Annotated in this window: 46 protein-coding genes (1 of these 46 cut by a window edge); 25 read left to right on the forward strand and 21 right to left on the reverse strand. The window is 57.3% G+C overall.

Annotated elements, in window-relative coordinates; translation table 11 throughout:
- Nucleotides 1-351: 351 nt before the first annotated feature.
- The 3 genes from VGR81_06080 to VGR81_06090 all read left to right on the forward strand — a co-directional run bounded on the left by VGR81_06080 (nt 352) and on the right by VGR81_06090 (nt 8,191).
- The gene (locus tag VGR81_06080) at nt 352-2,250 is read left to right on the forward strand and encodes a tetratricopeptide repeat protein (protein ID HEV2288506.1); all 1,899 of its coding nucleotides are present in this window, start codon (nt 352-354) and stop codon (nt 2,248-2,250) included.
- A gap of 185 nt (nt 2,251-2,435) precedes the next feature.
- The gene (locus VGR81_06085; GenBank protein ID HEV2288507.1) at nt 2,436-5,603 is read left to right on the forward strand and encodes a YCF48-related protein; all 3,168 of its coding nucleotides are present in this window, start codon (nt 2,436-2,438) and stop codon (nt 5,601-5,603) included.
- A gap of 407 nt (nt 5,604-6,010) precedes the next feature.
- Nucleotides 6,011-8,191, forward strand: a complete 2,181-nt coding sequence (locus VGR81_06090) for a penicillin acylase family protein (protein ID HEV2288508.1) — start codon at nt 6,011-6,013, stop codon at nt 8,189-8,191.
- Between the two features lie 155 nt (nt 8,192-8,346).
- On the opposite strand, the gene VGR81_06095 is transcribed toward VGR81_06090, so the two are convergent.
- From VGR81_06095 to VGR81_06105, 3 genes are read right to left on the reverse strand one after another with little or no spacing between them, the layout of a single operon-like run.
- Nucleotides 8,347-11,430: a CusA/CzcA family heavy metal efflux RND transporter gene (locus VGR81_06095; GenBank protein ID HEV2288509.1), complete on the reverse strand. Its 3,084-nt coding sequence runs from the start codon at nt 11,428-11,430 to the stop codon at nt 8,347-8,349.
- 6 nt (nt 11,431-11,436) lie between these two features.
- Complete coding sequence (locus VGR81_06100; GenBank protein ID HEV2288510.1) at nt 11,437-12,612, reverse strand: efflux RND transporter periplasmic adaptor subunit; 1,176 nt, start codon at nt 12,610-12,612, stop codon at nt 11,437-11,439.
- Nucleotides 12,609-13,880, reverse strand: coding sequence for a TolC family protein (locus VGR81_06105; GenBank protein HEV2288511.1), 1,272 nt, complete (start codon nt 13,878-13,880; stop codon nt 12,609-12,611). The genes VGR81_06100 and VGR81_06105 overlap by 4 nt, the downstream gene beginning before the upstream one ends.
- A 611-nt stretch (nt 13,881-14,491) precedes the next feature.
- On the opposite strand from VGR81_06105, the gene VGR81_06110 reads away from it, so the two are divergent.
- A complete protein-coding gene (locus VGR81_06110; GenBank protein HEV2288512.1) occupies nt 14,492-15,184 on the forward strand; it encodes a peptidylprolyl isomerase in 693 nt (230 codons plus the stop codon).
- A 27-nt stretch (nt 15,185-15,211) separates the two neighbouring features.
- Here VGR81_06110 and VGR81_06115 read toward each other — a convergent pair whose 3' ends face one another.
- The 4 genes from VGR81_06115 to VGR81_06130 all read right to left on the reverse strand — a co-directional run bounded on the left by VGR81_06115 (nt 15,212) and on the right by VGR81_06130 (nt 20,741).
- The gene (locus VGR81_06115) at nt 15,212-17,287 is read right to left on the reverse strand and encodes a S9 family peptidase (protein HEV2288513.1); all 2,076 of its coding nucleotides are present in this window, start codon (nt 17,285-17,287) and stop codon (nt 15,212-15,214) included.
- A gap of 136 nt (nt 17,288-17,423) precedes the next feature.
- On the reverse strand, nt 17,424-18,590 hold the full coding sequence (locus VGR81_06120; protein ID HEV2288514.1) for a pyridoxal phosphate-dependent aminotransferase: 1,167 nt from the start codon (nt 18,588-18,590) through the stop codon (nt 17,424-17,426).
- 82 nt (nt 18,591-18,672) lie between these two features.
- On the reverse strand, nt 18,673-19,869 hold the full coding sequence (locus tag VGR81_06125; protein ID HEV2288515.1) for a nucleotidyltransferase family protein: 1,197 nt from the start codon (nt 19,867-19,869) through the stop codon (nt 18,673-18,675).
- Between the two features lie 275 nt (nt 19,870-20,144).
- On the reverse strand, nt 20,145-20,741 hold the full coding sequence (locus VGR81_06130) for a ferric reductase-like transmembrane domain-containing protein (protein HEV2288516.1): 597 nt from the start codon (nt 20,739-20,741) through the stop codon (nt 20,145-20,147).
- 166 nt (nt 20,742-20,907) lie between these two features.
- On the opposite strand from VGR81_06130, the gene VGR81_06135 reads away from it, so the two are divergent.
- Complete coding sequence (locus VGR81_06135; GenBank protein ID HEV2288517.1) at nt 20,908-21,777, forward strand: glycoside hydrolase domain-containing protein; 870 nt, start codon at nt 20,908-20,910, stop codon at nt 21,775-21,777.
- A gap of 18 nt (nt 21,778-21,795) precedes the next feature.
- Here the strand turns inward: VGR81_06135 and VGR81_06140 are convergent, their stop codons facing one another.
- Nucleotides 21,796-22,356, reverse strand: coding sequence for a hypothetical protein (locus VGR81_06140; protein ID HEV2288518.1), 561 nt, complete (start codon nt 22,354-22,356; stop codon nt 21,796-21,798).
- 434 nt (nt 22,357-22,790) lie between these two features.
- Here VGR81_06140 and VGR81_06145 point away from each other — a divergent pair, with 434 nt between their 5' ends.
- Both VGR81_06145 and VGR81_06150 read left to right on the forward strand, forming a co-directional pair.
- On the forward strand, nt 22,791-23,069 hold the full coding sequence (locus tag VGR81_06145; GenBank protein HEV2288519.1) for a hypothetical protein: 279 nt from the start codon (nt 22,791-22,793) through the stop codon (nt 23,067-23,069).
- Nucleotides 23,070-23,171: 102 nt separating this feature from the next.
- Nucleotides 23,172-25,928: a protein kinase gene (locus VGR81_06150; GenBank protein HEV2288520.1), complete on the forward strand. Its 2,757-nt coding sequence runs from the start codon at nt 23,172-23,174 to the stop codon at nt 25,926-25,928.
- A 9-nt stretch (nt 25,929-25,937) separates the two neighbouring features.
- Here VGR81_06150 and VGR81_06155 read toward each other — a convergent pair whose 3' ends face one another.
- Nucleotides 25,938-26,684 carry an MBL fold metallo-hydrolase gene (locus VGR81_06155; GenBank protein ID HEV2288521.1) on the reverse strand — a complete coding sequence of 249 codons (747 nt, stop codon included), beginning with the start codon at nt 26,682-26,684 and terminating at the stop codon, nt 25,938-25,940.
- Nucleotides 26,685-26,863: 179 nt separating this feature from the next.
- Here VGR81_06155 and VGR81_06160 point away from each other — a divergent pair, with 179 nt between their 5' ends.
- Entirely contained in the window at nt 26,864-27,196 is a 333-nt protein-coding gene (locus tag VGR81_06160; GenBank protein HEV2288522.1) for a cupin domain-containing protein, read from the forward strand.
- Nucleotides 27,197-27,447: 251 nt separating this feature from the next.
- Nucleotides 27,448-28,593 (forward strand): glycine cleavage T C-terminal barrel domain-containing protein, encoded by a 1,146-nt coding sequence (locus tag VGR81_06165; GenBank protein ID HEV2288523.1) that lies wholly within the window; start codon nt 27,448-27,450, stop codon nt 28,591-28,593.
- Between the two features lie 76 nt (nt 28,594-28,669).
- On the opposite strand, the gene VGR81_06170 is transcribed toward VGR81_06165, so the two are convergent.
- The 4 genes from VGR81_06170 to VGR81_06185 all read right to left on the reverse strand — a co-directional run bounded on the left by VGR81_06170 (nt 28,670) and on the right by VGR81_06185 (nt 32,703).
- Nucleotides 28,670-29,254, reverse strand: a complete 585-nt coding sequence (locus VGR81_06170; protein HEV2288524.1) for an NADH-quinone oxidoreductase subunit B family protein — start codon at nt 29,252-29,254, stop codon at nt 28,670-28,672.
- Nucleotides 29,255-29,438: 184 nt separating this feature from the next.
- Nucleotides 29,439-29,654, reverse strand: coding sequence for a hypothetical protein (locus tag VGR81_06175; protein HEV2288525.1), 216 nt, complete (start codon nt 29,652-29,654; stop codon nt 29,439-29,441).
- A 232-nt stretch (nt 29,655-29,886) separates the two neighbouring features.
- Entirely contained in the window at nt 29,887-31,485 is a 1,599-nt protein-coding gene (locus tag VGR81_06180; protein ID HEV2288526.1) for a hypothetical protein, read from the reverse strand.
- A gap of 189 nt (nt 31,486-31,674) precedes the next feature.
- Nucleotides 31,675-32,703, reverse strand: coding sequence for a zinc-binding dehydrogenase (locus VGR81_06185; GenBank protein HEV2288527.1), 1,029 nt, complete (start codon nt 32,701-32,703; stop codon nt 31,675-31,677).
- Nucleotides 32,704-32,833: 130 nt separating this feature from the next.
- Between VGR81_06185 and VGR81_06190 the strand changes: the two genes are divergently transcribed.
- On the forward strand, nt 32,834-33,649 hold the full coding sequence (locus VGR81_06190; protein ID HEV2288528.1) for a class I SAM-dependent methyltransferase: 816 nt from the start codon (nt 32,834-32,836) through the stop codon (nt 33,647-33,649).
- A gap of 643 nt (nt 33,650-34,292) precedes the next feature.
- Here the strand turns inward: VGR81_06190 and VGR81_06195 are convergent.
- Entirely contained in the window at nt 34,293-34,505 is a 213-nt protein-coding gene (locus VGR81_06195; GenBank protein HEV2288529.1) for a hypothetical protein, read from the reverse strand.
- A 460-nt stretch (nt 34,506-34,965) separates the two neighbouring features.
- Between VGR81_06195 and VGR81_06200 the strand changes: the two genes are divergently transcribed.
- The 7 genes from VGR81_06200 to VGR81_06230 all read left to right on the forward strand — a co-directional run bounded on the left by VGR81_06200 (nt 34,966) and on the right by VGR81_06230 (nt 39,254).
- Complete coding sequence (locus VGR81_06200) at nt 34,966-35,793, forward strand: XdhC/CoxI family protein (protein HEV2288530.1); 828 nt, start codon at nt 34,966-34,968, stop codon at nt 35,791-35,793.
- A 3-nt stretch (nt 35,794-35,796) separates the two neighbouring features.
- Nucleotides 35,797-36,468 carry a nucleotidyltransferase family protein gene (locus VGR81_06205; protein ID HEV2288531.1) on the forward strand — a complete coding sequence of 224 codons (672 nt, stop codon included), beginning with the start codon at nt 35,797-35,799 and terminating at the stop codon, nt 36,466-36,468.
- Between the two features lie 42 nt (nt 36,469-36,510).
- Nucleotides 36,511-36,753, forward strand: coding sequence for a hypothetical protein (locus VGR81_06210; GenBank protein HEV2288532.1), 243 nt, complete (start codon nt 36,511-36,513; stop codon nt 36,751-36,753).
- A 153-nt stretch (nt 36,754-36,906) separates the two neighbouring features.
- Nucleotides 36,907-37,092 carry a hypothetical protein gene (locus VGR81_06215; protein ID HEV2288533.1) on the forward strand — a complete coding sequence of 62 codons (186 nt, stop codon included), beginning with the start codon at nt 36,907-36,909 and terminating at the stop codon, nt 37,090-37,092.
- Nucleotides 37,093-37,136: 44 nt separating this feature from the next.
- The gene (locus VGR81_06220; protein HEV2288534.1) at nt 37,137-37,499 is read left to right on the forward strand and encodes a hypothetical protein; all 363 of its coding nucleotides are present in this window, start codon (nt 37,137-37,139) and stop codon (nt 37,497-37,499) included.
- Nucleotides 37,500-37,797: 298 nt separating this feature from the next.
- Complete coding sequence (locus VGR81_06225) at nt 37,798-38,499, forward strand: cytochrome b/b6 domain-containing protein (protein ID HEV2288535.1); 702 nt, start codon at nt 37,798-37,800, stop codon at nt 38,497-38,499.
- The gene (locus VGR81_06230; protein HEV2288536.1) at nt 38,496-39,254 is read left to right on the forward strand and encodes a molybdopterin-dependent oxidoreductase; all 759 of its coding nucleotides are present in this window, start codon (nt 38,496-38,498) and stop codon (nt 39,252-39,254) included. The genes VGR81_06225 and VGR81_06230 overlap by 4 nt, the downstream gene beginning before the upstream one ends.
- A gap of 62 nt (nt 39,255-39,316) precedes the next feature.
- Here VGR81_06230 and VGR81_06235 read toward each other — a convergent pair whose 3' ends face one another.
- From VGR81_06235 to VGR81_06250, 4 genes are all read right to left on the reverse strand, one after another.
- Complete coding sequence (locus VGR81_06235) at nt 39,317-39,709, reverse strand: iron-sulfur cluster assembly scaffold protein (protein HEV2288537.1); 393 nt, start codon at nt 39,707-39,709, stop codon at nt 39,317-39,319.
- Between the two features lie 192 nt (nt 39,710-39,901).
- The gene (locus tag VGR81_06240) at nt 39,902-42,427 is read right to left on the reverse strand and encodes an ABC transporter permease (GenBank protein ID HEV2288538.1); all 2,526 of its coding nucleotides are present in this window, start codon (nt 42,425-42,427) and stop codon (nt 39,902-39,904) included.
- A gap of 114 nt (nt 42,428-42,541) precedes the next feature.
- Nucleotides 42,542-44,980: an ABC transporter permease gene (locus VGR81_06245; GenBank protein HEV2288539.1), complete on the reverse strand. Its 2,439-nt coding sequence runs from the start codon at nt 44,978-44,980 to the stop codon at nt 42,542-42,544.
- Nucleotides 44,981-45,128: 148 nt separating this feature from the next.
- Nucleotides 45,129-47,576 carry an ABC transporter permease gene (locus tag VGR81_06250; protein HEV2288540.1) on the reverse strand — a complete coding sequence of 816 codons (2,448 nt, stop codon included), beginning with the start codon at nt 47,574-47,576 and terminating at the stop codon, nt 45,129-45,131.
- 502 nt (nt 47,577-48,078) lie between these two features.
- Between VGR81_06250 and VGR81_06255 the strand changes: the two genes are divergently transcribed.
- Nucleotides 48,079-49,869, forward strand: coding sequence for an OmpA family protein (locus VGR81_06255; GenBank protein ID HEV2288541.1), 1,791 nt, complete (start codon nt 48,079-48,081; stop codon nt 49,867-49,869).
- A 110-nt stretch (nt 49,870-49,979) separates the two neighbouring features.
- On the opposite strand, the gene VGR81_06260 is transcribed toward VGR81_06255, so the two are convergent.
- Complete coding sequence (locus tag VGR81_06260) at nt 49,980-50,312, reverse strand: GYD domain-containing protein (GenBank protein ID HEV2288542.1); 333 nt, start codon at nt 50,310-50,312, stop codon at nt 49,980-49,982.
- 129 nt (nt 50,313-50,441) lie between these two features.
- On the opposite strand from VGR81_06260, the gene VGR81_06265 reads away from it, so the two are divergent.
- The 5 genes from VGR81_06265 to VGR81_06285 all read left to right on the forward strand — a co-directional run bounded on the left by VGR81_06265 (nt 50,442) and on the right by VGR81_06285 (nt 54,871).
- Nucleotides 50,442-51,284, forward strand: coding sequence for an ABC transporter substrate-binding protein (locus tag VGR81_06265; protein HEV2288543.1), 843 nt, complete (start codon nt 50,442-50,444; stop codon nt 51,282-51,284).
- A gap of 9 nt (nt 51,285-51,293) precedes the next feature.
- Nucleotides 51,294-52,313 (forward strand): redoxin domain-containing protein, encoded by a 1,020-nt coding sequence (locus tag VGR81_06270; protein ID HEV2288544.1) that lies wholly within the window; start codon nt 51,294-51,296, stop codon nt 52,311-52,313.
- Entirely contained in the window at nt 52,307-52,771 is a 465-nt protein-coding gene (locus VGR81_06275; GenBank protein HEV2288545.1) for a (deoxy)nucleoside triphosphate pyrophosphohydrolase, read from the forward strand. The genes VGR81_06270 and VGR81_06275 overlap by 7 nt, the downstream gene beginning before the upstream one ends.
- 83 nt (nt 52,772-52,854) lie before the next feature.
- Complete coding sequence (locus VGR81_06280) at nt 52,855-53,868, forward strand: thiamine pyrophosphate-dependent dehydrogenase E1 component subunit alpha (GenBank protein HEV2288546.1); 1,014 nt, start codon at nt 52,855-52,857, stop codon at nt 53,866-53,868.
- Nucleotides 53,869-53,884: 16 nt separating this feature from the next.
- A complete protein-coding gene (locus tag VGR81_06285; GenBank protein ID HEV2288547.1) occupies nt 53,885-54,871 on the forward strand; it encodes an alpha-ketoacid dehydrogenase subunit beta in 987 nt (328 codons plus the stop codon).
- Nucleotides 54,872-54,935: 64 nt separating this feature from the next.
- Here the strand turns inward: VGR81_06285 and VGR81_06290 are convergent, their stop codons facing one another.
- Nucleotides 54,936-55,667 (reverse strand): SDR family oxidoreductase, encoded by a 732-nt coding sequence (locus tag VGR81_06290; protein ID HEV2288548.1) that lies wholly within the window; start codon nt 55,665-55,667, stop codon nt 54,936-54,938.
- A 134-nt stretch (nt 55,668-55,801) separates the two neighbouring features.
- On the opposite strand from VGR81_06290, the gene bshB1 reads away from it, so the two are divergent.
- Nucleotides 55,802-56,521: a bacillithiol biosynthesis deacetylase BshB1 gene (gene bshB1, locus VGR81_06295; GenBank protein HEV2288549.1), complete on the forward strand. Its 720-nt coding sequence runs from the start codon at nt 55,802-55,804 to the stop codon at nt 56,519-56,521.
- 19 nt (nt 56,522-56,540) lie between these two features.
- Here the strand turns inward: bshB1 and VGR81_06300 are convergent, their stop codons facing one another.
- Nucleotides 56,541-56,762 carry a hypothetical protein gene (locus VGR81_06300; GenBank protein ID HEV2288550.1) on the reverse strand — a complete coding sequence of 74 codons (222 nt, stop codon included), beginning with the start codon at nt 56,760-56,762 and terminating at the stop codon, nt 56,541-56,543.
- 229 nt (nt 56,763-56,991) lie between these two features.
- Between VGR81_06300 and VGR81_06305 the strand changes: the two genes are divergently transcribed.
- A protein-coding gene (locus tag VGR81_06305; GenBank protein ID HEV2288551.1) for a M48 family metallopeptidase crosses the window boundary here: on the forward strand, nt 56,992-57,671 show its 5' portion. The gene runs 331 nt beyond the window's last position; 680 of the gene's 1,011 nt are visible here — the first part of the coding sequence; its start codon is at nt 56,992-56,994; its stop codon lies off the right edge, out of view.

Consider the following 57,671-nt stretch of genomic DNA (forward strand, 5'->3'; position numbering starts at 1 on the left):
GAGATCCAGATCTCCAAGGAGGCGCACCAGCGTCGCCAGAACCCGGCCCGATTCCGACCGGTAAAGAGTTTCGATGGTCCTGCTGAGTTGTTTGGGCATAGGCGGCGGCATCTACGCCAAACTAACAAACGCTGCGGCTCGACACAACTGTGCTCGGGCTTCCCCTGCCGACAATTCAGTGGCCCGTCACTGTGCAGATCGAAGATATGCGAAGAGACGATGGCGCAGGCCCTCGTAAACGCGAAGGGTTGAATTGAAAAGAAATGTAGAGTAATGTCAACGCATCTGAGGTATTTCGGCCGTCTGCGAGGAAAGATCGCATTTGGTAGACAGCCCTGTGGTGAGAATGCGATGAAGACCAAGCTTTTTACGATTCCAATCGTCGCGAGCATGCTGTTTCTAGGCATCTCCCGGAGCGCAAACGCGCAAAGCGACACGAGCGCCAATCCTCTACCGGACTTTTCAGGCACTACCCTTCCGCTGGACAATAGCCGCAGCGGCACGATTCAGGTCTATGTGCGGAGGGAAGATGGCGAACCGCTTTCTTCCTCCCCCAAAGTAAGCATCATTGCGCCTTCGGAAACCGCCGCCGTGCCGATCATGAAGAAGACCGGGGATGACACGTGGACCTTCATCGGCGTACAGCTCGAAACGATGTACGAAGTTCAGGTGCAGGCTGCGGGATACCATACGGAACTCCGGCCCATCCGCCTGCTGGACACGGCTGACGTTACGGCGAATATGATTATCTTCATGCGCAGCCCCAACGACGAACTGTCGTTTCATCCTCCATCAGGCCAGTTTGTGCTGGCCCCGGATGCGGAAAAGGAAGCGCAAAAGGGTTCGATGGACTTGGATTCGGGCAAGATTGATTCCGCGGAAAAACATTTGCGGAAAGCGCTTGGAATGGCTGCCGATAATCCCTATGTCAACTACTTGATGGGGATGTGCTTTTTTCTCAATGGAGATTTGACGAAGGCCAGACCGTATTTGGAAAAATCCGTTTCGGCCGATGCCAGACAAGTACCGGCGTTGGTGGCGCTAGGCACGCTTAGATTTCAGCAAAATGATTTTGCTGGAGCGATTCAAGTTCTTGCTCCGGCGGCGCAATTGGACGCCTCGAAGTGGAATGTGCATTCCATGCTTGCCGGCTCCTACTTGAAGCAAAAGGATTTCGCCAATGCGCGCGAGCAGGCCGAGATGTCAATCAAGCAAGGAGGAGCCAAAGCGGGCCGCGATCAACTTGTGCTGGGCGAAGCTCTGGCGGGCCTGGGGCAGCGGGAAAAGGCTGTCGAGGAGCTGGAGGCTTTCCTGCAGCAATACCCTAAAGATACGAATGATACAACGATCCGCGCCTGGATTCCGGAATTGAAGAAACCGCTGCCGGCCGATGCTGTTGCCGCCCAGCCGATTGGCTCGTTTGTGGTTTCCACGGAAATTGATTTGCCTCCCAGGGAGAACTGGGCGCCGCCGAACATTGATGCCAAGAAGCCGTTTATCATCTCCGGCGCCTCGTGCCCGCTGACAAAAGTTCTGAAAGACGCAGGCAAAAGCGCCACGCAGATGGTGAATGACCTGCAGGAGTTCTCCGCGAAGGAAGAATACGAATCGGTAGAACTCAAGCGGGATCAAATGCTGGAAAAGCCTCAGAGTCGGACTTTCAATTACCTTGTGTTTATCACCCAACCTCGTCCCGATATATTCAGCGTTCAGGAAATGCGCGACCAAGGTGTGAACGCGGAGGGCATGCCCGGCCAGTTTATCGATTCCGATGCAGCTTTGGCGCTTGTGTTCCATCCTTTCTTGCAGCCCAATTTTACGTGGAGCTGCGAAGGCCTCGGGGAATGGAACGACAAGGCGGCGTGGATTGTCCGGTTTGAACAGCGTAAAGACCGGCCAAACTATCTGGCCGTCTTCGATACGGGAGTCAATACGCATTCGCTGCCACTCAAGGGGCTGGCCTGGGTCTCCGAAGGCGGCGGGCAGGTGATGCACATGGAAACGGACTTGGTCCATCCGATTTCCGAGATTCGGCTCAATACGCATCATTTTGTCATTGACTACAAGCCTGTGACCTTCACGGCTCACAAAGTGACGCTGTGGCTGCCGGAGAGTGTGGATGTGTATCTCGCTTATCGCGGCCACTACTTGCACCATTTCCATCGCTTCAGCGATTTTCATCTTTTCTGGACTGGTGCGACGCAGAAGATTTCCAAACCCAAGGAAGTAACCAAGAAAAATGGCGATTGACCTGCGCTCTGCGTTGCAGGCTATCTGGAGAACTAGAATCCCGCTTTTGCGATTCCCTTTTGAATCCCTCTGAAAAGCTGAATTCGTTTTGATAGAGCGTCGCCCGCTCCGTCCAATCCGCCACAAGGATTTTGACTTGACCCAGCGAGGCGAGGCGAATAAATTTCAGACCCGGAGGGGTTATCATGAAAATTGCCGTCACTTTTTCGCACGAGGATGGGACTAGCAAGAAGTCTTCTTATACGTTTGCCTGCATTGGCGTGATCGCAATTCTGCTGAGTTTGTGCGCAGTCGCAGTTGCGAGTCCTGTTTCCACGGAAAAACTTGCGAGCAAGCTTCACTGGAGAAGCGTTGGGCCGTACATTGGCGGCCGCGTTGTGACTGTGACCGGCGTTCCGGGAAACGCGGACCTTTTCTACATGGGCACCGTGGGCGGCGGAATTTGGAAAAGCACGGATTATGGCCTGACATGGAAAAACATCTCTGACGGCACGCTGCCGAGCTCGAGCCCGAGCGTTGGCGCGATTGCTGTGGCTCCCTCCAACCCCAATGTTCTTTACGCAGGAATGGGGGAAAGCGATATTCGCAACACCATGATTCCCGGCGACGGAATTTTCAAGTCCGCGGATGCCGGCAAAACGTGGAGCTACATGGGACTTCGCGACACGCACACCATCAGCAACATCGTCATAGATCCGAAGAATCCCGATATTGTCTATGCGTCATCGATGGGCCATGTTTTCGTCGCGGATCCAAACCGCGGAGTGTTCAAGTCTACGGATGGCGGGAAGACGTGGAACAAAATTTTGTTCGTGGACGACAAAACGGGCGCGATCAACCTCGTTATGGAACCAAACGATCCGAATGTGCTCTACGCCGCGATGTGGCAGGCGCAGCGTACCCCTTATTCGCTTTCAAGTGGCGGACCAGGAAGCGGTCTCTATAAGACGACGGACGGCGGCGCGCATTGGACAAACATTACCCGCAGCGAAGGTTTACCACAGGGAGTGCTCGGGCGCATTGGAGTAAGCGTGGCGGCCGCGAATCCCAGCGTCGTTTACGCGATTATGCAAGCAAAAGAGGGCGGCGTTTTTCGCTCCGAAGACGGCGGCAAAAGCTGGAAGCGCGTGAATAACGAAATGAAATTGCGCCAGCGGGCGTTCTACTACATGAGCATTTTCTGTGACCCGAAGAACGTCAACACGGTGTACGTGCCGGAGGTAGACGCTCTGTGGGTTTCAAGAGACGGTGGAAAAACATTCCAGAAACTCCGAACCCCACATGGTGATAACCACGTTGTCTGGATCAACCCACAAAACACAAACATTCTTTTGGAAGGAAATGACGGAGGAGCGACCGTTTCGACGGATGGCGGCAAAACATGGAGCACGGAGCACAACCAGCCCACGGGCCAGTTCTATCACGTAAATCTCGATGATCAGTTCCCTTATCACATTTACGGCGCGCAACAGGATGAAGGCTCGTTCGCAGGCCCGAGCGCGGACGCAGACGGTTCGATTCCGCTGGGAACGTGGCAGCGCGTGGCCTACGGCGAAAGCACGTATTCCGTACCGCAGCCCGGCGATCCTAACATTACTTACGGCAGCGGTTACTACAGCATCTTCCTCCGATACAATCTTGAGACTGGCCAGTATCAAAGCGTCAGCCCATGGCCGAATTATCAGGAAGGCGCTGCCTCCAACGAACTGAAATACCGCTTCGGCTGGACGCATCCGATCCTCTTTTCACCTTCGAATCCTAAGGAGCTGTTGATTGGCGCGCAGTGCGTCCTGAAAAGCGATGACCTCGGCCAGACCTGGCACGAAATCAGTCCGGACCTCACGCGCAACGAAGCGATTACCGAGGCGCCCAGCGGCGGCCCCATTGACCTCGACCACTCGAGTGCGGAAGTTTACCCGGGAATTTCGGCGCTGGCCGTTTCGCCGCGCGATGACAACGTAATCTGGGCAGGATCGGATGACGGCCTAGTTCATATCACCACCGACGGCGGGCAAAATTGGCAAGAAGTGAATCCTTCAGACCTGCCCGCGCATTCGTGGATTAATTCGATTCAACCTTCCTATGCAGATGCAGGAACCGCCTATCTGGCAGCGCGGCGCTATATGTGGGATGACTTCAAGCCGTACGTCTTCAAGACGGAGGATTACGGGAAGCACTGGAAGTCCATCACGGACGGACTTGCCGGCGATACTTACGTTTTCGATCTTCGCCAAGACCCCAACGATCCCGACCTCCTGCTGCTCGGCACAAAGAAAACCATCGACGTCAGCTTCGACGCCGGCGCTCACTGGCAGCCGCTTGCCCTCAATTTGCCGATCGTGCAAGTCCGCGACATCGCCTTCAACGCGCAGCAGAACCAGGCGGTGATAGCCACGCATGGCCGCTCGTTCTGGGTGCTCGACAATTTATCGTTTCTCGAACAGTTGACGAAGCACCCATCAGTGGATTCCCATGACGCGCACGTTTTTGCGCCGCAGGAAACCTGGCTGACTCACGCCTATGGCGGCGGAAACCCTGATTTCACACCGAATGATGCTGGCCAAAACCCTCCGTTCGGCGCCACGATTTTTTTCAATATTCCGGCGGACTACGACGGCAAAACGCCTGTGAAGATCGAATTTAGCGATGCACAGGGACAACTGGTTCGCAGCTTCGATCTCCATCTGAAGCGAGGAAAGCAGCCAACTGCGGAAGAAATGAGAGCAATGACCCCAGTCCAGCAGAAGCACGAAGAGGAAGTACGACTCACATCAATCGAGCCGGGAATGAATCGTTTCCAGTGGGATTTGCGCTATGCCGAGGCGACGGAGGTAAAGGGTTTCGAGCCACCCGTCGCAGCGGGCGGCTTGGACGATACAGTCAATGGCCCGCTCGTCGTTCCGGGAACGTATACGGTCGCCGTGGATTATGGTGGGAAGCAAAGCAAAGCGAATCTTACCGTGGCTCTCGATCCACGGCTCAAGGCCAGCCCGGATGACCTGGCCGCTCGCCTGGCGCTCCAAATGAAAATTCATGTGGCGCTTGACACCCTCAATCAGAAGATCAATAAAGCCATCGCCGTGCGCGATAAACTTGTCGCCAGCGGCCGCGCCAGTGCAGCGGCGGATCTCGATCGTGAGATAGGCGATCTGGTGCAATTGCAGATCAAGTCCAGCGAAGGCAGCCTGCTTCATGAAACGATGCTTCGCAGCCATCTAGCCTATCTCGCCGCGGATATTGACCTCAGCTACACGCGGCCGACTGCCGCGCAGTATGCGGTCTTCGACCAACTCGATCAGGAAGCGAAGGCTGGCGAGCAAAAACTCGACGCGGCCATCGCCGCGGCCAAATAATAGCATCGAAGCGCGGACGTCATTGTAACCGCGATGCTTTGATCCATCGCGGCCTGCGATTTCTGCACTGATTCGCTTGCAGATTTCATCGGATGCGGGAATTCTCGCACGCATATATGGAGAAGCCCGTCCGGCACCCTGGCGATTTTCCATTGGCAACGCGGCGGACTTCCGCGAGGGAAGCCCTTCTCGTGTGCCCCTTTGCCAAAAGAAAAACATTGTCAGTCCGTTGAAATTGGTTTTTGCCGAAAGTCTTTACGAGAGAAGGATTTGCGAAATAAACCTCTCCTTGAAAATTCATCTCTCACGGGGTAACGTTTCGCTTCGCAGTTGGAATTCGCAATCCTATTTCCGCAGGCGATTGCCGTTTGCGAGGACGGCGGCAGCCTCGAACCAAGGTGACTCACATGAAGAAGTTCGTTCTGATTCTGGCAATAGCGTGCATCTCCTCCGTGGCTCAAGGAGCCACCAAGACAGAGATTGCGCGGTGGAAACGGGAGGCTAGGAACGTCACGATCATCCGCGACAACTGGGGCATCGCGCACGTCTACGGAAAAACCGATGCGGATGCCGTTTTCGGTATGGAGTACGCGCAAGCCGAAGATGATTTCAATCGCGTGGAAACCAATTACATCAACGCGATGGGCCGCATGGCGGAAACCGAAGGTGAGTCACAGATTTACTTCGACCTGCGGATGAAACTCTTCATCGATCCCACTGCACTGAAAAAAGAGTACGCCGAAAGCCCCGCGTGGCTGAAAACACTGATGAATGCGTTTGCAGATGGGCTGAATTATTATCTGTACAAACATCCCGAAGTGAAGCCGCGCGTCATCAAGCATTTCGAACCGTGGATGGCGCTGAGTTTTACCGAAGGCAGCATCGGCGGCGACATCGAGCGCGTGAACCTCAGTCAGCTCGCAGCTTTTTACGGGCATCGGCCCATGCCGCAGACGTCGGTCACAGGCGAAGATAACGGCGAAACGGCCGAGCCTTCGGGCTCAAACGGTGTCGCCATCGCCCCGGCGAACACCATCGATCATCACGCCCTGCTGCTCATCAATCCGCATACGACATTTTATTTTCGTTCCGAGCTGCAGATGGTGAGCGATCAGGGCCTGGACGCATATGGCGCCGTCACCTGGGGCCAGTTTTTTATCTACCAAGGATTCAATCCGCACTGCGGCTGGATGCACACGTCGAGCGGCGTGGATGCCGTGGATGAATTTCTCGAGACGACAGAGAAAAAAGGCGATCGTTACTATTACAAATATGGCAAAGAAGAGCGGCCGGTGATAACCAAGGAAATCAGCGTCCCCTATATGACAGACCACGGGATGGCAGAGAAAAAATTCACGGTGTATTACACATTACATGGGCCGGTGATTGGCGAGCAGGACGGAAAATGGGTCGCCATCAGCCTGATGCAAGAGCCGATCACGGCGCTGATTCAGTCATACACTCGCACGAAAGCCACAAATTTCCAATCTTTCCTGCAGACCATGGAATTGCGCGCGGATTCTTCAAACAACACGATCTTTGCCGACGCCGATGGAGACATCGCTTATTACCAGGCCAACTTCATCCCACGCCGCGATAACCGCTTCGACTATACGAAACCCGTTGACGGCAGCAATCCAGCGACCGCCTGGCACGCCCTTCTGACGCTCGATGAGACGCCGCACTTACTGAATCCGAAAAGCGGCTACGTCTACAACTCGAACGACGCGCCATGGAATGCTGCCGGGCCGGGCACGCTGAAAAAATCGGACTTCCCTGCCTACGTGGAAAAAGGCGGCGAATCCGCGCGCGGACTGCACGCCATTCGAGTTCTCAATGACAAGCATGACTTTACCCTCGACACTTTGCTTTCTTCCGTGGCATTCGATAGCTATCTGCCGTGGTTCGGAAGGACGGTGCCCGGACTGCTCAATGCGTGGGATCAGGATTCGAGTTCCGATCCGTTGAAAGCGAAGCTGGCGGATCAGATCGCGATGTTGCGTACGTGGGATTTTCGCTGGGGTGTGGATTCGATCCCCACTTCGCTCGCCGTTTTTTGGGGCACGGACCTCATGCGCCACTTCGGCCGCGACGCGCGGGAGGCGGGGATGACTCCGTATGACTATGTCGCGAGCAAAGCGACGCCCGGGCAGTTACTGCAATCCCTCGCCGCAGCATCAGACCGGCTGACCTCCGACTTTGGGACGTGGAAGACTCCGTGGGGAAATATCAACCGCTTTCAGCGCCTCGATGATGATATCAAGTCGCACTTCAGCGACTCGAAGCCGAGCATTCCGGTCATGTTTACCTCATCGCTGTGGGGTTCGCTCGCCTCATTTGGCGCGCGCCCATATTCGAATACGAAGAAATGGTATGGCACGAGCGGAAACAGCTTCGTTGCCGCGGTCGAATTTGGCAAGACTGTGCGCGCCAGAGCCGTCACGGCGGGCGGCGAGAGCGGCAATCCCGCGTCGCCGCACTTTGACGACGAAGCCGAACGCTATGCAACGGGCAATCTGAGGGAAGTTTATTTCTATCGCTCGCAACTCAAGGGGCATACAGAACGCACATACCACCCGGGGGAATAGCGCGAAAGTTCCCGCCGAGCTTCTTGGCGCTGCTTGAACTTGAGTGCGGGGCCGTCAACCGCCGCGCATAGCAAAGCGGCTGGCAAGAGGTCCTGCCGGCTGTTCAAGTCGCTCTGCTTGACTCTTCGATCTTATCTGCGTCCGTCGCTACACAATCAGACTTGCAGCACGTCGCCGTCACGCGCAACGGCACGGTAGATCACAGGATCGATAAAGACTGCAAGGCACAAACGAGAAAGAAGTCCCGCAACGATCACAATCGCAAACGGACGCTGGGTGTCAGATCCAATGCCGTGCGAAAGCGCAGCGGGCAGCAATCCCAGGCACGCCACGAGCGCCGTCATCATAATGGGCCGCAAACGCAAAAGGGCGGCCTCGCGCGTCGCCGTACGAATATCGTGACCGGCCAAGCGCAGCTTGTTGATGAATGAATACAGAATAACCGCGGTCTCAACCGAGACGCCCATCAGCGCCAGCAAACCGAGAACGGAGGAAACGCTGAATGGCGTACCGGTAAGTTTGAGGGCGATGAGCGCGCCGACCGGCTCCGTAATCAATACACCTGCAGCGATGCCGATGGGGAATCGAAAATTGCCATAAAGCGCGAAGAGGATAAAGAAAATCAGCAGAATCGCAAGCGGGCCGATGATATCCATCTGCTTTTTTGCTGCCACAAATTCACTGTATTCGCCGCCCCAGGCCAGCCGATAACCCGGGGGGAGCGAAACAGCCTTGTTCACCGCAGCTTGCCCGTCGTGGACCGCGCTCTCCAAATCGCGGCCTTCGATGCTGTACTGCACGCCGATATACCGTGAATTATTCTCGCGATAAATAAATGAAGCGCCGCTGCCCACTGTGATATCTGCCAGCTGGCTCAAGGGAATGAGTTGCCCCGAGGGAGTTCCGACGAGCAAGTTGCCGATTTCGCTCGGGCTCGAACGGAACTGCGGCTCCATGCGTACGACGAGGTCGAACAATTTTTCACCCTGAATCACTTGCGTAGCGGCCTGCCCGCCAATCGCCGCTTGAATCACCGTCTCCACATCCGCGACGTTGATTCCATATCGCGCGATGCGGTTGCGGTCCACGTCGATCAGAAGGCTCGGCTGTCCCAATTCGCGCACAACGGTGAGTTCCGTGAAACCAGTAACGTGTTCGAGAGTGCGTTTGATCTGAATGGCTTTGTCTTGGAGAACATCGAGGTCCGGCCCGTAAACTTTCACGGCCAGAGAGCTCTTCAGTCCGGTCAAGGCTTCATCGACAGCGTCTTCCGCCGGCTGAGTGAAATTGAAAATCACACCGGGAAAAGCATGGAGCTTGTTCAGCAAGTCCTCGGTGAGCTCTTCTTTGTTCCGAATGGATGTCTGCTTCCACGCCTTGTCGCCATACGGCTTCAGCCCGACATAAAACTCATCGTTGAAAAAACCGGTCGGGTCCGTTCCGTCATCTGGACGCGCCAGCTCCGAACCGACCTGCGTGACCATCGGGTATTGCATGAGAATATGCCGGACTTGCGGCGAGAACTTGCTGGCCTCCTCGAACGAAATCGTGTACGGCATTGTTGCGCGAATCCACAGTGCACCTTCGTCCAGGTGCGGCATGAATTCGCCGCCGATATAGGGCGCCAGAAACAGCGTGGCGCCAAAAATCAGAATAGCGGTGATTAATGTTGGAGCAGGATGATCCAAACACCAGTCCAACCGGCTCGCGTAAAATGTCTTCATCGCCTCAAATGGGCGATTCACGTGTTCGCGTACATTTTTGAGCCAGTAAGAGCAAAGAACGGGAACAAGCGTCAGCGTCAGAAGCAAAGCGCCGAGGAGGGCGAAGGACATCGTATCTGCCATAGGATGGAACAATTTTCCGGAAGCTCCGCTCAGAGCGTAAATCGGAATGTAACCGGCGATAATGACAGCAATCGAATAGAACACCGGCCGGTCGACATCCGCGGAGGCTGCCAGGATCACATCATTCAGTTTGTAGCTCTGTCCGGTGCGCAGGCCCAGCTCGCGATAGATGTTCTCCACCATCACGAGCGTGCCGTCGATGATGATCCCAAAGTCGATAGCGCCGATGGAAAGCAGGTTCGCGTCGACGCCTTTGGCATGCAAGCAGATGAAGGAAAAAAGCAGGGCTAAAGGAATCGTCAGCGCCACAATGACGGCCGCGCGAACGCTTACCAGAAAGAAAAGCAGCACGACAAAAACGAGCAGCATGCCGCGCAACAAATTGTTTTCAACCGTATCGATCGTCAATTTCACCAAATCGCTGCGATCGTAGAACGGATGAATCTTGACGTCCGGCGGCAGGACGTGCTGATTGAGATCGTTCGTTTCCGCCTCGACCCCTTTGAGCACGTTCTGCGTCTGCTCGTGCGTGCGCATCAAAATCACGCCTTCGACGGCGTCGTCATTGTTCATGAACCCAAATTCGCCGAGCCGGGGCGCGTGGCCGATGACCACCTGGCCGATGTCTGCGATGCGCACCGGCACACCGTTCTGGCTGCCCACGATTGTGTCGGCGATGTCCTTCGTGTCACGCATCAAGCCGAGTCCGCGAACGTAGTAAAACTGCCCGCCTTGAGAATAAAATCCGCCGCCGGCGTTGCCGTTGTTGTTGGCGAGTTGCTGGAGCACCTGCGGAACGCTGAGGTGATAGCCGTAAAGCTTCACGGGATCGAGCAGCACCTGGTATTGCATGACCGTGCCGCCGAATCCGGAATCGTCGGCTACACCGGGCACGGATTTATAAGCGCGCTCAATCACCCAGTCTTCATAGGTTTTCAGCTCTTGCGGCGTTCGATCGGGGCTTTCGATGACATACCGATACACAAGATCGCTCGGGCTGGAAAGCGGTGCCATGGAAGGGCTGACGCCTGCTGGCAAGCTGACGTCGGAGATTCTTTCAAACACAACTTCGCGTGCAAAATAATCGTCTGTGCCTTCATCAAACGTCATGATGACGTCGGAAAGACCATACAGCGAGATCGAGCGCATCACGCGCATGCGCGGCACACCATTCATCTCCACTTCGATGGGAATCGTGATCAGGCGTTCGACTTCTTCCGCCGCGTGGCCCGGCCATTGCGTGATCAGCTCGACCATGGGCGGAGAAAGGTCGGGATAAGCATCGACAGGCATGCGCTGGAAAGAAATCGAGCCGGCAATGGCCAGCGCGACAACGAGCAGAAGAACCAGGAACCGCTGGCGAAGGGCGAATTGGACTATGCGATGGATCATCGGGCGTCACCCTTGCAACGAATTCTGGAATTGCAGGAAGAGGCTGCCATCCGCCACCACCTTTTCGCCTGCCGACAATCCGCTCAGAATTTCTACTTTGCCATCCTGTGTTTCACCGATCGTGACGTTGCGGCGGCCGAATTGCGTTGCGCCTACCTGCACGTAGACGAACGGCTGATTTTCGGAATTGCGCAGAACTGCGGCGACGGGCACGGTGATCGCCTTCGGCACGAACCCGGCCGTCACTGCCGCGGTCACATACATTTGGTTCTTCAGCTTTTCGCCCGGATTTTCGGTGACGATGCGCGCTTGTGACGTCCGCGTATTGGGATCGAGACCAGGTGAGATGTAGGAAATTCTGCCATGGAAGACATCGGGATATGCGTCTGTCTGAACCGCGACTTCGTCTCCCTGCCGGACAAACGCCAGCTGATTTTGATACACATTCACGAGCACCCACACATTGTTCATATCCGAGAGGACGAAACACTGCGTAGTTCCCGCCTGGAGCAATTGCCCCACAGAACAGTCGCGCTCGACAACTTCTCCGGAAACCGGCGCACGCAAAGGAATTTCGGCCGTGGCTGTGGCTGTGGCAAGAGAATCGAGGTTCGTGATGCCGAGAATCCTCAGCGCTTGTGCCGACGCGTTCATGTCGGCTTGCGCTTGCGTGCGGTTCGATTCCGCCTGGAGCAGATCTTGTTCGGCAATGGCTTGGTGCGCGTAAAGATCCTGGGCACGCTTGTAGTTCTTGTCGGCGACATTGAACGTATCGCTGGCTTTCAGGAATGCGGCACGCAATTGCGAATAATCTGGACTGGCAATTTCCAGCAACGGCTCTCCCGCGCTCACGTGCTGGCCCGGAAATACGAGCACGCGGCTGACCGGCCCGCCGACAGCGGTGATCACTGGAGTCGTGAGGAAGCCGTTATACGAAACCTGCCCGGGGAGGCGCAGTGTGCGCGTGAGCGGCGCAGCCGTCACGGTGACGATCTCCACATGGGACATCTGGTCCTGCGGGACGGAAAACAGCGCCGCTTCCGCGCCAGCATTTGCACCAGTAAACGACGTCATTTTCTCCGCCGACTCGTGGCTGCCCGAGCTGCATCCGCCGAAGGCCAGCGCCACCAAACTAACGACAAGGATCAAAGGATTGAGTAAACGCATCTTTTTCGTCCTCATGGGAGGTTCCTCGTGCCGATTGCCTCCCGTAATTGCTCGAGGGCAAGCATGTAGGAGGCGAGTTGCTGGCGATAGGCCAGCTCCGTGTCGCGATAGCTGCGCTCTGCGTCGAGAAAATCAAGCAGGCTCGCCGCGCCGCGCTGGTACGCATACTGACTGATGGTCACCGACTGCTTGGCCTGGTCCAGGTATCCCGATTGATAAATCTGAAGCGTTTCTTCGTTCGTCTTCACCGTTTCGTAAGCGGTTCGCACATCGGTCATCACCTGTTCGGAAGCCTCCGCTGCGGTTTCTTGTGCCTGTAGGATGGCCGCATTGGTTCGCGCGATTTCGCCCTGATTGCGGTCGAAAATAGGCAAAGGCATGCTGAAAATGGCGGAGACCGAATCGTAGCCCGTGATGTGCGTGTAGTTGAGCGTTCCGGTGATGTCCTGTTTGCCGTTGGCCTTTGCAAGCAGGTATTGGCTCTTTGCGGCTGTAATTCCCTGCTCGGCGGCGCGCAGGTCCGGCCGATCTTTGACCGCCAGCGCCTGAAGGCCTTCGAGATTTTCCGACACCTTTTGATAGTTCAGCTGGCCCGCCACGTCGTAGTCCATGGGAACGGATTCGAAGCCGACAAGCTGGCGCAGCGCCGCGAGCGCCTGTTGCTTGCCGAGTTCCGCGGTCGTCACATCCGTTTGAAACTGCAAAAGTTGGAGCTTGATTTTGAGCAAGTCTCCTTCGCTCATCGCTCCGGCCTTAAACTGCGCTTCACTGATGGTCACGGTCTTTTGGAAACTGTCCAGATCCTGCTGGGCAAAGCTCAGCGCTGACTCCGCGAGCAAGGCATCGGTAAATTGCGAGGCGACGTTGAAAGTCAAATTTCTTTCGTTATCGGAAACCATGGATTTGGTTTGCGCGGTGATATCCTGTGCCGCCTTCAGACGATTCTGGCGCTTCTTCCCTCGTTCGAAAAGGTAGCTAACACCGGCGTCAAATTCCGTCTGGTCGATGTTATTGGCCGTGAATTCACTGGGTCTGATGGGAAGGCCGACAACGTCCGCGCCCAGCACAGGATTGGGCCGAAGATTCGCCGTGATTTCCTCATCCTGGCTTTGGACGATCGTCGACCGAGCCGCCTGCAGCGCATGGTTGTGCGCCAGAGCGAATTGAATTGCCTGATCGAGAGAAATCTTCACCGGCGATTCCGTCGATTGCCCCAGCGCCAGTGCCGACGCCCCCAGGAAAGCAAATAGCAGTGCCAACAAACGAGATACGTGATATTGCATCGCAATTCCTCCGCAGAAATGTGCGGGTAGCCGAGCGCAATGCGCTCAGTCACATTAGAGAAACGGAGACTAGAGACAGGAAGGTGGAGCGCGGGTCGAAATGTGGCGAGAAAAAAGGCCCGAAATTAAGCTTGGTTCATCCGAGACTGGCTTTGATCCAGAAACCAAAAGCACCGGCGCGGATTGCGAAGTTGTTGACCGCTGGTAAGGCTGATGTCCAAGATGGCAAATCGGGCAGCTAGTCTCGGCGCTGGAAGACGCGTGATGATGCCAGACGGCGCCGGCTGTCGCGCAGAACACCAATAGCACCGCCATGAGTACCGTGAAAACAGCAACCCGAATTCGGCTCTTATTCTTCAATTTCTCTCAATTTTGCAATTCGTTCGAGTCTAAATCAAGCCTTACGTTGCTATGTGACGCCTGAAAATCACATTCGGTTGCAATCCGATACGAAGTTTACTCTCGTTTGCCCGAGGTGGCAAACTTCCGATCGCAGATGCGTCCAGACTATAAACCGACACGGGATGGCCGTGTTGTGGCCAGATCACAGTTTTGAGATTTGTCCGTGGTGTTCGATTCCGGCCATCTGATATAACCTCCGTACCATTTCCATGATCCGCACTCAAATCCGGCGAGCGCTCACTCATGCGGTCGTTGTAACGTTCGCGAGCGCCGCATTTCCCTTTGTCGCCGCGGGGCAAGCTTTGCCGATTGCCAATCGTGAAATGCTCCTGAACCCCAGGGCGCGAGCGTGGAACCAGCGCGCTCCAGAGCTGTTTCGTGTCCGCCTGGATACGAGCAGGGGCCCCGTTGTCATCGAAGTTCATCGCGATTGGGCGCCGCACGGCGCCGACCGGTTCTACAATCTCGTTCGCTTCGGCTATTATGACGACTCGCGATTCTTTCGTGTCGTCAAGGGAAAGTGGGCGCAATTCGGTATCAATGGCGATCCGGCAATCTCGGCCGTCTGGCGCGCGCAGACGATTCATGACGATCCTTGGCGCATCCCCAACGCCATCGGCACGGTCGCTTTTGCCTTTGCGGTGCCGAACGGCCGCTCGACCGAGGTATTCATCAATCTTCGCAACAATTCGAAAACAAATGACGCAGAAGGTTTCGAGCCGTTTGGCCGCGTAGTTTCCGGCCTGAACGTAGCACTCGCGCTGAATTCGGAGTATGGGGAGACATCCGGCGGCGGAATTCGCGCCGGCCATCAGGATCAGTTGTTCGCTGAAGGGAACCGCTACCTGGATCGAGAGTTTCCGCGCCTAGACCGCATTCGCCGGGCCGTCATCGTCCAATAATCTTCTGCACGCGCGATAAGGCTTGCGTTAGGGCAAATCCTTGCTCATGCGATCGACCACATCTTTTGGCTCCGTCGTTGGCGGATTGTTCAGATATTTACCGAAGAAAACCAGATATCGCTGCCAGCGGTCCTGGATGTGCCGCGCTTCCACAAAGCCGTGGTTCTCGCGCGGATAGGTGACAAACTCCACTGGCACGTGCCGCTCGTAGAGCGCCCGGTAAAATTCCTCCGCCTGCGGAATCGGCACGCGCGTGTCCGCCTGCCCGTGAAGAATCATCGTCGGCGTCTTCACGTCTTCGACATACTTCATCGGCGAATGATCCCAATATTCCTGAAAATTGTCCCACGGCGATTTCATGTTAAAAAACATTGTGAGATACCGGTGGATATCGGTCTGCGAATACATCGAATAAAGGTCCGGCAGTCCCGCGCCCGGCGAAATAGCCTTGAAGCGATCCGTTTGCGTATCGATCCAGTAGGTCATGAATCCGCCGTAGGACCATCCGAACGCGCCCATGCGATTCGGATCTGCCCAGCCGCGGCTGATCACAGCGTCGACGCCGCTCATGTCATCTTTGTAATCTCCGCCGCCCCAGTCGTTTTGATTCGCCATGGCGAATTTTTCGCCGCGTCCGGAAGATCCGCGGAAATTCGGCTCAAGAACCAGATAGCCATTTGCCGCCATAATCTGTTCGGACGGATTAAACGCTAGCACAGACGCGCCCGTCGGTCCGCCGTGCGGATTCAGCAACAACGGCCACTTTCGCGAGGCATCGAAATCCACCGGCTTGGTGACGATCCCGTCGATCATCATCCCGTCTTTGCTGCTCTTCCACTGAATGACTTCCATGCTGCCCAGCGCATAGTCCGCGAGCCAAGCATTCTGATTTGTGACCGGATCGATGGAAGAAAAATTCAAATCCGAACGGAACACTTCGGCAGGATGGCTCGGATCCGTCCACGTCCCAACGGCCGTTTGTCCGTTCGCACTAATTTCATCGATACTAATCACCGCCGGCTTGTCAGTAACCTGTCGAACGGTTCCCCCAGCGACATCAGCCGCAAAAATTTCCACCGACTCGCGCGTTTCCGTGCTGAAGTAAATCGTCTTTCCATCCGGCGCCCAAACGGGTGTGCCGGCATTCAACTCGAATGATCCGGTCAGCTTCGTCGGCTGCCCGCCATCCGCACTCACAACAAAAAGGTTCATCTGATAGAGGTCCAGCCCCTGGCTGCTCAGGTACGCGATCCATTTCCCGTCCAGCGACCATCGCGCCGTATGCGTATAGTCCGCGCTGTCCACTAGCTTTCGCTTCTGTCCGCTCGCCACATCAAGCACCCACGCCGTTTGCAGACTGATATCATCCAGCCGTGGCGTCGGATTCGTCGTGAACGTAACGCGCGTGCCATCGGGAGACCATCGCGGATTGCTGACGGTAAAATCTCCCTCGGTCAATTCCTTCTCATCGCCTGATGCGATATTCCAGGTCCAGAGCTGCGCCATCTCGAAATCATGGTCCACAACCACTGCATCGTCTTTGGCCTTCTCGCGCTTTTCCTCATCAGCAGCCTTCGGTTTCGTGGCCACAAGAAGCAGCGTCTTGCCATCCGGCGAGAATTCGAATCCGTGAACGCCGGACTTGTGCTTCGTCACCTGCCACGGCTCGCCTCCGTCGGCGTACATGAACCACACCTGCGGCTCCGCTTCTTTTTCCTTCCCCGCCGCCATCGTGAACGCCAGTATCTTCCCATCGGGCGACCATACGACGTTCGAGACGCTCTTATCGCCTCGCGTATACTGCCGCGCTGCGCTGGTCGGCCCCACGGCAGGCACAACCCACAGTTGCGTCGTCGTTTTTCCCGGTTCGCTCTTCTCCAGCTTCGTTTCCGAAACGAGATACGCCACGCGAGTCCCGTCCGGTGAAATCCGCGGCGAAAAAACGCGTGCCACTCGCAATGCCGCGTCCGTTCCGAACAACTTCTTCCCGTCTTTGGTCCGTGCCGCCGATTCCTGCCCGCGCGTCGCCAGAGACGTCAGCGCAAACGCCAGCAACAAAACCATCATCGCAACGGACCATTTCTTGGCTTTCGAGAAAATCATGGCAAATCCTCCATGCATCATTCGAAAACAAGGCTAAGCAAATGTTTCATTTCCACCACGCCGGCAAGGCGCGCAGTATATTCGCTCTGCCACACGCCTTCAACTGAATCGTTTCCTGAATTTGAAGTTCGCGAAATCAAAAAGTGCCAAGCAGCAATTTCATCCCTCGGGCGAATTCCTGCGCAGGCGCAATCAAACTCACAACCAGATAGCCGTCGCTCGAAAAATCGTAGAAGTGCCCCGGATGAACGAAGACTTCCTTCGCATTTAGCAGCTCAATTGCCAAATCCTCATCCGAACGCATCGCCGGCACGCGTAGCACGGCGTACCATCCGCCCTCCACTTCGAGCCTCGCGCAAGCCTTCTGCGCCGCCAGCTGCCGGTCGAGTTCCGCGAGATTTTCCTTCACGCGAGCCATCAATTGTTTTTGAAAGTTACTGCACTGAGCGAGAAAAACGGGAGCAGCGAGCTGAATCGGCGCATTCATCGAGAGATATGCGTCCGCAATCACTTCCAGCCGCGCGACGGCCTGCGTTTTCAAATGGGCCGGTCCATTCACGATCAGCCAAGCCAGTTTCATCTGCGGCAGCCCGGAAATTTTGGAAAGCCCGCTCATCGTAAACGTCAGCGCCGCCGCGTTCGCTGCGAAGCTCACGTGGCGTCTTTCCCTTAGGGCAAAATCTAGAAACACTTCGTCGGCGATAAGCGCAATCTCACGTCGCGCGCACATTTCATTCAGCCGCGACATTTCTTCCTGTTTTGTAAAATGCCCTGTCGGATTATTGGGGTGAACAACAACGAGGGCCCGCGTGCGCGAAGTGATGGCTCGCTCCAGCGCGTGAAAATCAATTTGCCAGCCGTGATCGTAGACAAGGGGATACCGCATCAGCTTGACGTCCTGAATGTCCGCAAGAAAATCGAGCAGCGGATAACTCGGAGTCGGGACAAGCGCCTCGTCGCCGGGATTGCACAGCAGTCGAAAAACGAATGAGTAGCCTTCGCTCGTGCCCGTGGTCAAAAACATATCCTTCGGCGTGACCTCGTCGCCACGTTCGGCGTAGTAGCCCGCCACAGCGCGCCGCGCGATCTCCAATCCTTGCGCGTTCGGCTCATAGCGCATTGCTGAATTGTTTCCAAACGCATCCAAGATCGCCGCGCAGTCGTATTCGAAGCCGCATTCCGTCGGATTCGAAATCGTCAAGTCGATGATCCGTCTCCCCTCGGCGCGGTGTTTCGCCAACGCTGCGCTCAGCCGGTTGCTTTCAAGATTCCACTTTGTGCGGTCGGCAAACATGGAGGACATCGGGAGGTTATCACGAACGGCGCAATGTGTTTTGGCCTGAACCTTGGCTTGTAGCGCATCAAACGCGAAGCGCCAATGGCCGCTAACTTCGCGCCGCGCTCGATCTGTATTTTCTCCACAGGCGCAGCGGACGCAATAATGAATACGACCGTTCGAGCGGCTTCGGAACGTCGACCATATTCCAATCCTCTTCTGCCGGAGCCGTCGAGAGGCGCATCCAGTAGCGCAATCCATCATTGAGAGATTCTGTCATCCGAATACGATAACGCGATCTCTGCAAGACGCCTTCCGGCAATTCCCTGCCCTCCAAAAAACATGCGCGAATCCCCTCTCCGATTCGCGCCACGCCTCGGCCTGTTTTCGCCAAGGCAGCGATCTCTTTCGGCAGCTCCGCCTCAAGAATTTCCTGCGCCAGCCACACCGCGAGCATCAGCATGCGTGTCAGCTTCAGCCTGCGCGCCTCTGCGAGCGCTTTTCCCCACGAAATACATGTCGAACCGCTGGCGACCTCCGCGAAATCCGCCACCCAAATCAGCCGCGTCCAGAAATCCTTCGCCCCGTGAACCGCAAGCATCAACAACTCGTCTTCGCTCGTAAACGCAGGTATTTCTCTCCCGTTCATCACAATTCTGCAGCCCCGTTGGATCATCGCTTCCACGTCTGGACGGGCAGGAAAGTGCCGCAGCGTCATCTCCGTGTGCAGTTCGGCGATGGATCGGGTCCCCCTGTGAACGAAAACATATTCCCCGGGGATCTCCCGCGCGGTCTCTGTCGCGCACCGCTCACGCACCACCTTCGATGCATAGCCCAGCGCAATCATTTCATCATGCGCCGCGGCCATGCAGCGCTGCGGCACAACGATATCCAAGTCGTCAAACTCCCGCAGCGCAGCATTCCCATAGGCACGAACACCGAGCATTGGCCCTTTGTAAGGAGCGAACGGAATTTCTTTCTGCGCGAAGTTGTCGGCAATTCTCGCGAGCTCCGCGCTCAGGAGCAGCACGTGTAGCGCGTTTTGCTGGTTTTCTTCGCGTAATTGTGAAAAGACTTCCGCCGATACGCAATCTGCGTCAACTTCCTGAAGGTGTTCACAGAGCAAAGGAAGCAGGCCGTTTTCGTGCGCGAGGGAAATCAGCGCCGGCCAGTCAATCGCGCCTTGGAGGAGAGACCTGAGCCGTTCACTCCAGGCTGTGTCGAGATTCCTTCGCGCGCAGCAAATCAGCAGATCCATTTCTACGCTGAGCTTTCTTCCGGAATCGCGCACGCTTCGCCGCTCCATCCTTCAGACTCCAGGAGAATCAGCGGCAAGTGTATCCTGAAAGGGCTCGCACCGCCTCAACTTGTGGACTTCGACAAATCCCGCGGTAAAAAATGAAAAATGGCAGCTACACAGCCAGCAGCGCCGTTTGCTTCCTGACGTATGAGTAAGTCAGCCGCGCACGGAACGGACTCGCGTCGATTCCTGCCGCGCCGCAAACGATTGGACTGCAAATCTTCAATCGGATGCAGCAAGATAGTCATGGCAGAACATTTTCAGTCGAATCTGAACTTTTCTTAATCTCCCACTACCTCTTGTCCCAACGCGGGCACGCGCTTCGCCAGCCGCTTCTTTCTTCCGTAGTGGACCCTCCACGCGCTCGCGCACGCGATGATGACCATGCAAATCTCTACGAAAATCTTTCCCCCGTCCAGATAGTCCACCGGTTGCTCGTTAAGATTCGGATTCGTCAGCAGTCCATGAAGAAACAGCGCCGCCGCGGCCGGATACGTCAAATAGTGAAGCAACTTCCACAGATGCCGTCCCAGCTCGATTCGATAAAGCGACGTCACCACAATCACGACGAGAAGATACAGCGCCACGGCGCCAATCGTGTTTTCCAGCGGCTGCTCCGGCGACCATACCGGAAAGGCAATGTCCAGCAAGCGAAAATGCGGATTCGCGTTCAGCAGCAGCGGCAGAGGATGAAGCAGTGTAAATCCCAGCGTCCCATACCCGGTCCAGCGATGAATCAAAAAAACATCGAAGCGCCGGTACGGCCAATATCGCACAGGGCTGTATCTCCCAAAAATCATCAGCCCAATCAGAATGTTCGCCGTTGCGAAACCAACGGCAATTTGTCCCAGATACGCCGATAGATCCAGCACCGTCACGCGGCAATCAGCTCCGTGTAGCCAACCCCCGCGTCCGTGCCGGAGGCATGATAATCTTCCGACGCGGCTTCATCTCCAAAGGTTTCAACTCTTAGAGGCAGGCGCGGCGCAACTACAAAGCTGTTTCTCGGTCCAGGGTTGAAACGCAAGAGGAAATAAAGAAGAGATGGCTCCTGTGCTCAACCTTGTTTTAACTCTTTGTAGCCTGCTCCTGCTCGTACCCACCGAGTCCGGTCCACTCGAAGTCCTGCCGGTGCCTTCACAGGTTCAAGATGTCTCCGTCAATACTTACCTCGGTTTCGACCGCAACGATTACCCCGGCGACGCCTCGCTCGACGCTCTGCGCCGCACATTCTTCTTTTCCGGCTACTGGCTCGACGCCCCGCCGGGTGAAGCTTCCGACTCATGGCTCGGCAAGCGCGAAATTTTGCGCTCTCACGGCTTCGGGTTTCTTCTGCTCTTCAATGGCCGCTCGGACAGGCAAATAAAATCTTCCGGCAGCCCCGAATCTCTCGGCGCACGTGACGCGCGAGCCGCTGTCGCCGCTGCTGAAAAGGAAGGCTTCCCCGCGGGCGCAATTATTTTTCTCGATCAGGAAGAAGGCGGCCGCATGCTTCCTGAGCAGCGCGTTTATCTTCATGCGTGGGCTGACGCCGTCAACGCTTCACTTTATCGCGCCGGCGTCTATTGTTCGGGAATTCCCGTAAAGGAAAGCCAAACGCAAATCATCGCCGCCAACGATATTCGCGAACATGCCGGCAGTCGCAAGATCGTCTTTTTTGTTTACAACGACGCCTGCCCGCCTTCGCCCGGCTGCGCGTTCTACCCAAAAAATCTCTCGCCGCACGGCAGCGGCATATCCTTCGCCGCAGTCTGGCAATTCGCGCAGTCGCCGCGAAGAAAAAATCTGACGCGTACGTGCGTGTCGCAATACGCGGCTGACGGCAATTGCTACCCGCCATTACCCGCAGGAATGCAGAATATTTTCGTGGATTTGGATATCGCGACGTCGCCCGACCCATCCTCAGGCCGCTGAGCGAGCCAATGATTACGTTTATTGTGTCGCTGTCTTCTCGCCGAGCTTGCGCATCCGCTCGCGCAGTTTCTGCCGCAAACCCGACGGCGCATTCGGATTGAACGCCACCAGATACCACAGCGGCTGCGTGCGGTCTTTGCTCAAAGAAGTGAGCGTCGCCGCGTCGGCGCTGGGGTGCCGTGCGATGTTTTCGCGGATCGCCGCGTAAGGGTGCTTTGCGAGTCTCCGCAGCGTTTTCGCCGAAGCCTTGGGATGCTCGCTGATCAGTCGCAGCAGATAATAATCTTCGCCGGGCGTATCCCGGTAGAGTTTGTCGAGCATTTCCGGTTTTACTTCTGCGCTCAGCACAAACCCGACTTTCTCGTCCCACGAAGAATTGATGCGATTCAATTCCTGCGTGCGCGCGTGAATCAGTTGCTCGATCATTCGCCGCTCTTGTTCCAGCCGCCCGTGCGGCAGCGCGCTGTGCTCCACGGAATCGAGCACGCGCAGCAAGTGCTGTCGTTCCCCAAACACAACTTGCGACGTCCGTGGCGTTTTTCCCTTCGCTGCGTTGTTCACCAGATCTGAACGTCTCATGATCCCCTCAAGACTTTCTGCATGCGACTTCTGCCGTCCGTGGCCATTCGCTGGCCAATCCGGCTTTTCGCCTTGCCACGGGATGTGTTCCCTGGCGATGCCCCGCATGAAGAAATCTCTCTCGGGATGCTTGCTCGGCGAGTTGCCCCCAAGAACCCTGCCCGTGCGGCGCCGCCTGTTCGCCCTCAATTATCTGGCCCGCTCCGAAACCTGTAAAGCAAGCGCCTCTGCAAAGTTCCTCGTTTGCAATACCGCTTTGGCACTACATCCTGCACTACAATCGCTCGCGTGTCGCAACCTCCATGGCCCGCATTGACCTATGGTGGGTCAGTCCAAATTTCCTGGATTGCGTTGCTGCACCTCCGCAAAACGGTTACCGTAGTCCTTCGCATTTCGTTGCGCGAACCCCAGCGCACAACCAAGGAGCGCCACGCATGACCGCTTTTGACGACCACCGCGAAGAACTCGAGCATTACGAAACCATGATGGGCCCGCAGCGTGGCCGCCTTGCCGTCACTCTCGATCGCATCACCAACGCCATGGTGCTCGTCGGCCAGCACGGCGTTTACTGCCACAGCTCTGGCAATCCCAATATGCCCGCGATGGACATTCGCCTCATCACCACCGAATTGCAAAACGCCAAGCAGTTGATCCAAAGCGTCATGGAATTGCTCCGCGCTCAGCGCAACTCTCGTGAAGCCGGCTGCGCCTGAACTCTTTGCCCATGCCACTGCGCCTCCCCGCGTTGACTTGAACCTCCAACGTCAATACAATGCCGCGCGCACGCAAAAACTGGTGCGAGCCACAAGCCCAGCATGCCCGAAAAAGACTCACTCATCGGACAAACAATCTCGCACTACCGCATCATCGAGAAGCTCGGCGGTGGCGGCATGGGCGTGGTTTATAAAGCCGAGGACATCAACCTCGGCCGCATGGTCGCTCTGAAATTCCTTCCCGCTGAAGCGGGCCGTGACTCTTCCGCGCTCGAGCGCCTCCGTCGCGAAGCTCGCGCCGCGTCCGCGCTCGATGATCCCAACATCTGCACGATTTACGAAATCGGCGAAAGCAACGGCCAGCCATTCCTGGCCATGCAATTCCTCGAAGGCAGCACGCTGAAGCACCGCATCGAAGGAAAGCCTCTGCCCCTCGACTTGGTCCTCGAGTGGGGCATCGAAATCGCCAGCGCGCTCGATGCAGCGCATTCGCACAACATCATTCATCGCGACATCAAGCCCGCGAATATTTTCATCACTGTGCGTGGCCACGCCAAAGTCCTCGATTTCGGTCTGGCGAAGGTCATGGAAGGTGCACGCGCCGGTCACGGCATGACGCAAGCGACCAGAGACAATCTCGATGAGCATCTGACCAGTCCCGGTGCAACGGTCGGTACCGTCGCCTACATGTCGCCCGAACAGGCGCGCGGTGAAGAGCTCGATGCCCGTACCGATCTATTTTCCTTCGGCGCTGTGCTCTATGAAATGGCCACCGGCCACATGCCCTTCAACGGAAACACAACGGCGATTCTTCACGATGCAATCTTGAATCGCGCTCCCGCGCCGCTCCTGCGCCTGAATCCAAATATTCCGCCCGACCTCGAACGCATCATCAACAAGGCGCTCGAAAAAGATCGCAACGTTCGTTGCCAATCCGCCGCCGAACTCCGCGCCGACCTCAAACGCCTGAAGCGCGACACCGATTCCGGCCGCTCTTCCGCCTCGCAATCCACCATCCAAACGGGCACGTCAACTCCCACTATTGCGAGTGTCGCTTCGGCAAGCTCAGCGCACGCTGCCGGCTCTTCCGCCGTCGCCGTCGTCGCGCGCGAACATAAATTCGGCCTCGCCGCCACGGTCATTGTCATTCTGATTCTCGCCGGAGGGACGGCGTACGGTATTTACGCCTTCCTGAACCGCGCCCCCGCCGTTCCCTTCCAGAATTTCACCGTGACGCAAGTCACTAGCACCGGCGAAGCGCAACTCGCCGCGATTTCTCCTGACGGCAAATACATCCTCAGCGTGCAGGACGAAAACGGCAAAGCCAGCCTTTGGCTGCGCAACGTGCCCACAAACAGCGACACGCAGATCATTCCCCCGTCTTTTGCCGCATATCGAAGTCTTGCCTTCTCGCCCGACGGCAATTACATCTATTTTCGCGAGGGAATTGATCAAACCGGCACAGCCTTCAATCTTTTTCGCGCACCAGTTCTCGGCGGGACGCCCCAGCAAATCGCTACCGATGTGGATACCGACATCACCTTTTCACCTGACGGAAAGCGCATTGCTTATCTTCGCGCGAATGATCCCGTCGTCGGCCAATATCGCATGCTCAGCGCCAATCCCGACGGCAGCGATGAGAAAGTCCTGGTCATCGAGACTGGCCTCTCGCCTGTCTCGACGCCTACCTGGTCGCCCGATGGAACGAAAATCGCTTATGTGACGCCGCAAAATACCACGATTGGATTGTTCGACGTGGCCAGCGGAAAGAACAGCACGCTGCCTCCGTTCGCGGACAAAGTGATATTCGATATCCATTGGCTGCCCGATGGGCGTGGTTTCGCTGTGCTGTACGGAGCCCGTCCAGACTACGCGCATAAGCAAATTGGATATGTTGTATATCCCGGCGAAGCGTTCCACGCCATCACGCGCGACACCAACAACTACACCACTCTGACGCTTTCCTCCGACGGCAAAATGATCGCCACTGTTCAAGTGAAGACCACGCTCGCACTGAATCTGCTTCCTGCGAGCGGAACAAAGGATGCATCTCCCGCTGAAGCGCCGGTGCAAGTACCCAATATCGTGACCGCTGCGTGGGCCGCCGATGGCGAGCTCCTCATCGGGAATGGTACAAATCTCTTCCGCATGAGCGTAGATGGCAGCAACCGCACCACTCTGCTGAGCGACTCCGCAGCCAAAATACTTGCGGTCAGCCGTTGCGGAAGCAAGCATCTCGTCGTCAGTTGGGATTTCCACAATGGTACAAATCGAAACAACATTTGGCGCGTCGACCCCGATGGTTCCAACCCCTTGTTGCTCTCGAGCGTCGGCCTCACCGGGAATCTCGCGTGTTCGCTCGATGGGAAGGTTGTGTACTACTTCGATAAAATCATCGACCGCATCATGCAGCTCTCTGCGGATGGCGGAAAACCGGAACCGGTACCGGGAACAGTCATTCCCAAGGAGTTCATCGCCGCGCCAATAGCCGGGCTCTCGCCGGACGGAAAGGAACTACCCTTTTTCTCCGAACGGCCGCCCGGCCAAATGAACCTCGATATTGTGGATCTCAATGCAGGACCGAATCCGCCGCATCGTACTCTTAAACCCGACCCGCGGGTTTCCGGTGTCGTCGTATTTACGCCGGACGGTAAGGCGCTCGCGTATCCCATCACGGAAAATGGAGTGTCGAACTTGTGGGTTCAACCGCTTGACGGTTCTCCCGGTCGCCAGATTACCCATTTCACTTCCGGCACTATCGCTGGGGGTGGTTGGTCGCCGGACGGCAAAACGCTCGCCATCCTTCGCGTCAACACGCAATCCGACATCGTCCTCCTCCGCGATTCCGCAGCGCAGTAGAAAGCAACGTCAGCGTGAATTCAGGAAAGGATTCGTCTCGCGCTCTTCTGCCAGTATCGTCGCCGGCCCGTGCCCGGGAAATACAATCGTCTCTTCCGGCAGCGCCAGCAGCTTCGTATGAATCGAGCGCATAATTTCCGGATACGAGCCGCCCCACAAATCCGTGCGCCCAATCGACCCGGCAAAAAGCGTGTCGCCGGCAAACAACCAGGGCGCGTCGCCGCCGCGATATGCCAGCGGTGTCCCTCCTCGTATTGCTTCACCCGGACGGATAATTCGCCCGCTCTCTTCATCCAAAGAAACCGGCAAATACAAGCTAATGCTCCCCGGCGAATGCCCCGGCGTGTGCAGCACTTGCGCCTTGTAATTTCCCCAGCGAACCGTATCCCCTTCCGCAAGCAAATGATCAATTTTCACCAGCGGTGGAGGGGCCACGCCCAAAAATTGCGCCTGCAAATCCATGGCGCGGTACATTTCCAGGTCGCCTTCGTTCATGAACACAGGCGTGCCAGTCGCGTCATGTAATCTCTTCAGCCCGCCGACGTGATCGATATGCGCGTGCGTGCTCACAATCGCCTGCACTTTCAAATGATGCTTCGCCAGCGCCGCCAGAATGCGCTCCACTTCGTCGCCGGGATCGATCACGATCGCTTCGCGCGTCCGCGGATCCCCCACAATTTGACAGTTGCATTCCAGCATCCCCACCGGAATGATTTCGTGAATCAGTGCATCTGTTTGTGCGTTCGCGTGTGCCATTTTCTTTGAGTATAGCAGGCCCGCGCAGCCGCGCGATGAAAGCCGATCCCATGATCGCTCTTCGCTATGAATAGGCGCCTGGAGCGCCATTCCAGCTGATTTGAATGAACTCTCCGTCCGCCGCTCCCGGAACCTGACCGCATCAACTCTCATCCAATCTGTCAGGAGGACTGACGACGATGCATCACGTGCGGCAAGAGAACCTGCCTTTTGTTGGGAGTTCGTATGAGTTTGTCGGCGCTGAGCAGGGCGAAACGGGTGTTTCGGTGTTCCTGTTCCATGGAAAGCCCGGTTTGGGGCCAGGCCCGCACAGGCATCCCTATGATGAGATTCAATTCATCCGCGAAGGCCGCGGAGTCTGGACGGTCAACGGCAAAACCTTTGAGGGCGCCGCTGGAGACATTTTTGTCATTAAAGCAGGCGAGGTCCACAGCTTCAAGGCCGTGGGTGATTCGCCGCTCGTACAAGTCGACGTGCACCTGAGTCCGCGTTTCATCCAGGAGAATTTATAGTTTTCCGGCGCTTCCACGGCCATGACCAAAATGGACGCGGCAAGCAACGTTGCGCGCTCCTTCGGAATAGCGCGTTCCCCGCGCTTAGCCCCGCAGCGATTGGCATCCTCGGTCACGGTACGGCAGCCCATTTTGCCGCTCGAGAACAGAACACTGTGTCCTTCCTTTTCGGCGCTTCACCCGCCGAAGATAGCGGTTTTCTCTGCGCTCAATGGCGCACCGCATCGCCCTCCATCTGCTAGAATTGCCTTGTGACCTCGATCCACATCGCCATCGAAACTCTCCTCCGGGCCGAACACGAAAAGCTCGGCGCCCATTTCGCTGAATACTTCGGCTGCGTGCTGCCTGCAAATTACGGTGATGCGCAGCGCGAGTACAAATTCGCGCGCGAATCCGTCGGCTTGATCGACACAAATTTCCACGCCGTGCTTTCCTTCGCCGGAAATGATCGCGTGCGCTATTTGAACGCCATGCTTACCGGCAACATTCGCGATCTTTTACCCGGCCGCGGCGATATTTCGCTTCTGCTCAGTCCGCAGGGCCGCATTCTCGCTGAAGTCGAAACGCTCGCGCTCGAGGATCGCTTTCTCGTGATCTCTCACGCCATGATTCGCGCACGTCTCATCGAAACGTTCGACAAATTCATTATCATGGACGACGTCACGCTTGAAGATTGCACCGACAAATTCGGCACGCTCGCGCTGGAAGGCCCACAGGTTCCCGTTGCGCTGCGTGAACTCTGCGGCCTCGATTTCGATTCCCTTCCCGAATTCGCGCACACCGAAAAATCCGTCGCCGGAATTCCCTGCCGCATCATTCGCCACTCCTGCGGAGAAATTCCCGCCGCGGATTTGCTCGCGCTGCGCGAAAATCTCCCCGCACTCTGGAACGCACTGCTCGAAGCGGCGCGCGCACAAAAAGGCGGGCCAGTCGGCTACGAAGCGTTGAATATTTTGCGATTGGAAGAAGGCGTCGCGTGGTACGGCGCGGACTTCGACGAAAATCAAATCCCGCATCAAGCCGCGCTCGAATCGACGCACATCAGTTACACGAAGGGCTGCTACACCGGTCAGGAAATTGTCGAGCGCGTGCGCTCGCGCGGGCAAATTCAGCGCCGCCGCGTGATGCTGCGTTTCGTCGGCGACGCAATTCCGCACGCGGGCGAACCGCTCTTCGCGCCGCTGCCGGAAGACCCCAACGAACGTGACGCGGAACATAAATCAGAAATCGGGTTAGTGACGCGCGCGGCGCGTTCGCCGAAATTCGGCGCCGTGATCGGTATGGGCTACGTTCGCCGCGAGCAGATGAATCCGGGAAGCAAAGTGAAATGGTCCGGCGGCGACGCCGAAGTTTTCGAATCGCCCGTTGCGCACAAGAAAAACGAATCCTGCGCTTAATTCGCAGCGCCCGAAAAAATCAAATCATGCTCTGCGTTGTTCTGTGCGAGGAAAAATTGCGTCGCGTGGCGCGAAATCAATTGTTGATGGTGATGCCTAGCGCGTTGCCGGGATTGCGATTCTTGCCGGTGTTGATCGCTTCGAGGAAGCTGCCGCGCTCGCCGTCGATTTTCTTCTGCAATTGCAGTAGCGCGTAAAGCAGCATTTCCGGCCGCGGCGGGCAGCCGGGAACGTACACATCCACGGGAATCGCCTGATTCACTCCCTGCACGATGGCGTAATTATTGAAGACGCCGCCGGAGGTCGCGCACACGCCCATTGAAATCACCCATTTCGGCTCGGGCATTTGATCGTAGAGCTGCCGAATCACCGGCGCCATTTTCTGCGAGACGCGCCCGGCGATAATCATCAGGTCCGATTGCCGCGGCGAGCCGCGAAACACTTCCGCGCCGAATCGCGCCACGTCGAAGCGCGACGCCGCGAAGCACATCATCTCAATCGCACAGCACGCCAGCCCGAACGACATCGGCCAAATCGAGCTGCGCCGCGCCCAGTTCACCAGCCGGTCGAGCTGCGCGAAAAGGATTCCTTCTTTCTTCAGGAAGTTGGTGGCTTCTTCCGGCGTTTCCAGCGTCACGCCCTTCGCAAGCTCCACGGCCATCGGCGAGTCTCCTCCGTAGTCAGCCTATTTTCGCACGGCGCACGCGCTAATGTAAATGGGCGGCAAAGCGCAGCAATGAATTGCCGCTCGGGCAGAACGCACAACCTGCGCGCCCGTTACCGAATGCAGAGAAAACTGTCCCCCGTAAAAATCCCCGACGTCAGGATTTTGGCGAGAGCGGCGGCTACATTGCCAGCACGCGCTGGGCCAGTTCGTGCCATTGCGCGGCTGTGATCGGAGGCATGGGCAAGCAATCGGTTTCGTAACGCAGTCGTTCCAGCTCGTATTGCTGGATCATGGCCTCCATGTGCTGGCGGCGTGGTGAGAAATGCGGACAGCGGTCGCAGCGCGGGCAATCTTCAATGCAGTAAGCAGGATCAAAAGGAAGGTTAGCTGGCATCGCCATAACTCCTTTCCGGCTCTGCCGTCTACGGCATGCACTTCAATTGCAATGCTGGCAGCGTTCTCCAACGAACGCAACGACGGGAGTCACGCCTCCGCGTGACCAGAGTCACGTCGTACCGCCTCAAATGCTGCCTGCGAACAAGAGGTGAGCTCTCAAACGCGCAAGATAACCCTGCCGAACGCCTCGCGCGCGGCGAGCGCGCATGACCGCGCCGCTACGGCGGCGCTCACTCTGGCAGCGAGGCCGTCACGCGAACGATGCGGGAAGAGTCTTTGGCGACGAAAGCAACGCTCTTTTCGTCGGAAGAAAACCGGCCCAGCGTCTGGAAGTCATATAGCTTGCTTTCCTTACCATCGATAACCATCAGCGTCCGGCTGCCGTCGGCGCCAATGACGCGATAGAAATAGTGTTTCCCGTTCTTGGTGAACCGCACGAGCGAAATATCGAAGGCGTTGTATTCCGTGCCTGGCTGACCATCAATGATGACCGTGCGCCGAGCGCGCGCCGTGCCGCCGGAGTTGTATGTATTTCCGCCGCGAATGATTTCGTAAGCCAGATGACTCGCGTCGGTGGATAACCACATCCAACCAATGCCTCCGAACTTGGCGTCAATGGGGAACGTCTTGCCGGGCTGATTGTCGCGGACTTCGACGAAATCAGTCCCGCGGCGCGCGACGTATGCAATATGCTGTTCGTCTTCTGTCAAGACCAGATCGCTTACAACGTCATCGAAGGAAGGCCCAGTCTGCTCTCCGTTCATGACCACAATGTCGCCTTTTCCGTTGCGCAGCGCGTAAACGAGCTTTCCGCTGGAATTGAATTTGGGATTCGAAATGCCCTGGAAACCAGCGTCCAGATCACGCGTTCCAGAGACCATGACTTGTGAATAATTCAAGAGGAGTGTCCAGGCACCCTGCATCCCGCTTCCCTCATAGCTGGATCCCGGTTTCCCATCCAGAACGACTGTTCCCGTGACCCCTTGCTTCTTCAATCCACCGCGGCTGGTTGCGCCGCCATAGACAAAGTGTTCATCGCCGGCGCTGAAGGCAATGGGGCTGAGGGTCACGAAGCTGGGGCCCGTGGCATCATCCACCAAATAGGTCCAGTTGGCCCCGACAGGCAAGACAGCAGCGTAGAAGCGGTTTGTGTGCGCACTGAAACCCCATTCCCGGAAGTCTACGCCGCTGAGATCGGGGCCTGTCTCTTTGCCGTCAACAACGGCGACCCATTTCCATTTCTTGCCGTGTTTTTTGCCAAAGTACGCGAGCCGCTTGCCGTCATCGCTGTATTGCGGATAACTGATGTCTTCGTATTCCGCGCCGGTTTGTTTTCCATCAACCACAAGCTGGCACTTCTTTTTTTCCGTACAAGCCGAATAAGCGAAGGAATTCCCCTTCGGCTGGAAAGCAACATCTGTGTGATACGTATAGCTCGGAGAACGCTCCTGGCTCTCCATGATGAGAATCCACTTGCCATCGCGTTTGCCGAAAAAAGCGAGATGTGCACCATCGGAGCTGAAACGCAAGAAGTCGATGCGCTCGAAGGCCGGCCCTTGCGTCTGGCCGTCGAGTACAACGGTCCAAAGATTGCCCTTTTTCTGTATCCAGGCGACATGGTCGCCTGCCTCTATAATTTCCTTAACTTCTGTCCCCTCAGGGATTTGAGCGATCACTTCCTCGTGGAAATCGACAGATTGCGCCGCCGTAGCACTCGCTGCTCGCGTTCCTTGAGCGGCAAGCGGAGGTCGCGAGGAAAACAACGTTGCCAGGACAAGCGCGAGACAAAATACTCCCAGAATCGGAAGAATCGAATGCTTCGCCCGCATAGATGCACCTCCCCGCGGCTCTCATTATGGATGATTGTGCTGGGGCCTTGGGCGACCTGCCCGATTGCGATGGATTGTGCCGGAATGCCTGGCGAATTGCAATAAGCCGCGCGCGGCGGCTTCAATCCGCTAGGGACGCGATCAAACAAGACGCCGCCGACTTCGCCGCCCCGCAAAGGCTGCTCGTACCTAGGTCTTGAGAACGATTTTGCCGAATTGCTCCCGCGATTCGAGCCGTTCGTGCGCCGCGCGCGCTTCCGCCAGCGGAAAAATTTTGTCGACGACCGGATGAACGAGCTTGCGCGCCACAAGCTCGAGCACAGGAAAAAGTTCCGCTTTGCTGCCCATGTAAGAACCGAGAATCGAGAGATGGCGGCTGAAGAGAAAACGCAGATCGATTTTCGCGTCGAACCCGGTCGTCGCGCCGCACGTGACGAGCCGCCCATTCACAGCGAGCGACGCGATGCTTTGCGGCCACGTCGCTGTGCCGACGTGCTCGAACACGACATCAACGCCGCGCTTCGCCGTAAGCTCTTTCACTTTCGCCTGAAAATTTTCCTTCGTGTGAATGATGACGTCATCCGCGCCTAGCGCGCGCGCCTTCTCGGCCTTTTCTTCGCTGCCGACCGTCGCGATCACTCGCGCGCCGAGAACCTTCGCGATTTGAATTCCTGCGCTCCCGACTCCGCTTCCGCCGCCAAGGATGAGCACGTCTTCGCCGGCCTGCAGCTTCGCGCGCGTGACGAGCATGTGCCACGCCGTGAGAAAAACCAGCGGAATCGCCGCAGCTTCTTCGAACGAAAGTCCCGCAGGCATCGCCATCACATTGCGCGCCGGCGCCACAACATATTCCGCGTAGCCGCCATTGACCAGATAGCCGAGCAGCGTGTATTTGCGGCAGAGGTTGTCGTTGCCCGCAAGGCACGCGGCGCAGCGTCCGCAGGAGACGCCCGGCTGCAGCAGAATTTTTTCGCCCGCGCGAATGTCGCTGACGAGTTCGCCCGCCGCGGCGATTTCGCCTGCGATATCGCTCCCGTTAATGTGCGGCATCGGAATTGCAATGCCGGGGATGCCGCGGCGAATCCACAGGTCCAGATGATTGAGTGCGCAGGCGCGGACGCGCACCAGAACTTCATCGGCGCGCGGCTTTGGCTCGACGACGTCCGTGTACGTTAGAACTTCCGGCCCGCCGTGCTGCGTGAAAATGACTGCTTTCATTCGGCTTTCTCCGTGGAAAATCGAATCAGAAGTTTACCGCAAATCCGCGCTTTTTTCGGAGCGCGGAGGCAAAAGGTGCTACTGTATGCGCAGGATCGCACGTCCCGACAATTCTCCCCGGAGGCATTTGATGAGCGCAGCGCATAGCGAATACGCCCTTGGCCGCACGCAGCAGGAATACGCCCGCCTCGCGCACCAATCTGCGCTCATGGAGCCGATGACACGCCGCACGTTCACCGACGCGGGCATCGTTCCCGGCATGCGCGTTCTCGATCTCGGCTCCGGCGCCGGAGACGTCTGCATACTGCTCGCCGGCATGGTCGGCCAGTCCGGCAGCGTCATCGGCCTCGATGTCGACGCCAGCGCCATCGCGCACGCCAGCGAACGCGCCGCTGCCGCCGGCTTGCGCAACATCTCTTTCATCAATTCCGACGTCTCTCACTTCGCGCCGGAAGAACCCATCGACGCCATCGTCGGCCGCTTCATCCTCATGTACCAACCCGATCCCAGCGCCACGCTCGCCGCTCTCGCCAAACATCTTCGCCCGGGCGGCGTCGTCGCTTTTCTCGAACCCTCCTTCGCAGCCATGCCGCCCAATGAAACTGTCCTCAGCCGCGTCGGCTCCTGCGTCATCGAAACGCTCCGCCGGACTGGCGCTCATCTCGATCTCGGCTTGCGTCTTCACACTGTCTTCACCAAAGCCGGTCTGCCGTTGCCGCACATGCGTTTCGAAGCCGTCATGGACGGCGCTCCGGACTCGCACATCCATCAATACATCACCGACACGTACGCCAGCCTTTTGCCCAAGGCCATCCAGCTCGGCGTCCCCACCGCTGAGGGTCTCGTGCCGCTCGACGAAATCCCTCATCGCATCTCTGTTGAACTCGAAGCTCTGGGCTATGCCGCCTTCGTCTGCCCCATGGTCTGCGCCTGGTGTAAGACCTAGCCTTGTCATTCCGCCTGCCCTGATGCGATGGACGCGACTGTCCGAAATCGCAAAATTTTTCAAAAAATCGAAAGAATCAGCGATTAGAACGGCCTCCTTCCTTTTGTTTTGTGTAAGTTAGGTCAACTTCTAATTCTTCATAGAATAAGCGATTAGAATTGGATTTTCGGGGCGGAAACGGGGCTTTCAGGGTTTTTCGAATGAATTGCAGCGCCATTCTTGACATATCCCCCTAAACGAAAAAAGCCACCCGAAGGTGGCCATGCACTTCTCCCGCGCGCATTGTCTGGCTGATCTCCAGCCGCACTACCTGTATATCAGAGAGTTAACAGAAAGTCAAGAAGAAAATCGCAGCGCGGGAAGAGCGCAGAGCTTCGGGATAAAGCGAATTTTACCGGATATCGGTGGCAAGTAGAGGCAATCCGCGGCCAGTAGCCGTTGACCGCGCCACGTCCGAGGTGTAGGATGAAATCAATACGCATTCTCGCAACAGGAGATTTCATGGCGCGAGTGGCAGAAATGCCAAAAACCGAAAAGCAGTCGAGGACACCGGCCGAGAAGCTGCTCGCAGTCATCGAGGGGCACTTGTCTCAGTTCTCTCCTGAGGAACAGAAGGCCAAGTGGGACGGCCTTGAGCGCCATCTCAAAAATCTCTCGCGTGGAACTCACGCCAAGCGGCGAGCGCTGCGTTCCAGGCGGGCGAATTCTCTGTAATTTCCAACCACTGCAATTCGGCCATCACTAACTCTACTGTCTCCAAGTGCAAAATTTCCTGGATGATCTTCCGTTTTCGTCGCAGTTCTTCGCGAGCAGCTTGTTTGGCTGGAGGATCAACCCCTTCGGCGTCGGTCGTCATAGAGCGCCGCAGAGGGTAACACACAAGATAGATTTATGGTTGATTAATGATGGATGGCCGCGAGCCCTACCCAAATGTAAAAAGCCATGTGAGGCGGCTTTGTGGTCCTAGGGCGCGCATCTCAGGAGACGAATCGCGGAAGGGGCTGGCTTGCGGTCAAAAAAATATGCGGAGACGGCTTCCTTCACATTTTTCCTGAGAGCGTCCCAGTCGTCTGCCTGAGTAAAGATGGGGTCGCTTAAACACTCAGCGACAAATCCGCCGTCGGCCTCTTGCATCACCTCAAACGCGATTTCGTTCATGCCGCTAGGTTAAGCCACTGGCGGTCAATGGACAAACGGGTAGGTCGCGCGCGCGTCTGCATCGGTATGCAACGACAGGCGGGGCTGAAGCGTCGCGCCGGCCCGCGGGGCGATTGACACAGGCTGCGGCGCGCCGTAACCTGAATCAGGCGACGACGATGGATCTGTTCGAAGAAATTGTGCGGATGAGGCGCGCGGGGCAGCGCGGCGCGCTGGCGACGATCGTACACACAAACGGCTCGATCCCAAGCTATGAGAGTTCGCGGATGTTGGTGCGCGAAGACGGCTCGATTGCTGGCACCGTCGGCGGCGGATGCGTCGAGGCGGAAGTGTGGGCCGCGGCGAAAGAAGCGATTCACGAAGAGACGCCGCGGAAGATGACGTTCAATTTGAACAATGAGGCGGCATACGACGCGGGATTGATTTGCGGCGGGACGCTGGAGATTTTCGTCGAACCGATTTTGCCGCAGCCGAAGCTATATTTGTTCGGCGGCGGGCACGTCTCGACGGCGCTGGCGCGCGTGGCGCATCTGGCAGGATTTTCGATCACGGTGATCGACGACCGGGCGAGCTTCGCGAATGCGGAACGCTTTCCGATGGCCGAAGAAGCGATCACGACGTACGAAGAGGCGTTTGGAAAAGTTAAGCCGAACGCGTCGTCGTACCTCGTGATTGTGACGCGCGGGCACAAGGACGATATGCGCGTGCTCGAATGGGCCGTCGGCACAGACGCGCGCTACATCGGAATGATCGGCAGCAAACGCAAAGTGATCTCCGTTTACAAGGCACTGGAGAAACAAGGCATCGCCGCGAAACAGTTCGCGCGCGTGCATGCGCCGGTGGGATTGGAAATCGGCGCGCTGACGCCGGAAGAAATCGCCGTGAGCGTGACGGCGGAGCTGATTGCGATTCGCAGAAATGCGCCGTCCGGCGTGACGCACAAAGCGGTGCGTTTGGACAAAGTGCCCGCGCTGAAGCACGAGTGAAGCATGCTGGCCGTTGTGATTTTGGGGGCGGGCGAATCGCGGCGCATGGGCCAGCCGAAAGCGCTGCTTCCCTTCCCTGAAAATTTTGCGCCTCGTGCAGCGCGAGAGCCATCGGATGCCGGGCCGAAGCCCGCCGCCGCGAAATCTTCGCAGCAGCATTCAACGAAAACATTCTTGTGCCATTTAATCGATGTGACGCGGCATCCGCGTGCGGGACTTCTGCGCGTCGTTGTGGGTGCGCACGCGGAAGAAATTCGCGCGCGTGCGAAATTGGACGCGGAAGAACTCGTGGTGAATGAGGAGTGGCAGCGCGGGCAGCTTTCGTCGCTGCGTGCAGCGATACGCAGCTTGCCGGCAGGCGCGACGGAGGGAATGCTCGTTTGCCTGGTGGATCATCCGCTGATTTCGGAGCGCGTGATCGCGCAGCTGATGGATGCATTCGATGGAGCGAAAAATCGCGTCGTGATTCCGACATTTCGCGGACGGCGCGGGCATCCAGTGATTTTTTCGAGCGCGCTTTACAGCGAATTGCTGAATGCACCGGAAGAAATTGGCGCGCGAGCCGTGGTACGTGCACACGATGGAGATGTGATTGAAGTTGCGGTGGAAGAAGAAGGTGTGTTGCTGAATTTGAACGAGCCTGAATCTCTGCGGCGAATTGCGAATCCAACGTAACGTGCCGCATTTGGCGCGACATTAAGAAAGAGGAGTGCTCGCATGCCTCGCATGAATGGAGTGGAAGCAAAAGACGCGCCGTGGCACGTTCGGCTGATTTACTGGGCCATGAAACGGCGGCTGGGACAGGTTTCGGAAACGACGAAGATTCTGGCGCATGATCCGCGGTTGCTGCGGCAGTGGACGCGCATGACGAAATATTCAGAAGCCAAAGGTGAGCTATTGCCGCGGCTGCGGCGGCTGGCGATGCTGAAAACGGCGATGATGGTGGGGTGCCCGTTTTGAATTGACATCCATTCTGCCGTCGGCAGAAAAAGAAATGGAATTACGGAAGAACAGCTTCTGGATCTGGCGCAATTCGAACCAAGCGCGCATTTCACGGAGACAGAGAAAAACGTTCTGCGGCTGACTGCGGCGCTGACGCGGACGCCGGCGAACGTGAGCGATGAACTCTTCGCGGCGCTGAGGCGGGATTTTTCGGAGCGGCAGATCGTGGAACTGACGGCGGCGATTGGGTGGGAGAATTATCGCGCGCGGTTCAACCGAGCGTTTGGCGTCGAGGCGGCAGGATTTTCGCACGGGAAGTTCTGTCCGCTGCCGGAGCGGCCGAGTTCCTCAGGCTAGAGTGCGTGACATCGCAAAGGTTTGCGTATTAGCATGGCGCAACCATGACCCAACGGAGCGCAATCGCCTCGAAACAATTTTGCTGCTCGTCGTGGCGCGCGATGTGCTTTTGGGGTTGCGCGTTCGCGGTTTTTTATGCGGCAGGATTGGCAGCGATTTACTGGCTGCACTTGCCAAAATACGGCCTCGCAACGCTCTTTGCGGCGCTGGGGCTCGCGTGCGTGGCGAATTTTGCGCGGAACCGAACTTTTCATTGCGTGATCACGGCGCCGTTCTTTCTTTTGGTGGCACTCGTTTTTGCGCTGAACGCCAGCGGGATTTGGAGAATCTCAGCGTCCATCATGTGGATTATTGTCGCGATCGTGACTTGTGCTGCGTTCATGCTCGAGCGCCGCTTCGCATCCTAGACCTCGGCCTAGCCAGAGTCGCTCCGGCCACTATGTCGCGAGAGTCAATCCACTTGTAATTCCCAATTCGACGACCTGGAATGCCACAACCGCACTGCTCAGAAGGACAATCCTCTGCCGCGAGGCGAATGTTACATTTGGGCCCTTGATTGCTGGACCAGATTTCGCTCAGCTGCGGTAGAATCACAAAGCCGTTGAGGAGCGAAGTGAATTGGGCTTCCCGTGCGGTCGCGCAGTGGATTGATCCGCAAAGACGAGACTGATAAGCCCCGTCTCGGCCTCGGAGGTTCCTGCTCGTATGCGCCATTCTGCAGTTGTGCGGATCACTCACTGGATTATCACGCTAGGCTTCTTTGCCCTGCTCCTCACCGGCATTGAAATTCTGATTTCTCATCCGCGCTTCTACTGGGGCGAGACGGGAAACGATTTGACCAAGCCGTTATTTCAAATCCCCATCCCCTCCTCGAGAGATATGGTCCCGACGGGTTACAACTACGTCCTGCCGGACCAGAATGGCTGGAGCCGCGCGCTGCACTTCGAAGCTGCGTGGCTCGTGTTCTTCACTGGCTTGCTGTACGTGCTGTTTGGTATTTTCTCCGGGCATCTCCGGAAAAACTTGCTGCCGGCCAAGTCTGATCTTTCCTGGCGAAGTCTATGGGCAACAATCCTCAACCATCTGCGGTTCCGGCGGCCGCTTGAACACGAAGCGTGGTCCTACAACATACTCCAGAGGCTTTCGTATCTTTTTGTGATCTTTGTTTTGTTCCCTCTGGTGATCTGGACTGGCCTGGCAATGTCTCCAACATTTACTGCAGCGTTTCCGTCGTCGGTCATTCTCCTGGGCGGCCGGCAATCCGCTCGCACGATTCACTTCTTTGTTTCCATTGTTCTCGCCCTGTTTTTGGTGGTGCACATTGCGATGATTTCTCTGGCTGGATTCCGGAGCCGCACGCGAGCGATGGTCACCGGACGAGCAGACGCAGGTGAGGAGCACACATGACAAAGGTCTCACGGCGTAAGTTGATTCTGGGTGGACTCGCATTGGCAGCAGGAGCAAGCGGTCTGGACGCAGCCGCCAAGCTGGCGGAAAAGTACGGCTTGATTCCGCCGGACCACAGGGGAATCTATGGCCCAGGTGAAACGCTGAACTATGCTTTCCAACGCCTGCTGGGGCGCCACTCTCTGGCGCGCGAGTTCCCCGCGAGCATGATTTCGAAGCGCCCCTTCGCGAACGAAATTGCTCCGCCGAGTGACGCTTTCAAGCGCCTGCAGGCTGGCGGATTCGCAGACTGGCGGCTGACCGTGGACGGCCTGGTGGAGCGGCCCGCCTCGTTTTCGCTTGACCAAATCCGGAGCTTTCCACGCCGCAGCCAGATTACCGAAGTCGCCTGCGAAGAAGGCTGGTCCTACGTAGCCGAGTGGATTGGCGCGCGGCTCTCTGACATCCTGAATACGACAATAGTTCGCCCGCAGGCCAAATACGTGGTCTATTTTTCGATGGATCCGCAATGGTGGGACAGCCTCGATATGGACGAAGCGACGCATCCTCAGACTTTTCTCACCTATGGGATGAATGGGAAGGATCTCCCAGTGGGCAGTGGCGGCCCGCTGCGCATGCGTGTCCCACGACAGCTTGGCTACAAGAGCGTCAAGTTCATTACGCATTTAACCGTCATCGACGACATCAAGAAGTTCAGGAACGGACTGGGTTCGTTCGAGCCAGAAGGTGGCTACGCCTGGTACGCAGGCATCTGAAGAGTCTGCGCAACACCTACAGCACGAAAATGAGAGGTACGAACGTGCGAACGCGGCCGACTCTACTTCAATTTGGCGAAGAGGGCGACGAGAGCGTCGGAGGCAAGCTGCGCTCCGTGAAATGTGGCCGGGGGCAGGCCGCCGAGCGAGTCGGAGATTTTTGCGGCGGTGACGGCCCAAGCTTCATTGAGAGATTTTCCGATGAGGAGCTCGGTGAGCGCGGAAGCGGAAGCGACGGTCGCGACACAGCCCTGAGCTTTGAAACGCACGGCAGAGATTTTGCCGGCGTCGACGCGAACAGAGAGGCGAAGAACGTCGCCGCAAACGGGATTCGAGACGTCCACTGCAGCGGTGGCATCAGGGAGATCGCCGGCGTTGCGAGGATTCTTGAAATGATCGACGACAGCAGCAGAGTGCATCACAAGAAGTATGGCAAAGCGAGCGCGGAGATTCAACGCGGCATCGGCGGCAAGATGCTTCCGTGATGCGTGGCTTCAAAGACGAGTTTCATACGTTACAAGGCGTCACTCGTAGCGCGAGGCGACCCTGCCTGCGGCAGGCAGGCATAGGATCGGCCCGCCTTCGCTAAACACAGGCTTCGGCGGGCAAGCGCGCCTGGCGCGAATTCGTAATCGCCCAACGGCGTTCTACTCATACCTCAGCGCGACGATGGGGTCGACTTTCATGGCGCGGCGCGCGGGAATATAACAGGCAAAGAGCGCGACAGCGACGAGAACCGCGGCGACGGCGACAAAGGTCAAAGGATCGTAGGATTTCACGCCGAAAGTCAGGCTCGCGACCAAACGCGTGACCCCAAGCGCGGCGACGACACCAATTGCAAGGCCAATCAAAGTCAGCGTGATGCCCTGGCGGATGACTATGCGGAGAACGTCGGCGGGTTTGGCGCCCAGGGCCATGCGAATACCAATTTCGTGCGTCTTGCGCGTGACGGAATATGCCATGGTGCCGTAAAGGCCGATCATGGCGAGCGTGAGAGCCAGCAAGCCAAAAACGGAGGTGAGCTGGGCAAAGAGGCGCTCCTGAGAGAGAGCCTCGCTGGTTTCCTCGGTTTGCGTTTTCAGATCCATAAGAGGCAGGGCGGGATCGGCCTGGCGCACGGCGTCTCGAAGCTCGGAGATCACTGTTGACGGCGGGCCCTGGGTGCGAACTTCGAAGAACATCATGTCGAGAGTCTTAGGACTCTGTGCGTAAGCATAATAGGCCTTGGGGAGGGGCTCGGAGCGCGGGTCGGTCAACTCCGCGGGCCTGGCCACGCCGACGATTTCAATCGTGTGCTGAGGATCGAACTTCAAACCTCTGCTGAAGCGGTGACCGACGGGATTTTCCCCAGGGAAAAATTTCTTGGCGAAGGTTTCGTCGACAACCGCGATGATGGGCGAGGCCGCTGTATCGCTCGGCAGGATGCCCCGGCCCAGAATGATGGGAATGCCCATGGTGCGAAAGAAGTCCGGGCCGATGTGTTGCGAGCGAATGATAGGGTTATCGGATTTTGGCGCGGTGCCTTCGGCGTACACGGAATTATTATTGGACCAGCCGTTGAAGGGAGCATATTCCATCAAAGTGGCGGCTTTGACGCCAGGGATGGACTGGATGCGATCCAGCAACTGCGAATAGAAATTGACCAAGCGAGCATCGTGATAGCCCGCGCGAGTCGGATCCAGGGCAAAGCTCAACAAATTCCGCTGGTTGAAACCGAAATTGTTGTTTTCAAAGTTGATGAGGGTACGAACGAAAAGACCCGCGCCGACCATGAGGACGAGAGAGGCGGCAACCTGCGCGACAATCAGCGATTTGCCGAGGCGATGCTTATCGCGCACATCGGTGATGTTTGCGGCGCTGTCTTTCATGGCGGATGCCAGCTCGACGCGCGTGATACGAAACGCGGGGGCGAGACCGAAGATGACTCCGGTGAGGATTGCTGCGACCAGCGTGAAGAGGAGTACTTTCAGATCCGTGCCGGTATCCAAGACCATCGGAGTGCCACCGCCGGACATAAGCGCAACCAAAGCGCGTGTTCCGGAGGAAGCGAAAAGCAATCCCAACGCGCCGCCGAGAACGGACATCAAGACGCTTTCGGTGATCAACTGGCGAATCAGACGAGCGCGCGAAGCGCCTACAGCCAGACGCACGCTGATTTCTTTCTTCCGGCCCGTGGCGCGCGCGAGGAGCAAAGTTGCGACGTTCGCGCAGGCGATCAAAAGGACGAGTCCGACGGCGAACATGAGAACGTAGAGCGGCTGTCCGGTGCTTTGTTGCAACTGGGGCAGGCCCTGCGTGGCGGAAGCCAGGGACATGTGCGGGACCTGGTCGGGTTTGTCCGGGTGCCAATTCGCGGTGACGATTTGATGGAATAACGCGTCGAGGCCGCTCTGCGCCTGAGCGCGCGTCACGCCATTTTGCAGACGACCCATGACGTTTACACAAAGCCAATTAGGCGCAGCGAAGACGGAAGTGGCGCCACCGCCGGGCGGGCTGCTCCAAGGACGCATTTCGGGCTTATCGTCAAAGGGCACCCAAAGATCAGGCTCGATTCCGATTTGAACGCCGTAAAACGTTGGCGGCGTGACACCGACAATGGAAAAAGGGATGCCATTCAAAGTAACGTCCTGGCCAAGAATCGAGGCGCTCTGGGCGAACTGGCGCGTCCAATAGGCGTAACTGACGACGGCGACGTGCGGCGCGCCGGGGTTTTCGTCGGATTCGTTGATGCCGCGACCGAGAAGAGGAGCGACGCCGAGCGTGGAGAAGAATTCTCCCGAGACCATCATGCCATTGGCGAGAGTGGGCTGGCCATTGATGCCGACCGTGGTGTTCTGGGCGTTGAAGCCGAGCGGTGCCCACGCGAAAATGCCGGAAAACAATTTGTTCTGCTGGCGGAATTCTTCAAACGTGGGATAGGAAAATGAGTACTTGGAATCCCAGCCTGTCTGGCCGAACTGCGGCGGCCATTTGTTGTCGTCCCATTGGAAGAGGGCGAGCTGCTGAGGATTTTTCACGGGCAAGGATTTGAGCATGACGGCATCGATGAGACTGAAGATCGCGGTATTGGCGCCGATGCCGAGAGCGAGAGTGAGAACGGCAACGATGGTGAAGCCGGGAGACTTGATGAGAATGCGAAATGCGTAGCGCAAATCCTGCCAGAGTGTGTTCATTGGATGTTTTGTGTACCTCGCCAAGTTAGACGAACAAAGAGTTCAAATGTAATCACGACGCCAAAAGCAACGCGCGAAAAATCTGTCTCCTTTACATTCCAAAATGAGCGCCGACTATTCATAGCGAAGCGCGACCATAGGATCCGTGCGCATGGCGCGGCGCGCGGGAATGTAACAAGCGAAAAGCGCGACGGCGGCGAGCACGACAGCCACGAGAATAAATGTGGCCGGGTCCGCAGCTGAGACGCCGAACAGCAAGCTGGACATCAGGCGCGTCAGACCGAGCGCGGCAACGATTCCTGCCGCGACGCCGACGCCAACGAGTTTTGCCCCCTGCCCCAAGACGAGATGCAGAACATCTTTTTGTTGCGCGCCGAGCGCAACGCGAATGCCGATCTCGCGCGTGCGCTGGGTGACAACGTAGGCCATCACTCCGTACAGCCCGACGGCGGCGAGGATAAGCGCGAGGGCGGCGAAAACACCAAGGAGAGTCGCGGCCAAACGCGGCTGGGAAAGGGATTGGGAGATCAGATCTTCGAACGGAATGGTCCTCGAGACCGGAATCTGGGAATCCACCGTATGAATCGCGGAAACGACGGGCTTCGCGGAGTTCGCCGGAGCTGCTTCGGTGCGCACGACCAAGCTGATCGGCAAGCCGGGAAGAAACTGAGCGGCGTCCGATGGATTCATTGCGCTCATGCAGACGTAGACGGATGGGCGCGGAGGTTCTGTAGGACCGAACTGACGCTCGTCGCCAGCGACACCGACGATGCGGAGCCAGGGGTGAACTCCATCCCAAAGATTGACGCTTTGGCCGATGGGGTCCTGATTGGGAAAGTACTCTTCTGCGAACGCGCGATTGACAACAGCAACGAGAACGCCGCTTGCGTCGTCGCTATCGGAGAGATCACGGCCGCGAAGAATGGGAACGTGCATGGTGGTGAGATAGCCGGCGCTGACGAGGCGCCATTCCGCTACCTGATTGTCTCCGGGCTTGGGCATGGGCCGACCCTGAATCTTAAAGTCACCATTAATGTTCAGACCAGAAAACGGGAGGTACACAATGCTGCTGGCAGAGACGACGCCTGGAAGCGCCTTGATGTGGCCGAGCATTTCGTGAATCGAAGCGAGGCGCGTGGGAACCTGAGCCACGGTGGTGCTTGGAAGATACAGCTCCATGGTGAGGACGTTGTGAGGATCGAATCCGGGCGCAACATGGAGAAGCGAGGAGAAGGAACGGAGCATCAGGCCTCCTCCGATAAGGAGCAACATAGCAGTGGCGATTTCAAAAGCGACGAGGAAGCTCTTGAAGCGCGACATGCCGCCTGCGGAGCCGGAGCGTTCTCCGGCCTCCTTCAAAGTGGCGCCCAAATCGACGCGACCAGAGTGGAGAGCGGGCACGAGGCCGAAGAGCAGGCCGGTGAGCAACGAGAGCGCCGCGGTAAAGAGCAGGATGCGCGAGCCAATGTGAATCGAGCCGGCGGTTTGGAGCATGTTTGCGGGCGCGATGGAAAGGAGCGCAGGAGTGGCGCTATACGCGAAGGCAAGTCCCAAAGCGGCACCGACGATGGCCAGCACGACACTTTCTGTGAGCAATTGACGCATGATGCGGCCACGGCCCGCACCCAGGGCGGCGCGAAGAGCCATCTCCTTGCGCCGCGTGGTCCCGCGCGCGAGCAAGAGATTGGCAACGTTCACGCAAGCGATAAGGAGTACGAAGCCGACGGCAGCAAGAAGGGTTAGGAGTGCCGGACGAATATTGCGAACGCGAAGGTCTTGAAGCGAATCCGTGCGAATGCCGCGCTTGGCATTTGTGTCGGGATATTGCTTCCGGAGACGCGCGCCGATGGTGTCCATGTCCGCAGAGGCCGCGGCAAGCGAGACGCCCAGTTTAAGCCTGCCAATCACTTCCAAGGCATGGCTGCCACGATCCTGGACAAGCGGATTATCCGGAGTGAGCGACGTCCAGAGTTCTTCGTCCTGAACGGGAGCAAAGCTGGGGGAAGTGACGCCTGCGACGGTATAAACCTCGCCACTGAGTTCCAAAGTTTTCCCCACAATGTTCGGGTCTGCACCGAAGACGCGATGCCAGAGGCCGTTGCTTAGTACCGCAACGCGCGCACCGGCATTGAAGTCACTGCTGTTAAACAATCGTCCGAGGGCCGGTTGAGCGTCGAGCAGGCCGAAGAAGTCAGCAGAAACTTCCATGTTGCGAAGGCGCTGCGGCTCGCCGGAGCCAGTGAGATTCAGGCCATCCTCGAAATAGGCGGCGAGGCCGGAGAAAGAGCGACTCTGTGCGCGCCAATCATCGAAATCGGGGCCGGAGGCCGTGCCAAGGCCCTTTCCCGAAAGGGTCAAGGTTTCGTGAAGTTGGACGAGTTGCTGCGGCTGGGGATAAGGGAGGGGTTGGAGCAAAACGCCGTTGACGACGGTGAAGATGGCGGTGTTGGCACCGATGCCGAGAGCGAGAGTGAGGACGGCAATCAACGTGAAACCGGGAGACTTGATAAGAACTCGAAAGGCATAGCGCAAATCCTGCCAGAGTGTTGTCATAACATTCTCCGAAAGAGATTATAGAAGCCGACCGCCGACGACCGGTTACAACAGCAAATACAAAATCGGAAAATCGAGCGCTTATTCATAGCGCAACCCGACCCTGCCTGCGGCAGGCAGGCATGGGATCGACTTGACTTGAGCAAACTTACTCATACCGTAAGGCAACCATCGGATCGACTTTCATGGCGCGGCGCGCGGGAATGTAACAAGCGAAAAGCGCGACGCCGAGCAGGAGAATCGCAACGGCTGCGAATGTGAGCGGATCGGTGGCGCTGATGCCGAAAAGCTCGTTCGAAAGCGCGCGCGTGAGGGCAAAGGACGCGGCCAGTCCGACAGCGAGGCCGATCAGAGCAAGCTCCAATCCCTGGCGCAGGACAAGACGCAAGACGTCGCGCGGTTCGGCGCCGAGCGCCATGCGGATGCCGATCTCGTGGGTGCGCTGGCGCGTAGTGTACGCAAGAACGCCGTAGATCCCTATCCCGGCAAGCACAAGAGCGAGAGCTCCGAACCCGCCAACGAAAACACCGGCAAGGCGCTGCGTGGTGGTGTTGAGCTGAATGCGGGAATCGAGAGTGGTCAGATCAAATAGCGGCAAGTCGGCATCCAGCGAACGCACAGCATTTTGAACAGGCGTGACGAAGGCGAGAGGGTCACCGGCAACGCGCACGTAAATGGCGACGTGGCGGTCGTAGTCCTGAAAGATCGGGAGATACATGAAGGGCTGCGGTTTCTGGCCAATGCTGATGTAGTCGCTGTCCTGAGCGACACCAACGACGGCATACCACGTTCCGCCAGCCTGAAGCTTTTCGCCGATAGGTTCGCTGTGCGGCCAATAACGATGCGCGAATGTTTCGTTGACGATTGCGACGGACTGCGAACTGCTGATATCGGCAGGAGTGAATTCGCGGCCAGCGAGCAGAGGGGTTTGCATGGTTCGCAGATAGTTTGGCCCCACATCCGCGTACTGAACGTTCATGGATTCGTGAGGCTGCGGAACGTAGCCTTCGACCTGAATGGCGTAGGAGGATTGAGCGAAACCGAGGGGAATCCAGCCGGCGATGGTGGCGGATACGGCGCCGGGAATGGCCTGGAGCTTGCCGTAGAGCTGGCGATGAAATTGAGTGCCGGAAGTTTTGTCGTAGCCGAGGCCGGAGAGATCGTAGTCGTAGAGCAAGACATTGTGGGGGTTGAAGCCGGGATTGAATTGCTGCGCCTGACGGACGCTGCGAATGAAAAGTCCAGCGCAGACGAGGAGCAAGAGCGACATGGCGATTTGCGTAACAACGAGGAAGCTCGAGAGGCGCGCTCTATGCATTCCGCCGGAAGCGCTGCTCGCTTCTTCCTTCAGAACGCTCGCAGGCTGAAGGCTTGAGGAGCGAAATGCGGGCAGAATGCCGAAAATGATGCCGGTGAAAATCGAAATGACCAGCGTGGCAAGGAGGACGGTGCGGTCCGCATTCACGGTCATGCTGAGCGGAATCTCCGCGACGGGCGGCAGAAAATCGCCGAGCGTGCCGGCGGTCCACAGCGTGAACAACATGGCGACGCAGCCGCCGCAGAAGGCGAGAATGAAGCTTTCGGCGAGCAACTGGCGAACAAGCCGCCAGCGCGTGGCGCCGATGGAGAGACGAATAGCCATTTCGCGGCGTCGCGCGACGGAGCGCACGAGCAAGAGATTTGCGACATTGGCGCAGGCGAGAAGAAGCACCACTCCGGAGATGGCCAGCAGAAGGAACAAAATCGTGTGGAGATAATAATTCGCGCCAAAGGGCGCGCGCCACAACGGACTGGCAAGAATGTCGATGTTGCCCTGATGCTGCTTGGGATACTGCGCCGCAATTCCGTGCATGAGGACGTTGAGATCGGCCTGGGCGCGGTCCGCAGTAACGCCGCGCTTCAGATGAGCGACGCAAATAAGCCAGTTGGTGCCGCGATCATGGAGAAGAAAATCGGCGGTAGTGCTGCTGTAGAAATCGGCGACCTGCATGAGCGGCACCCACAAGTCATAACTGAGGCCAGTTTGCGTGCCGACAAAGCCGCGCGGCGCGACGCCGACAATTTGCAGAGGATGACGATCGAGCTCAATGGTGCGGCCGATGACGGAAGGATCGCCACCGAAGTGCGTTTGCCAGAGACGATAGCTGATGACAACGACGGGGGCGCCGCCGGGCTTGGTGTCTTCGGAGGGCAGAAAGCCGCGCCCGAGGATGGGACGAACTCCCAAGGCGTCGAAATAATTCGCTGATGCCAAAATGCCCCAACGGCGTTCGGGTTTGCCGTTGGCGGTGAGGCTCATCGTTGTGTTGGTGAACGCGACAAGACCAGAGAGAGTGCCATTGCGGTCGCGAAGGTCTGCGTAATCGGGATAAGAGAGAGGATTGGGGTTGCGCCCGGCGTCGATGGTGACGGCGATCCACTGGCTGGCATGCTTCACACCGGGAATTGGATTGAGGATTGTGGAATTGATCCAACTGAAAATCGTGGAATTTGCGCCAATGCCGAGCGCCAGCGTGAGAATGGCGATGATGGAAAAGCCTGGAGATTTTCGCAGGACGCGAAAGCCGTAACGCAGATCCTGAATGAACGTTCTCACTGGACTCACCTCCGCGACTTACAGATTCTAGTGGCAAACAAACGTCCAAATCCAAGCGGCCGAAGATGAATGCCTGTAATGATTTAGGCAGAGAGCCGCGCCGTGGGATATGTGTAAGTGTCCGATATTGGGACAAGACGTCGCCAGAGCGGACAATGTTCAGTTTCGGCAAAACTGCATCCAAGGCATTATGCAAAAGCTTCTCCCCTCTAGGGAAGCCTGGCGCAACGCGGGAGATTCAGGACGCAATGAAGAAACGGGCGACAGTGGTCGAATTCTTGGGGGACTGAGGCGAGTTGCCGGCTTGGTAATACGCGAGCTTGATTTTGGATTCTTTAGGTCAAGAACAAGAGAATTCTGAGTGGTCCGATGCGGCCAAGTTAAATTACTTGACTGCTAATCCCCCGAAAGAGTCTAATTAGCTTTCGCCCACCCTCGGCCCCGGACGCATCCTATAAATTGGGGCAAATCTGAACGGATCCCCAGAAGGAGTCTATTCAAGATGACGAAGTCAAAAGCTCTCGCTCTCGTTCCTGCTTTGGTGATGTTGTTGGCGCTCATCTCCGCAGTACCGGCATTTGCTCAGGACGGGAAGCTGAAAATCAAGGTAAGTCCGAATCAGGCTTATATCTTTGTGGATGGGAATGCAATACGTCAGGGCAGCCGAACGATCAACCTGACAGCAGGAAAACATACGATCGGGGTCTACAACTACGGCTATACGTCGCAGACTCAGGAAGTGGATGTTGTGCAAGGAAAAACCACGAACCTGAGCGTTACGCTGCAAAAGGCGGGCGGCGATGTGTCCGGGCCGTTCGGGGATATCGAATTGCAAGGCGACCGGGCAGCTGCGGTTTTGCTGAATGGGAAAACACCAGAATACTTTGTCGGACACGTCGATGAGTTCGACTGGAATTGGTTGTGGCACCAGAGGCTGCTCGTTCACCCGGGAACGTATCAGATCGACGTGACGCGCAATGGGCAGACGGTGTGGTCCGGCCAGGTCAACGTCGCGGCCGGGAAACAAGTGACCATAAATTTGCATAACGGCACGAGCAAGACCAAGAATTGGAAACAAGGCAACACGCTCGGAGCGCAGCCGCGGTTCAAGGCGGGAATGGCCAGTTCGACTGTGGCCGTCGCGCCGGTGAGCGGTTCATTCTCGGCAGACAAGACGCAAATCAATTGCGGCGACTCCGCGCAATTGACGTGGAACTCGACGGATGCCGTGGACGTGAATATCAGCGAAATCGGCAAAGTGGATGCGAGCGGAAGCAAGACCGTCAGCCCGACGAAGACGACGACCTATAACTTCTCGGCGTCCGGGCCCGGCGGCATTGTGACAAATAGCCAGACGATCAATGTAAACATCCAGCCGACAGCAACGCTCACCCTGAATCCAACGGAAGTGAAATATCACAAGATCGGAGACAAGGTGAAAGAGGATGGAACGGCGACGCTGAGCTGGACGTCCTCGAACGCCAGCCAGGTGAGCATCGATCCGATTGGGAGCGTGCAAACCAGCGGCAGCCAGACGATTACGGCGCTACCGAAACAGCAGAGCATCGGGCCGATTGATGAGAACCAAACCTACACGATGACGGCGACGAACGTTTGCGGCGGCAGCGCGACGCAAACGGCCACGCTGCACATTACGGGATCGATCGAGCCGATGCCGGTGGTGACGCTCCAGAGCGTCTTCTATTCGACGGCGTATCCGGTGAAAGAACATCCGGATGTCGGACTGGTGAAGAGCGAAGAACAATCACTGGATACCGTGGCGGCGACATTCAAGAAATATTTGGACTATGACGACACGGCGAGACTGGTTGTAGTGGGACACGCGGATGTGCGCGGATCTTCACCCTATAACGAGGCGCTCAGCCAGAGGCGCGCGGATCGCGTGCGTGACTACCTCGTTTCGCAGGGAATCTCCGCGGACAAGATCGAGACGCGCGCGGAAGGCAAAGAGCGGCAGCTTGACCGCAGCGAAGTCACACAACTGCAGCAGCAAGACCCGGCTGCGCCGCAGAAGTGGATGATGCATCGCGATCGCGACACGTGGCTGGCGTACAACCGGCGCGTGGACATCATTCTGCAACCGACGGGCCAGGAGTCCACAAAGTATTACCCGAATGGCGCTCCGGAGGCACGGATCCTATTTCAGGTACCGAAGCCGAGCCTGAGCAAAGTCCGGGAAGCCGAGAGCGGCATGACGGCGCCGGAAGAGCCGATGCACAAGACGCACCGGCCTGCGGCAGCGAAAAAGACAGCGAAGCCACAATCAAATTAATCAGCGCGCCGAGCGTCCGAGAATCGGGGGTTCTCGGCTGAACGACGCAAGTGAAAAGGGCCTGCTACCTCAAACGGTGCAGGCCCTTTTTTTCTGCGATGAGATTCTTGTCAGGCGCCAGCGGTAGCGGATCGATAACCAACTCGCGCGGCCTTCTTGAGTGCTTCGACTCCTTCGGCTGTGGACATGAGCGGCGTGGTTTTGACGTTCTTGCAAGAGCCTCCCGCAGCGAAGGCGATGGAAATTGCGGCTGCAGCGACATTATTCGGCAATTCAGCAATACATACGACGTCGCAATCGCCAAATGCGAACCAGCCTTCCTGAATTTTCCCACCGAGATTTTCAATGGCCGGACGAACCGCTTCAATGCGGTCGTGCGGATTCTTGATGAGGGCCTGCCACGCTTGCTCCGTGTAACTGACTTGAATCAGGTAATGAGGCATGGTGTCTCCTTTCGTGAGACGTCATGGGGAATATCTCGTGTCGCGGATGTTGGCACCGCGCGAAGAGGAAGTCAATCGAAAGCCGAGGTTGTACCGACGCGGCGAGGCCGATAGAATCAAAGTCTCGCAATGACAACGACTGCAAATGGGTTTCGGACGCGAATTGTGTCGCTGGCGCCGAGCGTGACCTCCATTCTGCTTGCTCTGGGGGCGCGAAGAAACCTGGTGGCGGTGAGCCACTGGTGCAAAGACGTCGCCGATGTGAAGGATCTGCCGGAACTGGGAGACTGCTGGTCTCTTGACCCGGATAGCGACCTTAGCGCGCTGATGAAGCTGCGACCGACGCTGATTGTCGGCTCAGTGCCGTTTAAGACGGAAACCGTCCAGAAGATTTTGGCGCTGCCCATTCCCTTCCTCGCATTGAATCCGCGCAGTTTGGCCGACGTCGAGGCAGATATCCACGCGCTGGGAAGCGTGGCAGGAGCGAGCAGGCACGCTGGCGCGTTAGTGCGCGAAATGCGGCGGCGATTTGAGAAAGTCACGGCAATCGCGAAGAAGACGAAGGCGCGGCCACGCGTTTACTGCGAAGCATGGCCGCATCCACGAATCAGTTCCCCGCCGTGGGTGGCGGAGCTCGTGGAGATCGCGGGCGGGACAATGGTCACTCCAGCGGGACAGAAAGTGTCGGACGAAGAAGTGGCGCGAGCACAGCCTGATGTGATTGTCCTGGCATGGACGGCCACGGGCGGCAAGTCGAAACCGGAACAGGCGCTGGCAAATCCGCTCTGGCAGGATGTACCGGCAGTTCGCAAACGGCGCGTTTTCGCGGTGCGCGACGAATTGCTGAACACGCCCGGGCCGCCACTGGCGTGCGGCGCGGAGGAATTGCTGCGATTGCTGCATCCGGAACTGAGCCGTGTTCGAGAGAGAAGAGCCGGAAAGAAACGAGGCCACGCACGGCGAAGCCGATGAAAGCTGAACATGGAAATTGAAAAGGGGAAAGTGCATGCGCCGGAAATTGGCGCGACGTGGCTGAATTCGGAGCCGCTGGAACTGCGCGGATTGCGCGGGCGGGTGGTCCTCGTCGATTTCTGGGACTACACGTGCGCGAATTGCCTGCGCACGCTGCCCTACCTTGCGGAATGGCACGCGCGATATGCGCCGCTGGGCCTGACGATCATCGGCGTGCATACGCCGGAGTTTTCGTTTACGGCGAACGAAAAATTCGTGCGCGCGGCGGTGGAGAGATTCGGGATTCGATATCCTGTGGTGCTCGACAATGGCTATGCGATCTGGCACGCATACGCGAACCGCTACTGGCCGGCGAAATACCTGATCGACAAGGACGGCTACATCCGATTTTTCCATTTTGGCGAAGGCGATTATGGCGCGACCGAAGAAGCCATTCAGACCCTGCTGCGTGAAGTGAATCCGGCGGCGCGGTTCCCTGCTGTGATGGATCCAGTTCGCGACACGGATAGGCCGGGAGCCGTTTGCTACAACTCGACGCCGGAACTTTATTTTGGAAACAAGCGCGGGAAACTGGGCAATGAATCGGGTTTCCTGCGCGCGAATGAGAGCGCCGCGGGCGACTACAAGCTGCCGGAGAAGATTGATGCGGATGCAATTTATCTCTCCGGGCCATGGATGAGCAGCGAGGAAATGGCGCGGTCCGTACCTGGCGGAGGTGCGCCTTCTTCCGTGCTGCTTTTTTACACGGGCAAGGAAGTGAATCTCGTGGCAGCGCCGAACGGGCAGCCGCTAACGCTTGAGCTTCTGCACGGCGGTGAATCGCTTGCGGAAAATGAAATGGGCGAAGATGTGAAACGCGATAAGGCGGGACGGACGATTGTCGCCGTCGATTCGCCGCGAATGTATAACCTGGTGCGCAATCCAGGGATGAAACAGAAATTGCTGCAACTGGTCGCGCGCGAGGCGGGGCTGGAATGCTACGCGTTTACGTTCGCGACGTGCACGGCGCAGGATGATCCGCCGTGGTAGTCGTGGCCGCGATTGTCATTTCCGATGGACGTGTGCTGGCCTGCCAGCGCAGCCGCAAGGGCAAGTTTCCGCTGAAATGGGAATTTCCGGGCGGCAAAGTGCAGGAGGGAGAAACGCCGCGGACAGCGCTGGAACGCGAACTTCGCGAAGAACTAAACGTCGGTGCGACGGTCGGCGCAGAGATTTATCGCGCGCGACACAAATATTCCGAGATGCACGATGAGGTCGAGCTGATTTTTTTCGCTGCGCAGCTGGAATCGAAAATGATCGAGAATCAGGTTTTCGAAAACATCGGATGGGTCGAGCCAGGAAAATTGCCGGCACTGGACTTTCTGGAGGCCGATCGAGGCCTTGTGAATAAGCTCGCAAGGCACGAACTGCGGCTTTTTGCCAGTGATTTGGCCGAAACGAAATCAGAATCGCGGGAAACGCGAGGCCGGAAATCAGCGTCACAGTAACTATACTGCGGCCTTATCGCGAATGATTCGTGTTATAGTACGATTCTAATTTCAATCCGAACTAAGGGCCGATAGGAGAAGCAATGGCATCCAAAAGTGGCCGGGCCGTGGCCGAACTCGAAGTCGAAAAGGGCGAGAACGGCCGTGAATTAATGGTGGGACTGTACCAAATGCTGGTGAAGTGCCGGATGTGCGACGAAAAAGCGCGCATCCTCTTTCGTCAGGGCAAATACGCGGGAAATTTTTACTCAGGTGTAGGCCAGGAAGCGGCGGAGGTTGGCGCAGCATACAGCTTGCGCGAAGATGATTGGATTGCGCCCTCGCATCGCGATTGGACCTCGAACATCATCAAGGGCGCGCCATTGAAACTGTGCTTCGCGCAGCTTTTCGGCAAAGCGACCAGCCCGGACCGCGGGAAATCGACTCCGGCACACATGGGCTATCCGCCAATCCACACGATCACGCCGGCCAGCAGCATCGCGGGACAGCTCGCGGTTGGCACGGGAGTCGCTTTTGGCTTGAAGAGATTGGGGCGCGATACGGTGGTCGTCTCGTTTTTTGGCGACGGCGCGACGAGCCTCGGCGGCTTTCATGAGGCGCTGAATTTCGCGGGCGTGCACCGCTTGCCGATTATTTACGTTTGCCAGAACAATCTGTGGGCGGAATCCGTGCCGTTGCGGCTGCAGACGGCGCTGACGAATCTTTCCGATCGCGCGAAGGCCTATGGATTCCCGGGCGTTTCCGTGGACGGCAACGACGTGATGGCCGTTTACGATGTGGCGACGAAGGCGATTGCGCGAGCACGCTCGGGCGAAGGGCCAACGTTCATCGAATGCAAGACGTACCGATGGTACGGGCATTCGGAGATCGATCCGGCGAAATACCGCACCAAAGAAGAAGTCGAATCGTGGAAGAAGCGCGATCCGCTGGTGCTCTTCGAAAAAGTTCTCCGTGACAAGAAACTCCTCACCGATGAATTGAAGGACAAAATCGCAAAGACAGTCACGCAGGAAATCAACGAGGCGGTGGAATTCGCCGAACAGAGCCCGTATCCGGACGCTTCTGAGCTGAAGGATCACATCTGGGCGCAGGAATAAAGGGGACCGCGAAAACATGGCACGTACTCTGACAATGATTGAAGCCATCACGGAAGCGATGGCGCAGGAGATGGAGCGCGACGAGCGCGTCTTCGTGATGGGCGAAGACATCGGGCTTTCCGGCGGCGTGTTCAAGGCCACGGCGGGGCTCTACGACAAATTCGGCGAGGAACGCGTATTGGATACACCGCTCGCTGAAGGAAACATTATCGCATCGGCGGTAGGAGCTTCGATGGTGGGGCTGCGGCCGATTGCAGAAATCCAGTTTGCGGACTTCATCACGCCAGCGATGGAATCGATCGTGCAGCAGGCATCGAAAATTCGCTATCGCAGCGCGGGAGGCTACGGCTGTTCGCTGACGGTGCGCATTTGCTGCGGCGGAGGAACGGGCGGCGGGCTTTACCATTCGCAGGAAAATGCATCGTGGTTCGTGCACGAGCCGGGATTGAAGGTAGTGATGCCGTCGACGCCATACGACGCGAAAGGACTGCTGCTCGCAGCAATTCGCGATCCGAATCCGGTGCTCTACTTCGAGCACAAGAAGCTCTATCGCACGGCAAAAGGCGATGTTCCCGAAGGCGATTACACGGTGCCGATCGGCAAGGCCGAGACTCGACGGCAGGGCCGCGACATGACCGTCGTGACGTATGGCTATATGACTTCGCTGTGCCTGGAAGCGGCGGAGCAGATGTCAAAGAATGGCGTCGAAGCCGAAGTCATCGATCTGCGGACGCTTTCGCCGCTGGATCGAGATACAGTGCTCGAGTCGGTCCGGCGCACGAATAAATGCCTGATCGTGCACGAAGACAAGCGGACGCTCGGCATCGGCGGAGAGATTTCCGCGATTATTGCCGAGGAGGCATTCGAAGATCTCGACGGGCCGATTGTGCGCATCACAGGGCCGGATGTCCCGGCGATTCCGTTCGCGCCGCCGCTCGAACATGCGTGGATGGTGAATACCGAAAAAATTGTCGCGGGGATGCAGAAGCTCGCGGCGTATTAATTGAAGCAGGTTTATCGTTCGTGGGCGGCGCGTTTCCTTTCGCGCCGCCTTTGTGTTTATGGCGCTAGGTGAGGCTGCGCCCGCCATCGACTGCGAGAATCTGGCCAGTGACAAAATCCGAAGAGGCCAAATAAAACACAGCGTCGGCGATGTCCGAGCCTTTGCCGGTGCGGCGCAACGGTGCGCGGCGGATAAAATCCTCGTCGGGAGCCTCGCCGGGGAACTGAATTGTGCCGGGCGCGACGCTATTGACGAGGATTTCCGGCGCGAGGGCGCGGGCCAGGCAGCGCGTCAGCATGATGACGCCGGCCTTTGAAACGCAATAATGAGTGAATTTGGGCCACGGAAGAATTCCTCCAAGCGATGAAATGTTGATGATGTGGCCGCGGCCATTGCGCTTCAAGAGCGGCGCGGCGGCCTGCGCGCAGAGAAATTGCGCTTTCAGGTTCGTCGCCATGATGTTGTCCCACTGCTCTTCCGTCAAGTCGAGAAAGTCGGCTTCGAAAAACATGCCGGCGTTATTGACGAGAATATCGAGACGCGAAAATTCGCGTTCGATCGTCTGAAACATGCGCTGGACATCCTGTTTCTTGGAAACATTCGCGGGAATGGCCAGCGCGCGGAGGCCCAACTTGCGGATTTCGGAGGCGAGGCTCTCCGCTTCCATCTGCGAGGAAGCGTAGTTGATGACGATATCCGCGCCTTCCACGGCGAGTTTTTCGATGATGCTGTGTCCAATGCGTTTTGCGCCGCCCGTGACGAGCGCGACCTGACCAGCAAGCGGTTTTTCAGGCATGAGGGCCTCCTTGTGGAATGCCCTATCATCGCACGGAAGATAGAAAGTCGCTTGCGGCAATCCGCGCGAACGATTTTGACGCGGCGAAAGGCCAGAAGATAGAATGAGCGGCGGCGCAATAATTGGGAGGCGAAATGAAACTCGATTTGCTGGCGATTGCGGCGCATCCGGATGACGTCGAGCTGACGTGTGGCGGGACGCTCATCAAGATGGGACAGAAGGGTTATAAAACTGGAGTGCTCGATTTGACGCGCGGAGAAATGGGCACGCGCGGGACACCGGAAACACGGCTGCACGAAGCGGCGCAGGCGGCGAGGATCATGGGATTGAAGATGCGGGCGAATCTGGGATTGCCGGACGCGCGACTCGAAGTCAACGAGCGATACAGGTTTGCCATTGCGGCAAAGATTCGAGAATGGCAGCCGCACACGGTGATTCTGCCCTATTGGGAGGGACGACATCCGGATCATTACACAGCCTCTCGCCTGGCCTACGAAGGCTGTTTTCTAGCGGGGCTGAAACAGATTGCCCTGCCCGGCGAGGCCTTCCGGCCGTTCAAGATTTTGTACTCGACGACCTATGATGAAAGCGTGCGCCCGTCGTTTGCCGTAGATATCACAGCACAATTCGAGCGGCGGCGGCAGGCGATATTGGCATACGAATCGCAGTTTCGCCCTAAGAAACGAGACAAGAGATCCAAGGTTCACATACCGCTCGATGCTCTGGAGAACCGGGTGAATTTGACGTCGCGCTATTACGGGCGAATGATCGGCGTGCAATACGCGGAGCCGTTCCTGGTGCGGGAAGTGATGCAAATCGAGGACGTTGTGAAGATGCCGGTGCGGTCGATTTAATTGGGGCGGGTTCGCCGGGTCAGAATTCTTCGGATTCCTGCGAGAAGCGGAAGCCTGGAAGAGATGGCGAAGCGCCTGCGTTCGTTACGCGAATGCGGAGGGGGGCCTCGGATTCGGATCCTGCCTTGCGAAGGACGGCAAACGTCGCCAGGGCCTCGTTATAGACCTTCGTAACCAGGTAGGAATCACCCGTGTCGTCCTTCTTCCAGACCTGGCCAATTTGTATCTTCTTGATCGGCATGCCGAGGAATAAACCACTGTAGACAGAATGAAGTGCAGCGTCAATAGAACTTGGCCTCTGAGGTTCTATAGAGCCTAGGGCAGGCTGGAAATGGCCGAAATTGGCAGCGCGGGGGCTTCCTCACGACCCCGACGGCCAAGAAACTCTTTCTGGACAACGCGCATCGAAGGAGATAACCGCAAATCCCGGGTCGGGTGTATAATTGCGGTATAGTCAGGGGGCACGAGAAATGAAAAAGACCTCCGCCAGTGTTGCCGCTTTCCTTCTGGCCGCAGCGATGGCCGCACCGGCCGTTTTCGCTCAATCGGACTCGGTAAAACAGGGTACGGAATCGGACGTGAATGCCATCGGCAATCGCAAGGTGGGCCACGGCCCGGATATGTACTCCATCCAGCACGAAATCGCCCTGGGCAAACAGCTTTCCATGGAAATTGAGAAATCTTCCAAGCTCATAACAGACCCCGTGGTCGTTGCCTATGTGAACAAAGTTGGCCAGAACATCGTGCGCAACTCCGACGCGCAGGTGCCCTTTACGATCAAAGTGATCGATGACGAGCACTTCAATGCGTTTGCGTTGCCGGGCGGATTCTTTTACGTCCAGACTGGCGTGATTCTGCACGCGGATAACGAAGCCGAGTTGGCCGCGGTGATGGGGCATGAAATCGCGCACGTTTGCGCGCGCCACGAAACGCGAAACGCCACGAAGGCCAACATTTTGCAAATCGCCTCTATCCCGCTGATTATGACCTTGCCGGGAACCATGGCGGGATATGGAATCTATGAGGGCATGAACTTCGCCATTCCAATGACGTATCTCAAGTTTTCGCGAGATGCGGAGCGCGAGGCGGATTATCTTGGAATCCAGTATATGTACAAGGCCGGTTACGACCCGAACGCGTTTGTGATGGC

This window comes from Candidatus Acidiferrales bacterium (assembly GCA_035934015.1).
Lineage (GTDB): Bacteria > Acidobacteriota > Terriglobia > Acidiferrales > UBA7541 > DAHUXN01.

Bases quoted from the DNA above. Each gene is read 5' to 3' on its own strand.
- bshB1 (HEV2288549.1), top strand. From the start codon at position 55,802: ATGAAACTCGATTTGCTGGCGATTGCGGCGCATCCGGATGACGTCGAG.
- VGR81_06120 (HEV2288514.1), bottom strand. From the start codon at position 18,590: ATGTCCTCCATGTTTGCCGACCGCACAAAGTGGAATCTTGAAAGCAAC.
- VGR81_06100 (HEV2288510.1), bottom strand. From the start codon at position 12,612: ATGAGGACGAAAAAGATGCGTTTACTCAATCCTTTGATCCTTGTCGTT.
- VGR81_06210 (HEV2288532.1), top strand. From the start codon at position 36,511: ATGCCTCGCATGAATGGAGTGGAAGCAAAAGACGCGCCGTGGCACGTT.
- VGR81_06145 (HEV2288519.1), top strand. From the start codon at position 22,791: ATGACCGCTTTTGACGACCACCGCGAAGAACTCGAGCATTACGAAACC.
- VGR81_06080 (HEV2288506.1), top strand. From the start codon at position 352: ATGAAGACCAAGCTTTTTACGATTCCAATCGTCGCGAGCATGCTGTTT.
- VGR81_06090 (HEV2288508.1), top strand. From the start codon at position 6,011: ATGAAGAAGTTCGTTCTGATTCTGGCAATAGCGTGCATCTCCTCCGTG.
- VGR81_06300 (HEV2288550.1), bottom strand. From the start codon at position 56,762: ATGCCGATCAAGAAGATACAAATTGGCCAGGTCTGGAAGAAGGACGAC.
- VGR81_06190 (HEV2288528.1), top strand. From the start codon at position 32,834: ATGAGCGCAGCGCATAGCGAATACGCCCTTGGCCGCACGCAGCAGGAA.
- VGR81_06285 (HEV2288547.1), top strand. From the start codon at position 53,885: ATGGCACGTACTCTGACAATGATTGAAGCCATCACGGAAGCGATGGCG.
- VGR81_06225 (HEV2288535.1), top strand. From the start codon at position 37,798: ATGCGCCATTCTGCAGTTGTGCGGATCACTCACTGGATTATCACGCTA.
- VGR81_06245 (HEV2288539.1), bottom strand. From the start codon at position 44,980: ATGACAACACTCTGGCAGGATTTGCGCTATGCCTTTCGAGTTCTTATC.
- VGR81_06150 (HEV2288520.1), top strand. From the start codon at position 23,172: ATGCCCGAAAAAGACTCACTCATCGGACAAACAATCTCGCACTACCGC.
- VGR81_06195 (HEV2288529.1), bottom strand. From the start codon at position 34,505: ATGACGACCGACGCCGAAGGGGTTGATCCTCCAGCCAAACAAGCTGCT.
- VGR81_06110 (HEV2288512.1), top strand. From the start codon at position 14,492: ATGATCCGCACTCAAATCCGGCGAGCGCTCACTCATGCGGTCGTTGTA.
- VGR81_06085 (HEV2288507.1), top strand. From the start codon at position 2,436: ATGAAAATTGCCGTCACTTTTTCGCACGAGGATGGGACTAGCAAGAAG.
- VGR81_06185 (HEV2288527.1), bottom strand. From the start codon at position 32,703: ATGAAAGCAGTCATTTTCACGCAGCACGGCGGGCCGGAAGTTCTAACG.
- VGR81_06200 (HEV2288530.1), top strand. From the start codon at position 34,966: ATGGATCTGTTCGAAGAAATTGTGCGGATGAGGCGCGCGGGGCAGCGC.
- VGR81_06220 (HEV2288534.1), top strand. From the start codon at position 37,137: ATGACCCAACGGAGCGCAATCGCCTCGAAACAATTTTGCTGCTCGTCG.
- VGR81_06160 (HEV2288522.1), top strand. From the start codon at position 26,864: ATGCATCACGTGCGGCAAGAGAACCTGCCTTTTGTTGGGAGTTCGTAT.
- VGR81_06265 (HEV2288543.1), top strand. From the start codon at position 50,442: ATGACAACGACTGCAAATGGGTTTCGGACGCGAATTGTGTCGCTGGCG.
- VGR81_06125 (HEV2288515.1), bottom strand. From the start codon at position 19,869: ATGGAGCGGCGAAGCGTGCGCGATTCCGGAAGAAAGCTCAGCGTAGAA.
- VGR81_06290 (HEV2288548.1), bottom strand. From the start codon at position 55,667: ATGCCTGAAAAACCGCTTGCTGGTCAGGTCGCGCTCGTCACGGGCGGC.
- VGR81_06170 (HEV2288524.1), bottom strand. From the start codon at position 29,254: ATGGCCGTGGAGCTTGCGAAGGGCGTGACGCTGGAAACGCCGGAAGAA.
- VGR81_06255 (HEV2288541.1), top strand. From the start codon at position 48,079: ATGACGAAGTCAAAAGCTCTCGCTCTCGTTCCTGCTTTGGTGATGTTG.
- VGR81_06135 (HEV2288517.1), top strand. From the start codon at position 20,908: ATGGCTCCTGTGCTCAACCTTGTTTTAACTCTTTGTAGCCTGCTCCTG.
- VGR81_06115 (HEV2288513.1), bottom strand. From the start codon at position 17,287: ATGATTTTCTCGAAAGCCAAGAAATGGTCCGTTGCGATGATGGTTTTG.
- VGR81_06205 (HEV2288531.1), top strand. From the start codon at position 35,797: ATGCTGGCCGTTGTGATTTTGGGGGCGGGCGAATCGCGGCGCATGGGC.
- VGR81_06280 (HEV2288546.1), top strand. From the start codon at position 52,855: ATGGCATCCAAAAGTGGCCGGGCCGTGGCCGAACTCGAAGTCGAAAAG.
- VGR81_06105 (HEV2288511.1), bottom strand. From the start codon at position 13,880: ATGCAATATCACGTATCTCGTTTGTTGGCACTGCTATTTGCTTTCCTG.
- VGR81_06270 (HEV2288544.1), top strand. From the start codon at position 51,294: ATGGAAATTGAAAAGGGGAAAGTGCATGCGCCGGAAATTGGCGCGACG.
- VGR81_06180 (HEV2288526.1), bottom strand. From the start codon at position 31,485: ATGCGGGCGAAGCATTCGATTCTTCCGATTCTGGGAGTATTTTGTCTC.
- VGR81_06140 (HEV2288518.1), bottom strand. From the start codon at position 22,356: ATGAGACGTTCAGATCTGGTGAACAACGCAGCGAAGGGAAAAACGCCA.
- VGR81_06260 (HEV2288542.1), bottom strand. From the start codon at position 50,312: ATGCCTCATTACCTGATTCAAGTCAGTTACACGGAGCAAGCGTGGCAG.
- VGR81_06230 (HEV2288536.1), top strand. From the start codon at position 38,496: ATGACAAAGGTCTCACGGCGTAAGTTGATTCTGGGTGGACTCGCATTG.
- VGR81_06175 (HEV2288525.1), bottom strand. From the start codon at position 29,654: ATGCCAGCTAACCTTCCTTTTGATCCTGCTTACTGCATTGAAGATTGC.
- VGR81_06155 (HEV2288521.1), bottom strand. From the start codon at position 26,684: ATGGCACACGCGAACGCACAAACAGATGCACTGATTCACGAAATCATT.
- VGR81_06240 (HEV2288538.1), bottom strand. From the start codon at position 42,427: ATGAACACACTCTGGCAGGATTTGCGCTACGCATTTCGCATTCTCATC.
- VGR81_06095 (HEV2288509.1), bottom strand. From the start codon at position 11,430: ATGATCCATCGCATAGTCCAATTCGCCCTTCGCCAGCGGTTCCTGGTT.